We start from the raw sequence: 57,671 nt of genomic DNA, 5'->3' as shown, positions 1-57,671 counted from the left end.
TCTTGTTCTGCAGGTGCCGTTAAGTTAGCCGCGCTAGGCATGGGTTCTTACGCTGCTATCCGTCGTCAATTTAAACTTGCGATTGGTAAAATGGAAGGTATTGAAGAGCCGCTAGCACGTATTGGTGGTAATGCTTACCTGATGGGCGCAGCATCAACACTAACAACAAGTGCGATCGATTTAGGTGAAAAACCGTCAGTAATTACTGCCATTGTGAAAATGCATTTAACCGACCGTGCACAAAAATGTGCGATCGATGCAATGGACATATCAGGTGGTAAAGGTATCTGTCTTGGTCCAAACAACATGGCCGGCCGTAGTTATCAAGCCGCTCCAGTTGCAATTACGGTAGAAGGTGCAAACATTCTTACCCGTAACCTGATCATTTATGGTCAAGGTGCAATCCGTTGTCATCCATTCGTATTACCAGAATTGACTGCTGCTGCACTTAGCGATCATAAGAAAGGCCTACAAGACTTTGATGCCGCATTATTTGGTCATGTTGGTTTTGCAATGTCTAACTTCTTCCGTTCATTTGTAATGGGTATTACTAACGGTAAAGGTTCTGCAACGCCATTTAAAGATGAAACTGCACAGTATTATCAACAGATGAACCGTTTAAGTGCCAACTTAGCCTTCCTATCTGACGTATCGATGGGCGTACTTGGTGGTGATCTGAAACGTAAAGAACGTGTTTCTGCGCGTCTTGGTGATATCTTAAGTCAACTATACCTATCGTCTGCAACGCTAAAACGTTTTGAAGATGAAGGTCGTCAAAAAGATGATCTACCATTTGTGCATTGGGCTCTGCAAGACTCGCTATATCAAGCTGAGCACGCAATTGATGAGCTATTACGTAACTTCCCTGTTCGTGCCGTTGGTATCGCACTACGTGCAATGGTATTACCAGCAGGTAAACGTCTATCGCGTCCGACTGACAAATTAGACCATGTTGTTGCCGCTTTACTGCAAGTTCCTTCTGCAGCGCGTAGTCGTCTAGCAACTGACATGTACCTAACTGAAGAGGAAGGTAATCCTGTTGGTCTACAAGAGAAAGCCTTGAGAGACATCATAGTTGCAGATCCTATCTTCATCCGTGTGTGTAAAGAAAATGGTACTAAACAAGCATTCATCTACCTGGATAAATTTGCTGAAATAGCGCTTGCTAACAAGCAAATTACGGCTGATGAAGCAGAACTGCTGAAAGTTGCTGAGGAAGGCCGTCTACGTACAATTAACGTTGATGACTTTGATCCAATTGACCTTGCTGCTGATAAATCACTTGTAAATCAATTGAATGCTGACTGGCGTGCACGTGCAAATGGCACAGCTAAACCAGCAAAAAAGAACAAAGCAAAAACTGAAGCTGTTGCTTAAGTTACTGCATAACAGCTAGCGATTAGTCGTTAGCTACAAAAATGCCACTGTTATCTTAGATGACAGTGGCATTTTTTTGTTTATGACTTTTGTCAGCATAGCCGAGACGGTATGCCTTAAGCGTCGAGTAAGGTTTTAGCTAAAGTACGAATACCATGGCCTTTTGCGCCTACAGCCCATAAATCATTAGCGGCTTTTTGATAGCAGCCCGCTAAATCTAAATGTAACCAACCTTGCCCGTCTTCACGTACAAAACGTGATAAGAACGCAGCAGCAGTTGATGCCCCAGCACGACCTTCACCAGCATGGATATTCGCCATATCGGCGAAGCTTGATGGTAATTGCTGTTGATGCCATTTTTCTAATGGTAATTGCCAAGCAAATTCATTCTCTGCTTTGGCATTCGCTAATACTGAATTAACCAAATCCTGATCAAAACCAAATAGCGCATTATAATCACGACCCAGCGCCATCTTAGCTGCACCTGTTAGTGTCGCTGCATCAATCAAACGTAACGGCGAGTTCTCTTCTGCAGCAAGCAAACCGTCAGCTAATACTAAGCGGCCTTCAGCATCGGTATTAAGCACTTCTACAGTGATATCATTTTTATATTTAATGATATCGCCAAGTTTAAAGGCATTGCTGCTGATCATGTTCTCTGCACAGCATAAGAACAGCTGTACACGTTGATTTAAGCCTTGGCTGATTGCTAATGCTAATGCACCCGTCAATGTCGCTGCACCGCCCATATCACTCTTCATTGCCGTCATTGGTTCTGATGGTTTAATACTGTAACCACCCGAGTCAAAGGTAATGCCCTTACCCACTAATGCAGTTGCAACTGGCGCATCGACATCACCGCTTGGGTTGAAGTCTAGTTGTAACATAGCCGGTGGATGCTGACTGCCACGACCAACAGTATGAATACCGGTGAAGCCATGAGTTAATAACTCTTCGCCAGCAATGATCTTGTAAGTGATCGCATCTGGTGCAAGTTGTAATAACAGGTCTGCCGCACTTTGCGCTAGTTTAACCGGATACATTTCTTCAGCATCAGTATTAATGGTTTTACGCACCCAATGGCTGGCTTTTTGAAAGTCAGTGAACGCCTTCTTTTCAGTGCTAGTCACAGACTCTAAACCGAAGCAGGCTTGTTGTGTTTCTTTGGCGGTGTAATAACCTTGGTCAAATGCAATACGTAATTCAGTGTTCCATAACTCGCCTTGCAAGGTCACTTTAGCTATGCCTTGATTGGATAATTTACGCGCCGCACGTTGTACTTGTAATGCACTGTCTGCACCAAAGTCAGCAAGATGGATAGATGCAACACCAGCATTAAAACTCACTAATGCATTCTTGCCCCAAAAACTGTCAGCGGGAGCAACAGTTAGCTCAACGCTCATGAAATCCTTCATTGAATATCCTTTATTTTGACGTGTAAGCAATACGTTATGTTATATATCACCTGATTTAACTTTCATATTAACAAGTTAAAGCACAAAAAAAAGCCCATAATCAGCGTTATGCTAACTATGGGCTTATTCTATATTGAATATAAATAGTTAATATTCATCAATCCAAGCAAGTAAGACAGCTTCAAGTACGCGTTCACCACAATGATTGGGATCATCGGTAAAATCGTCTAGTTCTATAATCATCTTGCGTAAATCGGTGAATCTGACTTGCTGCGGATCTTGCTCTGGATATTGTTCGAAAAGTTCGATTGCAATATCTCGGCTATCCGACCATGCTAATGCCATAAGACCTCTCTAAAAGTAACACTCAGTTATAACTAACCTATTGTTACTTTCAGTTTAGTTGTCTTAAGCTATTTGTGCGTTGCCTTTAAGCGCAAAACAAGACAGCAAGCCAATCGCTTATTAATGGCTTTCAGAAACCATGTTCAGCGTATACTTAGGGATCTCAACAACCAGATCTTTATCCGCTACAGCTGCTTGGCAACCTAAACGAGAATCCGGTTCAAGACCCCATGCTTTATCTAACATGTCATCTTCAAGCTCATCACTTTCTTCTAATGATTCAAAGCCTTCACGTACGATCACATGACAAGTAGTACAGGCGCATGATTTCTCACAAGCATGTTCAATAATAATTTTGTTTCTTAATGCAACATCAAGGATTGTTTCACCTTTTTCAACCTCTACAGAGAGACCTTCTGGGCATAGTTCTTCATGAGGTAAAAATATAATTTTTGGCATTTCTTAGACCTTATCTACCGACTGACCCTGCAACGCTTTACGGATAGATGCATCCATACGACGAGCAGCAAAATCTTGTGTTAATTTATCGACTGTTTCAATTTCTTTTTCAATCGCATCTCTATCGCCACCTTGACGGATCTTATAAAGCGTTTGGATCGCGCTTTCAATGGCAGCTTGCTCTGTATCTGACAACAAGGCTTTACCGTCTTGTTGTAAGGCTACTATTAGGCTTTCCATAACACGGTCAGCTTCTAATTGTTGCTCTGCTAACATACGCGCTGTTACGTCTTCTTTCGCATACGTCATTGAGTCTTTAAGCATGTTTGCCACTTCATCATCACTCAAACCATAAGACGGTTTAACTTGGATAGAAGCAGAGACTCCTGATGATTTTTCCATCGCAGAGACACTTAATAAACCATCAGCGTCAACTTGGAACGTCACACGAATGTGTGCAGCGCCAGCCGCCATTGGTGGAATACCAGTTAATGAAAAGCGCGCTAATGAGCGGCAATCACTCACAAGTTCACGTTCGCCTTGCAGCACGTGAATTGTCATTGCCGTTTGACCATCTTTAAACGTGGTAAACTCTTGCGCACGTGCCACTGGGATTGTGGTATTACGTGGGATCACTTTTTCAACTAGGTTACCCATAGTTTCAAGACCCAATGACAGCGGTGTTACGTCGAGTAATAACAAATCTGAATCAGGTTTGTTACCCACTAATACGTCAGCCTGAATAGCAGCACCAATCGCAACAACTTTATCTGGGTTAATGCTAGTTAGCGGCTGTTGAGCAAAGAACTCACCGACTTTTTCACGCACTAACGGTACACGAGTTGAGCCACCAACCATGACAATTTCAAGTACTTCATCTTTACTGATATCGGCATCTTTTAACGAACGACGACAAGCAAGTAAAGTACGCTTAACTAATGGCTGAATAAGCGTTTCAAACGTTGCACGGCTTAATGAACCCTGCCAATTAATAGCATCTAATGACAGGGTGATATCAACTGTATCATTGTCTGTTAGTGCCTGCTTTGCTTGTTTTGCTTGGTTTAATAACAAACGTTGCATCGCTAATGATTGCTCACCAACAAGTCCAGCTTCGGTACTGATCCAATCTGCCACTAAATGATCAAAATCATCACCACCCAGTGCAGAATCACCGCCGGTTGCCAGTACTTCGAATACGCCTTTATTTAGACGTAAAATAGAGATGTCAAAAGTACCGCCGCCAAGATCATAAACAGCAATAACGCCTTCTTGACCAGCATCTAAACCATATGCGATTGCAGCTGCAGTTGGTTCGTTTAATAAACGTAATACATTTAAACCCGCAATATTTGCGGCGTCTTTAGTACCTTGACGTTGGGCATCGTCAAAATAAGCAGGAACCGTAATAACAACACCGTTCAGTTCACCGGCCAAAGACTCCGTTGCACGGGCTGCTAATGCTTTTAGTATTTCTGCAGAAACTTGCACAGGATTCAGTTCACCCGCTACCGTCTTAATTAACGGTTGGCCAGATGCCGATTCAACAACTACATTTGGAATACGAGCAGTATCAATGTCTGAAAATGATTTTCCCATCAAACGTTTTACTGAAGAAATTGTATTTTCTGGGTCCATTACAGCTTGTTGTGCAGCATCTTCACCAACAACAATTGAATCTGTAGTATAACGAACCACTGACGGTAGAATATCTAGCCCAGTATTATCAACTAACGTTTTAGCGCTGCCGCTAAGGACACTTGCCACTAATGAATTAGTCGTACCAAGATCAATACCGACTGCAAGTCTATGCTCATGAGGTGCCGCCGATTGACCCGGTTCAGCAATTTGAAGTAATGCCATGTTTTAGGTTCTTAAATTTAAATTATTTGATTAGTAATCAAGTAAACTATCTTCAAGTGTACTTAATTGTGTCTGCAGTTTATAAACAAATTTTAATTTACGCACTACGTTCGCCGCGTCATTATAATGCTCAATACTGACCAATTCATTAAACTCTTGCAAATATTGTTTGATTGATAAGCTTAGCTCATCATCAAAGTCTGCAATTTCTTGTTCAGGATCGGCAGAATGCGGAATATCTTCAAGACGCTCGTGCTGTTCCATCTGTTGCATTAGAAACATTGGATCTTGCAAGGTTTTTTGCTCGCCACGAATATCTTCATGACAAATGGCAAGGATATACTCTGCACGTTGGATCGGCGACTTAAGAATTGAATAAGCATCATTAACTTGGGAAGATTTTTGCACTGATAATAAGCGTTCTCGCTCACTGCCATTAGCAAATTTATCGGGGTGTAGTGTGCGTTGTAGATCTCGATATGTTGTTGCTAAACCGGCACTATCTAGTTCAAAATTAACGGGTAAACCAAACAACTCAAAATGGTTCATCTGACGACCTTTAATGGATAGATTAAATAAACAAAACCCAAATAACGACGTTATTTGGGCATATCAATATTACACGCTGAAGCTTTCACCGCAGCCGCATTCGCCTTTCATGTTGGGATTCTTAAATTCAAACCCTTCATTCAGACCTTCTTTAACGAAATCTAATTCGATTCCATCAAGATAAACGAGGCTCTTTTTATCAATGATCACGGTAACGCCTTTCTCAACAAAAACTTCATCGCTTTCATCAACAGCATCAACAAACTCAAGGATATAAGCAAGACCAGAACAACCAGATGTTTTCACACCTAGACGTAAACCAGCACCTTTACCACGTTTATCAAGGTAAGTCGCAACACGTTCAGCAGCAGAGTCAGATAAGGTAACAGCCATGTTAACTCCTAAGACTCTTTTTTCTTTTTATAATCGTCAATAGCTGCTTTAATTGCATCTTCAGCAAGAATTGAACAGTGAATTTTCACTGGTGGTAATTCAAGCTCTTCAGCAATCGTCGTGTTAGTAATTTCGCCAGCTTGCTCAATACTCTTACCTTTTACCCATTCGGTAACTAAAGAGCTTGATGCTATAGCAGAACCACAACCGTAAGTTTTGAATTTAGCATCTTCAATGATGCCATCAGCATTAATTTTAAGTTGTAACTTCATTACGTCACCACAAGCTGGTGCGCCAACCATACCGGTCGCTATTGTTGGATCATTTTTATCAAATGAACCTACGTTACGTGGGTTTTCATAATGGTCGATTACTTTTTCGCTATAAGCCATGATATAACTCCTTCAAACTGAATATAAATTTTCGTGAAACAAAGGGGAACGATTAGTACTTCTTAGTGGTGATCCCACTCGATAGTGCTTAAATCGATACCATCTTTAAACATTTCCCACAAAGGAGACATGTCACGCAATTTACTGATGTTTTCTTTAATGATACTGGTTGCGTAGTCCACTTCTTCTTCTGTCGTAAAGCGACCGAATGAGAAACGAATTGAGCTGTGCGCCATTTCATCGTTTAGGCCTAATGCACGTAGTACATAAGACGGTTCTAAACTTGCAGATGTACAAGCTGAGCCAGAAGAAACCGCAAGGTCTTTCAGTGCCATCATTAATGACTCACCTTCAACAAAGTTGAAGCTTACGTTCAAGTTACTTACTAGACGTTGTTCTGCGTGACCATTTAGATATACTTCTTCGATATCTGCAATGCCAGCCCAGAAACGTTTACGTAATGCTTCAGCATGGTCTGTATCTTGTTGCATTTCTTCTTTAGCGATGCGGAATGCTTCACCCATACCCACGATTTGGTGAGTTGCAAGTGTACCACTACGCATACCACGTTCATGACCGCCACCGTGCATCTGCGCTTCTAAGCGGATACGTGGTTTACGTTGAACGTATAATGCACCAATACCTTTAGGGCCATAAATTTTATGAGCCGATACTGATAACATATCTACTTTCAGTTCAGAAAAATCGATTGGTAATTTGCCCGCACTTTGCGCAGCATCTACATGGAATAAAACTTTCTTCGAACGACAAAGTTCACCCAATGCAGCGATATCGTTAATCGCACCAATTTCATTGTTCACGTGCATGATACTAACAATAATTGTATCTTCACGGATTGCAGCTTCAAGGATTTCTACTGTAATTAGACCTTCAGAAGTCGGATCTAAATACGTTACTTCGAAACCTTCACGCTCAAGTTGGCGACAAGTATCAAGCACAGCTTTATGCTCAATTTTACTTGTAATAATGTGCTTGCCTTTCTTGTGATAAAAATGCGCAGCACCTTTAATCGCAAGATTGTTTGATTCAGTAGCGCCCGACGTAATAACAACTTCACGTGGGTCTGCATTTACTAAATCTGCAATTTGATTACGAGCAATGTCTACTGCTTCTTCTGCCTGCCAACCGAAACGGTGTGAACGAGACGCAGGGTTACCAAAGATGCCGTCCATAGTTAGACACTGCATCATTTTTTCTGCTACACGTGGGTCTACAGGCGTAGTGGCAGAATAATCCAAATAAATAGGTTTTTTCATCTAGTCATTGCTCCATACAACACGGTTAAACTGCTAACGGTGTTTATATCTTATAATTATAATTTTGATTCGATTGTGTTTTTTTAACCATTATTAAATAATATTTATATCAATCTTATTTAACATTTTACGGTCATTATCTTGTTCGTTGACGATCTGTTTTATTTCATTATTAGTCATCAGATCAGCAAGCGATATATTATCAAGGAAATCACTAATTCGCTCACTTAAGTCATCCCAAAGTGAATGCGTTAAACAGCGTTTTCCATCATTGCAGCCACCAGAGGAATCACACTTGGTCGCTTTTACATTTTCATCAACTGCATCAATGATCATGCCAACAGAAATAAGCCCAGGTAACATGCCTAATTTATAGCCGCCACCAGGTCCTCTTGCACTTGCTACCAGTTTCTTTCGACGTAATCGAGAGAATAACTGTTCCAAATACGACAATGAAATACTTTGTCGCTCAGATATTTCAGCCAGTGGTACAGGTTTAAGTTCTGCATGCAATGCAAGATCAATCATAGCTGTAACGGCGTAACGCCCTTTCGATGTCAATCGCATAGCAACCTCTAAAACTGTTATTTAAGGTTATGGTTACATACCCGACTGAAATGGTCAAGTATATACCTGACTAATTTACTCAGGTATTACATTTAAACCACGAAAGGCCCAGTTCGAAGACCGACTATTTTTTTAAATTACGCTGAATAGACACCAATGCGCCACGTAAGATATTGAGTTCAACCGCTTCAGGGCGTGCACGAGTAAATAATCGACGTAAGCGATTCATCACGACACCAGGGTGGGCTTTGTTAATAAAACCACTATCCCAGAGTGTTTCTTCAAGGTGAGTATGGAACATTTCCAATTCAGCTTGCTTTGGATACGGATTATCTTGTTCTGGATACGAGTTAGTCGCAAGGTAAGCCATACGCGTTTCGTATGTCAGGATCTGCACTGCCATCGCTAAGTTTAATGAACTGTATTCTGGGTTTGCAGAAACACACACATGATAAGTACATTTTTGTAATTCTTCATTGGTCAAACCAATACGCTCACGACCAAATACCAGTGCTACTGGATAATTAGGTACTTCTTCAATGAGTTTTAAACCTGCTTCACGTGAATCAAGCATTGGCCATTGCAGCGTACGTGAACGCGCACTCGTACCTATCACTAAACCACAGTCTGTTACCGCTTCTTCTAAGGTATCGACGATAGTTGCATTTGTTAATACGTCTGCAGCACCGGCAGCAAGAGCCACTGATTTTTCATCAATTTCACATAACGGCGCAACTAACACCAACTGTGTTAAACCCATTGTTTTCATTGCGCGAGCAGCTGAACCAATATTACCTGGATGAGATGTGCCGACTAATACAACTTTTACGTTTGCTAACATAATTAATACCTAAAAAGATGCATAATAGTCCAACACGCTATTTAAACAGTACGTTTAAAGCAAGGGTTAGACTATTATTGGAATTGTTAATTTACTGGTCGCGAATTCTATCACAATTAACCTGTAGCGGATGTACTAAGCCGCGGCGAAAACGTAAAAATATACTAAGAATAAAAACACGGTATAAAAAGTTATGAAAATTACTTTGGATCTTTGCGTTAAGTTGGGTATAATCCGCGCCCTAATTCCCGTTCTTTCAAAAATTTGGTGGTAATAGTATGCATCCGATGCTAACAATAGCGATCCGTGCTGCGCGTGACGCAGGCAATGTAATCGTAAAAGCTTATGGTGATCCAAGCAAGACTAAAGTAGAGCAAAAAGGCACAAATGATTTTGTGACTAACGTAGAAAAAGAAGCTGAAGCAGCTATTATCGCTACAATTAAAAGAGCCTACCCAGAGCATACTATCATCGCAAAAGAAAGCGGTGCTACGACTGGTGCAGACACAGATTACCAGTGGATCGTTGACCCACTAAACGGTCATACCAACTTTATTAAAGGTATTCCACACTTCGCTATCTCTATCGCTTTACACGTTAAAGGTAAATCTGAAGTTGCAGTTATCTTTGATGCTATCGGCGATGAAATCTTCTCAGCTTGTCGTGGTAAAGGCGCACAATTAAACGGTTACCGTTTACGTGCAGGTTCTGCTAAAGAATTATCTGGTACTGTACTAGCTACTGGTTTCCCACACAGCATGAAGCACCAGCAAGATACTTACATGAACATCTTTGGCGCATTATTCGCTGAATGTGCAGATGTACGTGCAGCGGGTTGTCCTGCTCTAAATCTTGCTTACCTAGCAGCTGGTCGTATCGACGGTTACTGGAGCATGGGTCAAAAGCCTTGGGAAACTGCAGCGGGTAACTTAATCGCTACTGAGTCTGGTGCTATCGTAACTGATTTCGCTGGCGGCCATGATTTCTTCAAATCTGGTAACTCAGTTGCTGCATCACCACGTGTACTTAAAGAAATGCTTGCTAAGATCCGTCCTAACCTGACTGAATCTTTAACTAAATAATATTAGCGTCATGCGCTCGATTATTTAGTACATAGAATTAAGTAAAAAAGGCCCAGTACTTATATAAGTACTGGGCCTTTTTTTATGTTTTTTAACCTACAATTTAGTGATCAAGCACCACTTAATGATTTCATCTTGGCCGGTAATTCATTGGGTGGTTATATTGCCGCTCATTACGCTGCGAACAATCCCTATAACGTAAAGAAATTGATTTTAATTGATCCCGCAGGTGCACCTCAGGATCTGCCCTTTATTCTAAGTTTTGCCAGCATGCCTGGGATCAACAGTCTTGCAGCGAATGTTTTCCCACCTTTCATCGTCGCGATGGGCGTTAAAGACGTCTATGGCGAGCAAGCACGGATCAGCAAAACCAACATGGATCGTTATATCCATCTTTCATTACGCTCAGGTGCTAAACAAGCCTATGCCAATACTATTGCCATGTAGATGAAAAAAATAGCCAGCAAGAACCACTCAACTTTGCCACTATCACAGCACCGACATTACTGATGTGGGGCGAAAAAGATATTTGGGTTCCAGCGGTATTAAGTGAACTATGGCTCGCGAATATTGCCGGTTCAACCTTGATCACTTACCCTGATGCTGGTCATGTACCCATGGAAGAGATCCCGCAGCAAACCGTACAAGACGCGCTTACTTTTATTAATACTAAATAACCCCTTGAAAATAAATGATGGAGGCGCGACTCACCTCCACTGTTTTGCTGATTAAACGATTAGTCAACGCCTACTCATTGTTGTCACTATAACATCATCCTTGCTTCACCTAGCTGTCACAATCTTATTCGATACTGATTAACAATACTAGGCATGCTCAAATAACGCCAAAAAACATAACTACCAAATACTGGTATTTACTCTAGGCTTGTTGGTAGCACAGTGATAGCCATCGCAATAAATTAGTGGTGGTTAAAACAAGCAAATATATCGAGGTTGCTATGATAAAAACAGCACTTGTTGTAGAAGGCGGTGGTATGCGTAGCGTATTTACGGCTGGAGTGTTAGATACCTTTTTAGACCATGGTTATGACCCTTTTGATCTGTTTATTGGCAGTTCCGCAGGCACGGTAAACTTATCTGCATTTATCGCAGGGCAAAAGAAGTATTCTGTACGATTGATTAATCACCTAGCCAAATCGACTACTTTTGTTAATTGGACACGCTTTCTCAAAGGTGGCAATGCAATGGAACTAGCAGAGTTACATGATTTATTAGCGCTACATGATCCGATAGATCTGCATCAGGCCAAACGGCGGTTAAACTCCCGTCCTTTTGTTATCACCAGCTGTGACAAAGCCAAAGGTCAAGCCAGTTATCAAAATGCAGATCCGAGCCGTTGGTTTCAGCAGATAGCAGCCTCTTGCGCCTTACCTATCGTATTTCGGCCAGGGGTTAAGCTTGGTAATGATGTGCATATTGATGGCGGGCTAGTTGATCCGATCCCTGTAAAGAAGGCGGTCGATTTAGGTGCAAATTATATTATTGTCATCAGAACCAGAAGCAGAGATTGGATAGAAAAATTGTCGGTATTAGAACGGGTGCTGACCTACTGGGTTAGAGACGATACCGTACTCACCAAGTTGCTTGATAATTACAGCAAAGAATATAACAGCACTTGCGAATTTATGCGCAATCCACCAGCGGGGATCCATATTATCGAAATAGCGCCTGATGAAGAACTACAAACCCCCACATTAACGCGTGAAGTATCTACGCTCGAAAATGATTATAGTGCAGGGATCAAAGCAGCTACGTTATTTCTACAGCATCATTAAGCAGTCATAAAAATGGGCTAAACACGTATCTAACATGTTTAGCCCAGTAATGATGTTTATAAATAACTTTAGCGGTTAAACCTCGTTACTATTCACCCGTCAGTAAAGGATGGCCAGCCGGTAATTTTCGAGAGATCCAAATGGCTAATTTATGTTTAATATTTAAGGTCGTTTCTTGATCTTTAGCAAGCGGTTGCATCAGTTTATCAAACACTAACGCTTTATAAATATATTGCGCTTTAATGTCTTCTGGATCTGTTGCTGTAAATGTACTGCCACGTTGCTGTAGATACTGAGTACCTAATGTGATCGCAGCTTTAAATAATTTCTTTTCATTTTTCAGTTTAGCCATCATTTCCTCTTCACATAACAGACAGTTAATCTTGCTGAGCACACTCTGTTATAGCACAATTAGCAGAAAATAAATGTGACATTTAAATTCTAGGTCAGGTTTTAATTGACTGATATTTTTCAGAATCAATAAGTTGATGTGCTTCCATCGCATAAATATCATTATACTCATGCTCAATCAACAAGCCAAAATGCGCAGAAAGTAAACCGATATCCTGCAATGACAAGTCTTCCAGTGACCAAACTGGCGTAGCATAATCACAAATATAATAACCTTGTAATTGGGTACTGGGATTTTCAACTATCATCAGCCGATCAATGGCGTAACACTCATCAATATCAGCCACAGACAAGCAGGCTTTGTCGGCAATGAGTAACACACTAAATGCCACTTTAGAATCAGGTAGTTCCAATAAATAACACAGTTTTCTGGGCATTCGTACACTCATCATAAAAGTTAAATTTAGACTTCAAGACTAGAGTAAATTTGCACGATCGCACTGATATTAAGTGAAATAATTTAATTTATATCAGTACGATAATGCGGACTTCATATATGTATTAAAATCAAAATTCTAACGAGACTAAATCGTAGCGGCTAATTCAGAACCTTGTTTAATAGCGCGTTTGGCATCCAGTTCCGCGGCGACATCGGCACCACCAATAAGATGTACCTGTTGGTCTGCAGCGACCAGTTGCGCTTGTAATTCACGTAATGGATCTTGACCTGCGCAGACAACAATATTATCCACGTCCAATACCTGAGGTTCACCCGCGACCAAAATATGTAAACCTTGATCATCCACTTTCACATATTCAACGCTGTTAAGCATAGCTACCTTTTTACTGGCTAAACCGGCTCTGTGCACCCAACCTGAGGTTTTACCCAAACCAGCACCGACCTTAGTGGCTTTACGCTGTAATAAATAAATATCACGTGCGGCCACCGATTTCTCTGCGGCGATTAAACCACCACGATGTTGCATGGTTAAATCAACGCCCCACTCGCGCATAAAGGTATCAATATCAAGACTTGCCGTCGGCGCGGTTGACTGATGATCATGCGCCAGATACTCAGCGACATCAAAGCCGATACCGCCAGCGCCAATGATTGCCACTTTATGTCCAACAGGTTGCTTATCGCGTAATACATCTAAATAAGAAAGCACTTTACTGTGGCCAATACCCTCAATAGCCGGTGTACGGGGGGCGATCCCAGTTGCTAATACCACGTCATCAAAACCGTTAGCGATAAGTTCATCTGCAGACACGCGTTTATTCAGTATAATTTCCACGCCCAATTTAGCCGTCATCGTCGTGTAATAACGCAAGGTTTCAAAAAACTCTTCTTTGCCTGGTACTTGCTTGGCAATATTAAACTGCCCGCCCACTTCAGCTTTATCATCAAAGATAGTCACCTTGTGCCCACGCTGCGCAGCCACTGTCGCAAACGCTAAACCAGCAGGACCAGCCCCGACCACGGCAATACGTTTACTTACCGGCGATTTCACGTAAATAAGCTCAGTTTCACGACAAGCACGCGGGTTGACTAAACAAGAAGTTAATTTCATGCTAAAGGTATGGTCTAAGCACGCTTGGTTACAGCCAATACAAGTATTTATCTCGTCACTTTTACCCGCTGCGGCTTTATTGACAAATTCAGGGTCGGCTAAGAATGGACGCGCCATCGACACCATATCAGCGTGCCCTTGCGCGAGTACTGACTCTGCAATCTCAGGGGTATTAATACGGTTGGTGGTGATCAAGGGGATCGATACTTCACCTTTTAATTTTGCCGTTACCTTAGTAAATGCCGCTCTTGGCACTTTCGTCACGATCGTAGGCACGCGCGCTTCATGCCAACCAATACCAGTATTAATAATGGTTGCACCGGCTTTCTCAATGGCTTTTGCTAACGCCACTACTTCCTGCCACGAGCTGCCTTTTTCAATCAGATCCAACATCGATAAGCGATAGATAATAATAAAGTCAGACCCGACTTTTTCACGCACCTGTCTTACTATCTCAACGGGGAAACGAATACGATTATCAAAACTGCCACCCCATTCATCATCACGTTGGTTAGTGTGTTCAACAATAAACTGGTTAATCAAATAACCTTCAGACCCCATGATCTCAACACCATCGTAATTCGCCAATTGTGCCAGTCCGGCACACTTAACAAAAGCAGCCACTTGCTGGTAGACTTCTTCTGTCGTTAACGCGCGTGGACGCGCTGGATTGATCGGCGCTTGGATAGCGGATGGCGCAACAGGTTGCTTACTATAGGCATAACGCCCTGCATGTAAGATCTGCATGCAGATCTTACCGCCCTCGGCATGCACAGCGGCGGTGACTTCTTTATGCTTTTCAGCTTCTTCAGGCGTATCCATTTTCGAGCCACCTTGAAATACAGCACCTTCAGGATTAGGACCAATGCCTCCAGTAACAATAAGACCGACACCACCCGCGGCACGTTCAGCAAAATAAGCAGCCATACGGGTAAAACCGTTACTGACTTCTTCAAGCCCTGTATGCATAGAGCCCATTAATACACGGTTTTTGAGTTGGGTAAAACCCAGATCGAGCGGTGCTAGTAAGTTCGGATAATTATTGTGTGCAGACATGATTCACTCCATTGCGTTGAGTATTTTATTCAGCGTTTATGCTTTTTATTTTATTCTTAAGTTATGAAAAGTAGCGCTAAAGCACGACGGATACAATGCTCATGATATACAATTAGTTATCTTTAGTTAGCATTCACCATTTCACGAGCTTAATTGGTAAACATTGTTAACTGGCATTTGTGATTACGGATATGAGTAGTATGACGGAAGTGAAAGAGTCGAAAGTAAGTTTAGGGGATATTTCGGTTAATTTTTTACAACAAATGAACTTAACCAGTCATAAAATCAATGGTGATATGGAGCCTATTTTAGCCAAATATAACGTCTCTATCTCCCAATTGAGTGCTCATAATGGGCGCTTATCGATTCCCAAATATATGCGCATGGGTTTTGATCTTATCCAACAAACCCAGCGAAACGACCTCGGTTTATTGATGGGGGAAAATGTCTGCTTTCAACATTACGGCATGCTGGGATTTGCCGCTATGTCTGCTGTTGATATCAGTACGATGGCACAAGTCCTTGCGCAATATGAGAGTTTGTTAAGTCAGAATGTACGCGGTCACTCAACCTTCACCCCTGTGAATAATACCAAGGTAACGGCACAAGAACCGACTCTGAGCTTTTATTCGATAGCGCCGTACAACCTCTATAATTATTTTGTCGTGGACTCAGTGCTCGCCAGTTGGTTTACCTTACTCACATCCCGAGCTAAACATTTAACCCAGCCCGCTACTATTGTCAAAACAGTGCATATTGAATATCCCGAGCCTAACAACAGCGAACGCTATCAGCATTTTTTTCAATGTCCGGTTATCTTTAATTCGACATTTAATGGCTTAGTATTAAATAGTCAGCATATCGACACACCATTGCCAGATGCGTGCATGAGCAGTTATTTACAAGCACAGCAATTATGTCAAAACGAGCTAAACCTGCTGCAACAAAATCAAGACTGGCAAAGTAAGGTTATCGAAAAAGTAAGTCATAACTTGGTGGGGAATATGCCTGACATTAACCAAGTAGCAGCATTACTCGGGACATCGGCTTGGACGTTAAGAAGACGCTTATACAAAGAAAATACCAATTATCAAAGCATCATGGATAAAACGAGGCAGGGGTTGGCATTGAGTTATGTTCGCGACACCCTGCTTAGTTTTAGTGAGATATCGTATTTATTAGGCTTTGCGACACCGGCGGCATTTTATAAAGCCTTTCGCCGTTGGACCCAGAACACGCCGAAAAATTATCGTCAAACGTTTATAAACAAGCGCGAATAAATGCCTTAAATTCAACTTTCAGTTGTTCGGCTTCAGGCTCGCGCTGCTGTAAGCGTAGTAGCTCAATCACACACTCAACAGTGCTTAACCCACCTTCAAGTTGATTGGCGCGTAAAATAAACTCGGAGGCTTGTGGCGCGGTTAATGTCACCTTAGGTAAATCTTTTAAATAGTCACTGCGACTATACATCTTGCGTGCTTCTTGCCAGGTGCTATCCAGTAATACTAAGCTATCAAAGTCACTTATCTGATGCTCGCCTTCCGCGCCTGGCGCTAAAATAGCCACACAACCGGTTCTGATCGCCGCTAACAATTGACTATCAGGTTCTTTCCGACGCCAAGCAACAATGCTGGTCTCATCAGGTAGGAACTGTTGCACTAATTTGCCAGTATTACTGCGACGTGAGAACTCTCTCTCATGGGTAACTAGGTATATATGCATGAATTTATAACTTCAGTCGATGAAACAGGATAAATATTAAATAAGAGGTAAAGTAACCGCTATCATTATGTATTACAGTGATACTAACTAAGCTGTAAGTATGACGAGGATCTACTATGTTCGCATTTAGTAAACACATTTTCAGTAAATTAAACTATATCTTATCACTGTTTTTTAGCCCTAACGATGCCGCTAAAACCAATATGGTCTTTATGACGATATAATCATCAGCTAAGATATATATTATTATCATAGATAGGGTACGCGTTGGCTTTTCATCCTATCAATTCATCAAGGAAATACATGTCTAAGATCCAACTTTATCAGCGTCTTGCTCAACAAGCAGACGCTTTAATGGCCGAAGAAAACCATTTAATTGCTAATCTAGCTAATCTCAGTGCGTTATTATTCATGGAGCTAGAAGATGTTAACTGGGCTGGCTTTTATCTCTACGAGAATAACGAGTTAGTATTAGGTCCTTTCCAAGGTCTACCCGCTTGTATCCGCATTCCTGTCGGCCGTGGCGTGTGTGGCACAGCAGCCAGTACATTACAGAGTCAATTAGTCACCGACGTGCATGACTTCCCAGGTCATATCGCCTGTGACGCTGCAAGCAATTCAGAGGTCGTGGTACCGATTGTGGTGAATGATAAATTAATCGGAGTACTAGATATCGACAGTCCCAGTATCGGCCGTTTTGATCAAGATGACTTAGCGGGTGCTGAGTTGCTGGTTACTCAGCTCGTTAAACGCTTGAGCGCTTAACTCGTTATTAATATTAATCACACTTATAGCTCTTATAAATAAGCATCATAAAGCCTGTAAGTTAATACTGCAGGCTTTAGCTATGGCTGCGACTCGACGCCCTAAGTATTTAGCGGTATCGAGATCACTGCGATGTACTTCGCCTTCGGGATTATGCCCTACCGCGCCTAATTGACAGCCCAAGCGATTTAATCCGACACTGTTATAACCGCCCGCAATATCGAGTCCAACCCATAACATGCCATGTTGGCTGGCTAATGTCGCCATGTATTGAATGGTGTTAGTTTGATCACCATTAAGGCAACTGCCGACCGTAAAGCCAGCGCAGAATTTATTGCGCCATTGCTGACTATCCCAACGTTCGCTCGAAGCATCGGCAAATGCTTTGAATTGCGCTGAAACGCCGCCCATATAAGTGGGTGAACCAAACACGATAGCATCGGTATTATCCAGCAAGCACATGAATTCATCATTATCGAAACGACCTTCAAACATATCCCAAGCTTGTATCTGGCATTCCATCACCTTCACGTCTTCAACGGTGCTAATACCTGAAATCACTTCGCGCGCCAGCGCCTGAGTTGACCCGGATTCCGAAAAATACACAACTGCAACTATGGTCAACTAAAACCTCTCACACTATCCATATTGATTCATTCACATCCCTATTCATTAGACACAAATAGTAGCAGTCTTTACATTAAAGTAGATACCTTAACGTAAAGAATATGCCTTCATCATCACTGAAACTATACTTTTACTAATTTATAAGTATAAAAAAAGGCCTGTAAAAACAGACCTTTCTATCGACAACAGCCTAAGCTATTATTTTTTACTCTTATAGTGCGACATCATACGACGACGTTTTTTCTGTTGCGATAACGATAAGTTATTTTTCTTATCTGCAAACGGGTTTTCACTGTCACGGAATTCAACTTTAATCGGCGTACCCATAATTTTTAATGAACGGCGGAAATAGTTAATTAAGTAACGGCGATATGAATGCGCTAATTTTGTTACTTGGTTACCATGCACGACGATAAGTGGTGGATTGTAGCCACCCGCATGCGCATAACGTAACTTAACACGACGACCTGCGTGCATTGGCGGTTGGTGATCATCAACAGCCATACGAACGATACGCGTTAGCATAGACGTTGATACACGTTTCGTAGATGAATCAAATGCTTCTGTTATTGATTCAAATAAGTTACCCACACCAGTACCGTGTAATGCCGAGATAAAGTGGATACGTGCAAAGTCAATAAAGCCTAAGCGACGGTCTAATTCAGATTTAATGCGATCTTTCACATCAGAATCTAAACCATCCCACTTGTTCACTGCAATTACAATTGAACGACCAGAGTTAATCGCAAAACCTAATAATGTTAGATCTTGAGCGGTAACACCAACACGTGCATCAAATACCATCAATACAACGTTAGCATCATCGATTGCTTGTAATGCTTTAACGATTGAGAATTTCTCAACAGCTTCATTGATATTTTTACGACGACGTACACCGGCAGTATCAATAAGCATGTAGTTACGACCATCACGCTCCATTGGAATGTAAATACTGTCACGTGTAGTACCAGGCATGTCATAAACAACAACACGTTCTTCACCTAAAATACGGTTAACCAGTGTTGATTTACCTACGTTAGGGCAACCAATCATCGCAAGTTTAATCGGTAAACTTGAATAATCGTCAGGACGTTCTTCCTCTTCTTCTTCAGGTAATAATTCACCATCAATGAAAGGGGCTGCGTCAGAGAATTCTTCCTCTTCTTCAGGATTAACAACTTCAACGTGTGCTAATGCTTCTTCAATTAGAATATTTGTGCCACGTCCTTGCGCTGCCGCAATTTGGTAAATGTCACCAAGTGCAAGCGCATAGAATTCAGCAACTGCAACATCGCCATCTAGACCATCTGTTTTGTTCGCAACAAGAAATACTTTCTTATGTTGCTTACGTAAATGTTTAGCAATTGCTTGATCAGCTACCATTAGGCCTGCTCGAGCATCTACCATAAATAATATGGCATCAGCTTCTTCAATCGCAAGTAGCGACTGTTCAGCCATTTTTGCATCAATCCCTTCTTCATCGCCGTTTATACCGCCGGTATCAACAACAATGAACTCACGACCAGCTAAGTTAGCTTGTCCATATTTACGGTCACGAGTTAACCCTGGGAAATCGGCAACAAGTGCGTCCCGGGTACGAGTTAAGCGGTTGAACAATGTTGATTTACCAACATTCGGGCGTCCAACCAATGCAATTACAGGGGTCATAGTTAACCTCAGCCTCAATACGGCTCTAGTAAAATAAAGTCACTTATTTAAAAGGACAAAATGCGCCTCTCGGCGCAATAAAATTAGTTTGATGGTATTCTATCTCGTCAGTTATATTGGTTTTTTTACCGCAACCAAGTCACCACTGCGACTTTGAACATAGAGATATTCATCTGAGTTCAAGGCTTTAGAAAATAGTCCATCACTATCAATTAATTGTTGTGCTACTAACTTGCCAGTCTTGCGATCTAGCCAGTGTAAATAGCCTTCTTTGTCACCGACAACAATATTGTCGCCAGCAACAACCGGTGCTGTTACACCCCGTAATGCTAAACGATTCTGTGACCATAAGGTCAAACCATTACGACGGTCGATTGCATGAATACGACCTTCTGTATCAGTTAAGAATAGTTCAAAACCAGCAACGGTAAGATCTTTTACTGACGCATAAGCACGCTTCCAAAGGACCTTACCAGAACGCAATTCAACAGCCATTAGTTCACCGTTAAACGCAGACGTATATACATCTGTGCCACGAGCTACAGCTTGGCCATTCACATCAACTAAACGGTCAATGTCATTCGCGCCTTTTGGCTTTGCAACACTTACTTCCCAGATCAATCGACCATTAGCAATAAATACTGCGGCTAGTTTACCATCACTACGACCATAAATCGCTGCTCCATTGGTGGTGATTGGTGAATTATTACCACGTAATGTTAAAGCAGGTAGTTCTGAGCTTTGGATCCAACGTTGTTCACCCGTCTGAACGTCAAAACCAATCAGACTACCAGTGCCCGTTTGGATAATAACCAGACCTTCATCAACCACAGGACTGGCGATCACTTCACCGTCAGTTTCAACCTGCCAGATCACTTCACCGGTTTTATCGTTTAATGCAAATAATACAGCATTTTCACTACCGACAAACACCATGCCGTAACCTGCAGCGATGCCACCAGAAAGTAATGCATCATCACTGTCATCAAAACGGTTAAAAACTTCTTGTTCAGATAAGTCTTGTTGCCAAATTACATCACCAGAAATAGGATCTAAGGCTTTAACGATACCAGCGCGGCTAGCAGCAAAAAGTTGATCATTTGCAAGTAAAGTTCGGGTTTGTGAGTAATACTCACCAACACCAGAACCTATACTCTTACGCCATTCTACTTCTGGCGTAAATTTAGCTTGGATAACAGGCAGTGGAGAATACACGTCCTCGTCATCACTAAATAAAGAGCAACCTTGTAAAAAGACTGAAAGCACCGCAGCTGTTGTGATTGCCTTCAGCTTATTTGTCATTCAACTCTCCCGCGATTGCAGCATCGAGATCATCTGCAACGCCGGCAATAGCAAGGTCATCAAGCTTCAGTTTTAATAACTGAGTATTGGCGCCAATACCTGCAAGAGCTGCTTCATAGGCACTACGCGCGGCGTTCAAATCGCCCTGCTGCACATAAATATCGCCTTTAACTTCTGCGGTTTTACTTGCAAAGGTATCCAGTGTCACTGTGTCTAATGTCGCCAGAGCAGCATCAAAGTTCTGCAGTTGCGCTTGCACTCGTGCTAAACGGATATTAGCAATTGGTAAGATGCTCGCTTGATTGCTGTTTTTCGCTACCCAGCTAAGTTGTTTTTCAGCTTCCGCAAAATCTTGCTTTTTAACCGCTTCAGCAGCCAGTTGTAATGCTGTTAATGTTGCATAAGCATTGCCGCTGTTGGCATCAATAAACGTTTGAGTTGTCGCTTTCGCTGCAAGTCCATTTTCAGATAATTCAGTTACAACAGTATCATAAGCAGCCGATAGCTCTTCTTGTCCTGTTAACTGGCTATCGTTGTAATAACGAAAACCCACTAAGCCAGCTAGGCCTAGTACAGTACCAAAAATAACCGCATTACCATTAGATTTCCACCATGATTTCAGCGCTTCAACTTGTTGTTCTTCAGTAGCGTAACCTTCCACGTCTCACCCTTAATTTGTAAACACAACTAAACCGTAATAATTACTTGTTTAACAATGTTGTTAATAGATTCACTAACTCAGTTACTGCGATAGTCTGTTGCTCTGTTTTACCAGTCAGATCTTTCACTGTCACTTGTTTGTTTTCGATTTCGTCGCCACCCAAAATAAGTGCTATTTTAGCGCCATTTTGGTCTGCACGTTTTAATTGTTTCTTAAAGTTACCGCCGCCGTTATGCATCATCACTTTCGCAGATGGCATTTGGTCGCGTAACTGTTCTGCTAATAACATACCGTGAACATCAGCGCCTTCACCTAATGCCGCGATATAAACATCAACAGCACCAGCAATATCTGCGGTTAGCTCTAATGTTTCTAATAATAATACTAAGCGTTCAATACCTAATGCAAAACCAACGGCTGGTGTTGCTTTGCCACCCAATTGTTCCACTAAACCATCATAACGACCGCCACCACACACAGTACCTTGTGCGCCTAAGCTTTCCGTTACCCACTCAAATACAGTGTAATTGTAATAATCTAGACCGCGAACTAAACGATCATTCACTTGGTATTTAACACCTGCAACATCTAATATCTTACATAGACCGCTAAAGTGGGCTTTAGTTTCTTCACCGTAATAATCAGTAAGACTTGGAGCATCAGCCAATAACGCTTGTACGTTTGGATTCTTGCTATCAAGTACACGTAACGGGTTAGTGTACATACGACGTTGACTTTCTTCATCAAGTTCGTCTTTAAAGCCTTCTAAAAACGCAATTAATGCTTCTTTATGGGCAATACGTTCTTCAGAAGAACCCAACGAGTTCAGCTGTAATGTCACATGTTGCTCGATACCCAGTAATTTCCACAGACGCGCAGTTAATAAAATAACTTCCGCATCGGTATCCGCGCCTTTTAGACCAAAAATTTCTACACCGAATTGGTGGAATTGACGGTAACGACCTTTTTGTGGACGTTCGTGACGGAACATCGGACCGATATACCACATACGACGCTCTTGGTTATAAAGCAAACCATTTTGAATACCAGCACGTACTGTTGATGCAGTGCCTTCAGGGCGTAATGTAAGGCTATCACCGTTACGGTCTTCAAACGTGTACATTTCTTTTTCAACAACGTCTGTTACTTCACCAATTGCACGCTTAAATAAATGCGTAGATTCAACGATTGGCATACGAATTTCAGAGTAGCCATAGGCTGCAACAGTATCACGTAATACTGATTCTACTTTTTGCCATACCGGCGTTTGTTCTGGTAAGCAATCATTCATGCCACGAATTGCTTGGATTGGTTTAGCCACGGTCACTCTCGAAAATTAAAAAAGACATATAACCCCAGATTATAAGGAGTTTCTACGTCGAGGTAAAATATTCAAAGGTGTTAGTCGGATATTTATCCTCATTTCAACACCTTTACGGGTAAATTACGCTTTAGCGTCAGTTACGATGATATTTTCAGGTGCCATCATCGCTGCTTTTGCACGAATTTTAGCCTCAAGCTGATCTATCATATCGTTATTATCAAAACGTTCTTTCTGACGTTTGCCATCAAGATAGTAACCGCTCTTATTGCTGCCGCCAGTTACACCAATTTGTGACGCTTCCGCTTCACCCGGACCATTGACCACACAACCGATAATAGACACGTCCATAGGTATAATAATGTCTTCTAAACGTTCTTCTAACGCATTTACCGTACTGATCACATCAAACTCTTGACGCGAACAAGTAGGACAAGCAATAAAGTTAATACCACGGCTACGAATACGTAATGATTTTAGAATATCAAAACCAACACGAATTTCTTCAACCGGATCTGCGGCCAATGAAATACGGATGGTGTCACCGATACCTTCAGCAAGTAGCATGCCCAAACCAACTGCAGACTTAACCGCACCACTTCTGAAACCACCGGCTTCAGTAATGCCTAAATGTAGTGGTTGTTCAATCAATTTAGCTAACTGGCGGTAAGACTCGACCGCAAGAAATACATCCGATGCTTTTACGCTGACTTTAAACTGATCAAAGTTCAAACGTTGAAGAATATCAACGTGACGCATTGCCGACTCAACTAAGGCTGCGGGTGTTGGTTCACCGTATTTCTCTTGGATTTCACGCTCTAATGAGCCACCGTTGACACCAATACGAATAGGTATATTCATATCTTTAGCACAGTCAACTACCGAGCGAATACGGCTTTCGTTACCGATATTACCTGGATTAATGCGTAAACAATCAACGCCGTATTCAGCCACTTTAAGGGCAATACGGTAATCGAAATGAATATCTGCAACCAGTGGTAGATCAACTTGCTGTTTAATTTGTTTAAATGCTTCTGCCGCATCCATCGTTGGCACAGAAACACGGACAATATCAGCGCCTACGGCCTCTAATGCTTTAATCTGCGCAACGGTTGCTGCCACATCCGTCGTCAAGGTATTTGTCATTGACTGTACAGCAATCGGTGCATTACCACCGACTGGCACGTCACCGACCATAATCTGTTTTGATTGGCGGCGAATAATTGGACTTTCCTGATGCATATTTATAACTCGTTATTAAGCTTCAAAAGGTAATTTAAATTTAGCCAGACGACCTTGTTTAAAGGTTGATAAATCCACGGGCTCACCGGCATAACTCATTGTTACTTGCTCTGGTGCACCGAGTTTGATGGATAGTGGTGCTAAACCTTGTAATTCAATTGTCTGACCGGCTTTTCTAACACCTGTCGATAATGTTTTGCCGTTGCTATCTTTAACTTGTACCCAGCAATCACCCGCGAATTTCAGTACCAATGACTGAGCAACAATAGCAGGTTTATTATTCACGGTATTCGTAATAACGGGACTAGCCACTGCAACTGGTTTTACCACAAGCGGTTGTTCTGGCTTTACAGCAAGCGTTTCCGTTACCGAGGTTGGCTCGATAACAACTTGCTCAGGGGTAACAAGTTTAGGGGTTGGTTCTTCACTTGTCATAACAGCGTCAGGCGCGACGGCGACTTGTGTTGCGATAGGCTCTGGCACGACAACATCAACGTCATCGCCACGTAATCCCCAAATTAAAAATACCACCAGCATAAAACCAATAATACCGTAACTGACCAGCATTAAACGGTTATCGTGCGCTTCTAATTTAGTTCGACGAGAAAAACTTTGTAATTCAGCTTGTTGCTCGCACAGCACATTTTGGCAATCATAAGCAGCAATCACTTCGTCTTCGGATATTTTAAGATAGCGGGCATAGCAACGAATGTAGCCACGCATGAATGTAGGTGAGATATGCTTGTCACAAACACTTTGTTCAATATTGTTAATAACTGAGAGCTTAAGGTGAATATTATTACTGACCTCTTGCACACTGATACCTGATGCAATGCGAGCATCTTGCAATATTTGGCCTGCGGTCACCACGTCGATATTATCCTGCAATGCAGCAGTTTTATCGGGATTTTTTAAGGTTTCTAAATCAATAGTCATTTTTAATATATTTTTGTGTTTGGAACGCTAAGGGAAATTGAGCTAATAATTGGCGACTATATACTTCGGCAACCGCCGATTCTTGTTGTTTGTCGGCAATTTTAAAACCCAACCAAAGACTGCGTGCGGTTACCTTACTGACTGATTCATATTTAGTTAATTGTTGTTTGGCCACTGCGAAATCGGCCAATGTATAGTTTAACTCAGCAATAGATAATCGTACGTCTAAATTTTGCGGTGCATACGCGAGAGATGATTGTAAATAGCTGAGTGCTTGCGAGCTATTGCCGTTTTCAAGCGCGCATCGACCCGCATTTTCATAACTATTGGCAAGTTGATTATAACTCGGTGACGCGATCGCCGCTAAAAACTCAGTTTCAGCTTCATCGTATCGCGCAACGCCACATAAGAACACACCAAAATTATTGTGAATATTACCATTATCTGGAGCAAGGTCGAGCGCATACAAATAAGCTTTCTCGGCTTGTTGATGCTCTTGTACCTTCTGATAGTAATAGGCATAAGCTAAATAAATATCCACATTGTCAGGTGTATAACTAACTGCTCTATCAAGATTTATTTTCGCTTCTTGATAGTTTTCAATTTCAATATACTTTAACGCTAGGGTTAAACGGCTGCGGGCCGCTGAAGACTTATCGACCGAATTTTCACTTAAACCTGCGCTGGTTTCAATGTAACTCTGTGAGCTACACCCAGCCAGCGCCACTACCATCAATCCTACTACAGCGTAGCGTTTCATGCCTAAATCCATCTAGTCAAAAGTATCAGTCGCTCATTTTGACTGAAATCTCTTCACCTTGCATCCGTTTTTTTAATGTTCTCTTCGTTCTGTCGATTACATCACCCGCTAATTGACCACAAGCGGCATCAATATCGTCACCACGTGTTTTACGAATCGTCACGGTATTTGGATAAGTCATCAACACTTTATTAAAGCGATCGATACGGCTATTACTTGGTTTACCATAACCACTACCCGGGAATGGATTGAATGGGATCAAGTTAATTTTACACGGCGTATCTTTTAATAATGCCGCTAATTCGTGTGCTTGGTCAGTCGAATCATTAACATGATCAAGTAATACATACTCAATGGTTACTTTCTGACGGTTAGCATTTGATTTACTGATGTAGCTCTTAACAGAGGCTAATAACGTTTCAATATTGTACTTTTTATTGATTGGTACAAGTTCGTCACGTAGTTCATCATTTGGCGCGTGTAATGATACAGCTAATGCAACATCGATTAAGTCACCTAATTTATCTAGCGCAGGTACAACACCAGACGTAGATACTGTTACACGACGTTTTGATAGACCAAAACCATAATCATCTAACATCAAGTTTAATGCTGGCACTAAGTTTGTCATGTTAAGTAGTGGTTCACCCATACCCATCATTACCACGTTAGTGATTGCACGTTTCTTATTATTAAAGCCGATAACTTGCGTTGCACGCCATACTTGACCAATAATTTCTGATACACGTAGGTTCCGGTTAAAACCTTGCTGTGCAGTCGAGCAGAATGTACATTCTAGTGCACAACCTACTTGTGACGATACACAAAGTGTTGCACGGTCACCATCAGGAATATAAACAGTTTCATATTCTTGACCATCAACTTTTAATGCCCACTTGATCGTACCATCTTCACTGCGCTGCTCTTGGCTGATTTCAGGTGCTTGAATAACCGTTTCACGTAATAATTTCTCACGTAATTTTTTATTCAAGTTAGTCATTTCATTAATGTCATCACAGCCTTCATGATAGATCCATTTCATCACTTGATCGGCACGGAATGGTTTTTCACCAATGTCAGCAAAATATTGGCGCATAGCTTTGCGATCTAAGTCTAATAGATTAATTTTTTTATTACTCATGAAGTGAGCCTCTATAATGTATTTTATTCGGTTTGAAACAATTTAAGACTCAATTTTAAACAATATTTTAAGAATAGTTGGATAAAAAAGACGATGCTAAAATTGAGGTTTCAGGGCGCGGGATTGTACAAAGTTTAACGCCTAGACGCTAGCGCATTGGCCGAATTAAACAAAATAATTTATTCTCTGTTATTTTAAATAGCAAAGAATCGGAATAGATAACAAATAATTAAGGCTGAATATCAGCTATAAAAAGAATATGAGGATAATGTGAAAGGTGTGGGTAAGTGCAGCTAGAGTCATAAACCGGGCAGTAAATCAATCGCACATCACTACGCAACTGCTTTACGACCCGTTACACTAATTAATTAGCGCGGGCATACTTCGTTTTCAGTAAAGAAGTAAGCTATTTCACGTGCAGCAGATTCTTCACTATCAGAACCGTGTACGGCATTAAAGCGCATGCTCTCAGCATAATCACAACGTAACGTACCCGCCGCGGCATTTTCTGGGTTAGTAGCACCCATTAATTCACGGTAGAACGTGATTGCATTTTCACCTTCTAATACTTGCACCATTATTGGACCAGAAGTCATGAATTCCATCAAAGATTCGAAGAATACTTTACCTTCGTGTTCAGCATAAAAACCTTCAGCCTGTTCACGAGTAAGATAAAGCATCTTTGCTGCAACAATACTTAAACCACTAGCTTCCATACGAGAGTAAATAGCACCAATTAAATTTTTTCTTACTGCATCAGGCTTAACAATAGAAAAAGTGCGTTGAATCGCCATAATTTTTAACCTTAATTTGAGAAGTTGACTATTTAAATCTGACTCTCGAATCTGAGAGCCAGCCAGATAACCTTTAAAAATAAAGGTTATCTCAATTAACATCGACTTTAATTGCATTACAATTTTTAAACAAGTGTTAATCGCAAAACTGTAATTAAATAATGCGTAATGCGAGCCCTATCCAGCACAAACACCATGCATAAGTTAATTGTTTAAATATCAAACTATTTATCTAATGAATTAAGGTCTAAATTTGTCATCTTATTTAGCTCATCACCGCGGCCTAATGGCATCGGAGCAGTGATTTCACCGTCCATTTGATTTGATATTACTTTTTCAAATTTACGTTTTTGCCAAAATTTAATAGTAAACAATGCCGTCACCGCTAAAACCAGTAACGCCAGTAAGCTACCAACAACCCATAATACTAAATTCCAGTCACTCTCGGTATCCTCTAATAGCGTCATGCTGGTTTCAGTCGTCTCTGCTTGAGAAACAGTTGCCGCGGGAATCAATGCACTATCAATAAAAATTGGCTTTGGTATCACGAAGGCTTCTGCCGGTAGTTTCATTATTATTTCACGTCCCGCTTTGGTGGTCGCAAATAACATCAAATCAATCGAATAATTACCGGTCTCATCAGGTCGCTGGAAGGTATGAATTTGCTCTGCCATGTCAGCTTCACCATAAATGATAAAGTCGCTACTTTCACCGCTATTAACGGCTAATAAACGCCCTTTAATCACAATACTCTCGGGTTTTAATTCTGCTATATCGTAAGTCAGTTTTAACTGTGGGTCTTCACCCTCCAGCAACGACAGCATCTGTGTCTTGATCGGTTTAGGGAAGAGGATAACGTCTTGGTTAAAACTGCGGGTAAACGCGTGATTTTTTACCGCCACTTCAAATTTATATTTACCGGTGTCTAAATCCAGTTGTAAAAATGCGGTGAACAGACCATCTTCAGGTAGTTCATCATAAAATACGCCCTTATCATTAAATCTGGCGAGTTCTTGAGAGGTAAAGTTAAAGTTTTCATCTTCAGTGCGGTTATAACCATACGCGGTCATAATCAATTCAGCATCGCGTAAATAGGATTCATTTAAGCGCTCTTCTAGATGCAATAACTCACCGCTGACTTTCAAACGCTCGCCACTGTATAATTGTATTGGTAATCGATTCACTTGCAGCTTTACGTCAGACAATAATTGAATACGGTTATTGCCTTGTATTTTACCAATGGCTTGCCAAGGCCCAGCCATCGGCTGGTCAATGGTGATGATGTCGTTTTCTTCACCTTCAATCCAGTGAACACGGTCGGACTTATCCCAAATGTAAACTTTGCTGCCATCCGGACGCACTAAAATAACCGCTTTAGAAAAACGTTCACGCGCAATAATAAAAGTAATTTTATCAATGCCATGATCAACTCGAAAGCGATTATCTAACAAGGTAATATCACTTGTTTGATAAACACTTTTAGCTGACGTGAAGGTACTGATGCTAACAGCACCAATAAGTGCCAGTAACAACCAAATATTACGCATGCTTTTCCTTATCTTAGTGTACTTGCCACAACGCATTACCGACGATGCCGAGTCGTTCATCATGTGCTTTCAATTCATCATCTGTTGCTTGCACAACTTTCAATGGTGCACGGCTTGCTGCAACTCGGCGAACACCGCTACCTTGTGCATTCGCGCTATCTTGCGATAAATTCAGTTTAGTTTGGCCACCTGTCATAAACAGATAAACGTCAGCCAAGATCTCCGCATCCAGTAAGGCCCCATGCAGGGTACGATGGGTGTTATCAATACCATAACGATTACAAAGTGCGTCTAAGTTATTCCGCTTACCCGGAAAAAGTTTCTTAGCGATAGCTAATGTATCGGTAATCTTACAAATTTCTTTAGTTTCTGGCAGGCCTTTATTTAACAACCTAAATTCATGATCAATAAAGCTAGTATCAAACGAGGCGTTGTGTGCGACTAGCTCAGCACCATTAATAAAGGCAATAAACTCATCCGCAATGCTTGAGAAGCTCGGCTTATCTTGCAAAAATGCATCGGTAATACCATGGACCGCGATCGCTTCGGGATCGACTAAACGATCTGGTTTGATATAAACATGATAAGTGCGACCAGTTGGGCGGCGATTGATTAATTCAATACACCCTATTTCAATCACTCTGTGACCGACATGGATACCACCCGCACCGTCATTCATACCGGTTGTTTCGGTATCAAAAACGATTATACGCCCAGCGCCCTGCATTAACTCTACATTGTCCAACGACATAAATTTCACCACTTCAATTAAACTGTCGCTATTCTAATATGAATTAGCCTTTGATTCACCTGATTACACAGGTAAATCAAAACAAGTAAAACTAAGAAGACTTATGCGGCAACTTTTGGGTAGCACCGGTGGGTATAAAACGACGTTTAGCATGGCTAACTTGCCACCAATTTTTAATCGGTGATATCGGTGATCGACGTTTGCGGGCAACAATAAAGTAGACTGATGAAAAAGAAGGGAAATGCATTTGACCGAGGCTCTCCGACCACCATGTTAATGGCTTTTTACCAAGAAAAGAGGTGAAGCCAAAACGGTCATCTTGAATAACTTCAAAGCCCAGCAACTCGAGCCAATCTTTAATCCGCGCGGGAGTAAACATTCTGCCAGACCAAGGCGGATGATTACGCTTGAGCCCAAATAACTTCACTAAACCACACAGTGACAACGGATTATAACCGCTTAAGATCAGGTAACCATCAGCGGTTAATACCCGCTCTACTTCGCGTAATATTTGGTGAGGGTCAGCAGAAAAATCCAATGCTTGTGTCAAGATACAAGCATCAATGCAGTTTTCCTGAAAAGGCAGATGAGCAGGATCAATAAACAGCCCCCCCATACCTAACTCTGACGTTGCTGTGACCTGATGTTGTATACTGCTGCCAAAACAATTAAGCTCACCACTTAACGAACCTAATTTTAGTAGATGATAACCAAATATTTTTGGACACCAGACATCAAGACGCGCCTGAATTTGGCTAGCCAGCCACGTCCCCATTGGCAAATCACTCCAAGAATGGGGAGTTGTTATCTCATGCTTATGATGTGCAGGTTTTATTAACACGACAATATCCGCTAAAATTTTGTTTTATATGTAATTAAAGATAATCCCATAAAGAGAGCGATGCAATGCTTGAAGTCATTTCTATACCAACATTTAACGACAATTATGTTTGGTTGATCAAAAATACTAAAAATAATCACTGCTGTATCGTTGATCCCGGCCAAGCCGAAGCCGTACTACAAGTCATTCATCAGCAGCATTTAATTCTCGATGCGATTTTAATTACCCATCACCACTATGATCATATCGATGGTATTAGCGACATTCTTGCAGCAACGTTGCATCCAGTGCAAGTCTATTCATCAATCGCTATCGACGTTGCAGCATCTGTCACAGTGGTCACTGAAAATAGCCAGTTAAGCTTACTTGAGCATAGTTTAGCATTGACCGTAATGGCGACTCCAGGGCACAAGCGTGAGCATGTCGTTTATTATAACCAAGCTATGTTGTTCTCTGGTGATACGTTATTTTCTGGTGGTTGTGGTCGAATCCTAGATGGCAGCGCAGCAGAGCTGTTCGCTTCATTACAGCGTATTAAAGCTTTAGATGAAAATATTTTAGTCTACCCAGCGCACGAATATACCCAAGTAAACTTAATGTTTTGCTATGCCGTAGAGCCACAAAACAACGAGCTAAAAAAACACATTGAGCATACCGCAAAACTGCGTCAACGCGGATTGCCAACGGTGCCGAACAGCCTTAAAAACGAAAAGGAAATCAATGTTTTCTTACGTTCTAACGAAGCAACGGTCAGTATGGCGATGGAACATAAACTGCTTGATATTCTGACCAGCGAACAAGCGGTATTCACAGCATTAAGAGCCTGGAAAGACCATTTTTAACGAAAATATATCGCTGAACGGCATAAATGATAAACTTGCTTTGTCTGTTATTGCCGATTAGCATACCCCTGTTTTTCACTAATATAAGATGTATATGAAATTTAAATTATCCATTCCGGTATTGATATTACTGACCGGGTGTCAAATGACGCCTGAAGATCACAGTAACGATGTGCAAACAACTCTAACACCTGTCGTTGCCCCATCTCCAAAAGCCAGCAATGCAGATAGCGGTTTAGATATTGCAACAGAAGAAAAGATTGCCAAACTCATTGTAGCCGAAGACGTTACCGTCGAGCCAATTGACAATGTCTGGGTTCGCATTGCTGAGCAAATGACCATTCCGATTCCGGATAATGCCCGTATCGCCAAACACCGTAAGTGGTTTTTAGACCATCCGCAGCATTTAAAAACCGTATCCCAACGCGCCGAACCATTTTTATATCTTATTGTTGAAGAACTTGAACGTCGTAACTTACCACTTGAGCTCGCCTTACTGCCCGTAGTAGAAAGTGCCTTCGACCCATTTGCTTATTCACACGGCAGTGCATCTGGTATGTGGCAGTTTGTGCCCGGTACAGCAACACAATACGGCCTAGAGCAAAACTGGTGGTACGATGGACGTCGTGACGTACTCGCATCAACAAGTGCAGCACTAACCTATATGGAATACCTAAGCCGTCGTTTCGATGGTGACTGGTTACAGGCCCTGGCTTCGTATAACTCTGGCCAAGGTCGCGTCGGTCGTTCTATTCAGCGTAATAAAAAAGCCGGTTTAGCAACAGACTTCTGGTCGTTATCGCTACCACCTGAAACGGAAGCATACGTACCGAAATTATTAGCACTCGCGGATATTTTACAAAATGCTGAAAAATATAACCTGACGCTACCTGTGATTGATAACGAGCCCGCTATTCAGCAAGTGGACGTAGACAGTCAAATTGATTTAGCGCTTGCTGCCGACTTAGCAGGCATGGACGTGGCGGAACTACAGCGTCTTAATCCAGGGTTTAACCAATGGGCAACAGCGCCTGATGGGCCACATACATTATTAATCCCGAATGAGAATGTCGAAAAATTTGAAGCTGCACTAGCAAAGACAGATGCTAAAGGCCGCTTAAACTGGGTACGTTATAAAGTTAAATCAGGCGATAGCCTAGGTGAAATTGCCCAGAACTATAATACTTCTAGCAAGATCATTGCTTCGGTAAACAATCTAGATAGCAGCATGATCAAGATTGGCCAAGCGTTATTGATCCCAATGGCCGCTAAAGATCTCGATTATTATAAATTTAGTGAATCATCGCGTATCACCCGCCGCCAAGATAAACCTGCAGGTCGTTTCAAAGTTGTCCATAAAGTACAGTCAGGTGATAACTTATGGGACATTTCACGTGCCTACAAAGTTAATTATAAGAGCCTAGCAAAATGGAACAATATCGCGCCTAAAGACGCTTTGAAGATCAATCAAAAGCTGGTTGTGTGGCAAGGTAAGAAAAAAGGCAGTGCTAACGATAAAGGCATTATGCGTAATATTACCTACAAGGTCCGTCAAGGTGATTCACTTGCACGTATTGCCGATAAATTTAACGTAAAAGTTAAGGATGTTGTACGCTGGAACGGATTGGCTAATCAGAAGTATATTCAACCAGGACAAGCGCTACGTCTCTATGTTGATGTCACCAAGGTCAATACTTAACAACGACTACTATCGACCAAACATCTAGATAGTGGTTTACAGCTACCTATGGCTGATAAATAATTCAGGCATAAAAATGGCTTACGCTAAGATTTCATTCTTAACCGTAAGCCATTTTTATTATTACTTGGTAATATTCAATTACAGCGTAAACTGCAACCTAAACTTCTGAGAACATTACAGCCCAAGCATATCCTCTTTCAAGTCATCATCAGCTGGCTCATCACCCAACCAAATAGACAGTACCGCTTGACGAAATACATCGTTATTAATCGTCGATAACTTTTCATTATTTTTATACGTTACCAAACCTGTGCCTGGTGTACTCACTAGCGTAAATTGGTCGCCTTTGGCAATTTCAGCACTAAACACGCCAATAAATTCAGCGATTTCAGCTGCGATAGGAGCTGTATTACCTGCTGTAGCCCCGTCAAAACCTTCGTTGATCGCCGTTACCATTTTCTCAGAGGTAATAAGACCTGAAATGATATTAAGACGAATTGCGCTTACAGCTTGGCTGGTTATTACATCTTTATCCGCTGCTTGTGTAAATAGCGAACCAACATACAGATCAATGAAGAATTTACTACGAACACCGGCCCCTTGATAATTAAGTGATGTGCCTTCAACAGATACATTATCTGGTACTGAAACGCCAGACACTTCCTGTGCAGCATTAACAGAGAAACTTAATAGCATTGCAGAAGCGAGAGTTGCTAATTTATTCATGACTTGATCCTATATGAGTCGGTATGAAAGTTAATTTAACCACAAAGAAGGTAGAGCTAAAACTCTAACTCCTAGGATTAAACAAATTTAATACAATTTCATTACCGCGCAATTAATACCTAATAAAAAAGCCACTCATTACTAAAATGAGTGGCTTTTTCTAATTTTAAAACACTAATTTAAAAAGCAATTTAATGCTATTTTTTCAGTTTAGCATTCCAAATTTCACTGTTAATTATTTTATCTATTTCAGGGTATTCTGAACTATCAAATGTCGGCGTCTTGCCTGCATCTAATTGCTTGTTGTAATCTTTAGCGATAATGATAACAAATTTAGATAACATCAAGATGGCAATGATATTGACCAGCGCCATGAGGCCCATTGAGGCATCAGCCATATTCCAAATCAGATCTGATTTAGCAACCGCACCAAACATCACCATCCCTAATACCGCAACACGGAAGATCCAAACCATTACTTTTGAATCACGGTTCAAGAATAAGATACTGGTTTCTGCATACGAGTAGTTTGCTACAATTGACGTAAATGCGAAGAATAGAATAGCAATAGCAACAAAGGTACTACCCCAATCACCGACATGAGATGACAATGCATGTTGGGTTAATTCGATACCACCAATCCCTGATGTATCACCAAGATCAGACAGTAGAATAATAGATGCTGTCGCTGTACAGATAACGATAGTATCAATGAACACACCTAACATCTGCACATAACCTTGTGATGCAGGGTGATTAGGGAATGGAGCCGCACTTGCCGCAGCATTTGGCGCGCTACCCATACCCGCTTCATTCGAGAACAAACCACGTTTAATACCTTGCATCATAGCAACACCAAGTGCGCCACCAGCAGCTTCATCTAAGCCGAATGCAGATTTAATGATTAATTCAAATACCGCAGGTAATTCTGAAATGTTCATTGCCACAACAACAAAAGCAATGAGGATATAAGCCAACGCCATGAATGGCACCACGATCTCAGCGAATGCACCAATCACACGTAGACCACCAAAAATAATAACACTAGTGAATACCACTAAGACGATACCCACGATGGTTTTATCAAAACCAAACGCATTATTCATTGAGTTAGCAATCGCATCTGACTGCACTGCATTAAATACTAAACCAAATGCCACGATTAAGCAGATTGAGAATACAACGCCCATCCAACGACGGCCTAAGCCTTTTTCCATGTAGTAAGCGGGGCCACCACGGAAATTGCCATCAACATCTTTGGTTTTAAATAATTGCGCTAATGAACTCTCGGCAAAACTGGTTGCCATACCTATAACAGCAATTAACCACATCCAGAATACTGCACCTGGACCACCAGCAGTAATTGCGACGGCAACACCAGCAAGGTTACCCGTACCAACACGCGCTGCTAGACTTGTGCATAGCGCTTGAAATGATGAAACACCTTCATTGCTGCTCTTACGGCTACCAGCAAGAACAGAGAACATATGAGTAAAGTGGCGGAACTGGATAAAACCTAATTTAATGGTAAAATACAAACCTGTGCCGATAAGTAGATAAATCAGTACAGAGCCCCACAACAAGCCATTTATAAAGTCGATAACTTCCGTCATATTTTCCCTTCCAAACTCTTATTAAAATCTATAGATAGTAGTAAAAATAACACCACCAGCTAAACATGGCGCGGAATATAACACAAAAAACCAATAAATTGTTAAGAAACAGGCGTTAAAATTATTGAAGTCGCAATCGCTATCCTAATGAGATATATACACGTCAAATTTCAAGCGAATTTTGGATAAACAATTTATGCCTTTTTCATTCTAGGTCTTTTTCCGTGATCTGGCACTCAAATCCATAGCTAAATATGACAACAGACATGAAAAAAATGCTATAGAGAGAGGGTAACTATCATTACAAAGGTGATCCCATGGAAGGAATAAATCAAGTGTCGATAGAAAATACAAAAAAAGAAACAAAATCAGTGTCAAAACGTAAATGGCGTGAGATTGAAGCTATTAAAGATAAGCTTAATTTAGAAAAGGAAATGGACGGTTATAACGATCCTTTAAGTTACTACTCTGATCTTATCGCTTAATAAAAAAAGCCGCATCATATGCGGCTTTTTGCTTCTGTTTTTATGTAGCTCGTTTAATGTTAGCTATTGAATAAGATCTTTAGCACCACAACAACGGCCATTCAGTAATTATATCAAACAAAGCTCTTCTTCTGCTTCGTGCATAAATCCAGCGTTAACAATCCGCTGCTTCAGCCGATCATAAGCCTCATTATATGTCGCGAATGTTTTCACATCTTGCACATCGCCATTTTTCCACAAATGTTCAATATGACACCAGTCATCTGGCGTGAATTTCTCTGCCATTAACGGCATGACAACATTGTTTTCATATTGAATATGACTGCGTTGCTTATCAACAAAACCTCTTAATTGTACCGCTAGCTCGTCAAATGGCATCACAGAATCAAGTTGGATCATATTTAAAACACTTGAAAGTTCACGACTCAGGAAGTTTAAACTTTGATGCTCCGATGCTAAACGATTGGGCATATCAGCATCTTCGACATAATGCTCGAGGTAATAAGAATAAATTAGATCTTCTTTCGGGTGATGGTAACGGTCAATATAATTACGTAAATAATGAACAATATCGTCCATCAATTTAAAATTAACACCCTGCTGTTCAGATTCGAGTTCTGCTAGCTGCTCAGTTAGTACATTTAACAATTGCTCTACTTGTTCATGATCTTTGGTAATGAGAGATAACATATAAACTCCAATTTGAAATTATCTCCTCCCACTTTATACCTACATAGTATTAGTTACTTTGATCGAGTTCACTATTTACCTATAAAGATGTAATTTAGACCAGCGTCTCAACTGCGCTAACTTGCCAATTGATCGGCGTTTGTTGACGAGCTTGCAAGCGGTTATTAATAGCAGAAAAATGCTGGCTACCGAAGAAACCACGACTGGCTGACAATGGTGATGGGTGCACGCCCTCTAAAACATGATGGCGACTGCGATCAATATGGCGGCCCTTTTTCTTGGCATGATTACCCCATAGGACAAAAATGATCTCTTCATCTTGCTGGTTTAACTGCTCAACCACATGGTCAGTGAACGTCTCCCAACCCGATTTTGCATGTGAATGTGCTTGCGCTTGCTCGACGGTTAGCACGGTATTTAACATTAAAATACCTTGTTGCGCCCATTCGATTAAATAACCGTGGTCAGGTGTGGCAAAGCCGTCGATATCGGTTGTCAGTTCTTTATACATATTACGCAGTGAAGGCGGGATCTTAATACCTGGTAATACCGAAAAACACAAACCGTGGGCTTGATCTGGTCCGTGATAAGGGTCTTGCCCTAAAATTACCACTTTGACATCTTTTAACGGCGTTAATGAAAATGCTTGAAATACATCGTCTTGTTTAGGATAAACCACTTTTCCAGCCGCTCTTTCTGCTGCGATAAAGTTATCTAGCGCTAAGTAGTACGGTTGCTGTTGCTCATGCAACAAAAATTCTGCCCAAGTTTTCATTCATAATTCCCAAAGATTAGCATTGCCAAAAAACTAATTTTATCGTAAAAAGTCTCCTTTAAAACTGTTTTGTCACGAAATTGACTAAAAATGATGAATACCCAAAACAATGGAGCAAAAAATGACTAAATTTATTGGCGCGCACGTATCCGCAGCCGGTGGCGTGTGGAATGCCCCTAAAAACGCGCACGATTTAGGGGCTACTGCATTTGCTCTATTTACCAAAAACCAACGCCGCTGGGATGCAAAAGCACTGAGCCCGGATGATATCCGTAAGTTTAAAGCCAATTGTAAACGCTACAATTTTACTCCGGCACAGATTTTACCTCACGATTCTTATTTGATTAACCTCGGCCATCCCGAAGCAGAAGCCTTAGAGAAATCACGTAATGCTTTTTATGATGAAATGCACCGTTGCGAACAGCTAGGTTTAACTTTGCTTAACTTCCACCCAGGTAGCCACTTAAAAAAGATATCGGAATCAGAAAGTTTAAAACGCGTAGCCGAATCAATTAACTTAGCACTGGAAAAATCAACATCAGTAAAAGCTGTGATCGAAAACACCGCAGGTCAAGGGACTAATTTAGGTTACCGTTTTGAGCATCTAGCCGAGATCATTGAGCAAGTCGAAGATAAAAGCCGTGTTGGTGTGTGTATTGATACTTGCCACACCTTTGTTGCTGGATATGACTTACGTACTTTTGCTGCTTGTGAGCAAACCTTTAATGATTTTGAACGTATTGTCGGCTTTGAATACCTTGCAGGTATGCACATTAATGACAGTAAAGTTGAGCTAGGCACAAAAGTTGATCGCCATCACAGCTTAGGCCAAGGATTTATTGGTGAAGAAGCCTTCAAATTTATCATGCAGGATGAGCGCTTTAATGGTATACCTATGGTATTGGAAACAATAGATGATACTATTTGGGCCGCTGAAATTGCTTGGTTACAGCAGTTAGCAGCAAATAAATAAGACATAGTTATACAAACTATATCAATGATTGAAAAAGCCCAAACACGCGGAGCCGAGTTTGGGTATTAAAAGGATTATCAACCAGGACTGTTGATAACAAAAAGGGATGTAATTTGAAATACTCAATAGAGCTTGTACCCCGTTCATGGGAAACCTTAAATACTGAAGTCGAAGAAGTTAGCCAGTTTGGTCAAATAAATACGCTGAACATTCCAGACTTATTGCGCTTTGATGTCCGTAGCTGGGATGCTTGCGATCGCTTACAAGACAAGTTTGATGAAGTTATTCCCCACCTACGCGCAATCGATTTTGATCTACGAAACGGCTTTCCATTAACGGATTTTTTCCGTCACAGTAAGATCAATTCTGTACTTGTCGTCGAAGGCGACCCACCACAGGATATCTCACATCGCACTTACCGTAATACTTCATGTGAACTCATTCGTATTATCAAAAAAGAACTGCCATATATGAAGGTTTACGCGGCGATCGATCAATATCGAACCAGCATGCGTAAAGAGCTCGATTATATTCACGATAAAATTGATGCTGGTGTTGATGGTTTTTTCACCCAACCATTTTTTGATTTGAAATTTCTCGATGTATACATGGATATGCTGCAAGGTACGGAAGTATTTTGGGGGATGAGTCCAATTCATAGCGAAACCAGTCAATCATATTGGGAAAACAAAAATGATGTGGTTTTTCCAAGTGATTTCGAACCAACCAAAGAATGGAACATTAAGTTTGGCCGCGCCATGATCAAAAAAGTGCAAGCCAGAGACGATAATGTCTACTTTATGCCAATCAGAGCTAATGCATGTGAATATCTAGGCAAATTGCTCGCCGAAGATTAATCGTATTACCGCGTAAATTTAACGGCATAAACCACTTCAGACACCCTCGAAGTGGTTTATTTTTTATCTGCTAGTTCTGCCAGTAAAGCATCGAGTTTATCGTTCAACTGCTTCATTTTATCACTTTCAACGCCAGTTAATCTTGCATAAGTTCGCTGAATCAATTTTTCTAAACCATGCAAGGATATATGCTCCCCTGTGGTACGTAATTTAAAAGCACTATCGACTTTCTCTCCTTGACTCAACAGTTCTTCAAAATACATTGACGATTTTTCACCAGCCGTATTGAGCTCATCAATACTATGGCTATATGCCCCCAATCCGGCCAACCAAACCTGTCTGACAAAGTTCATTTTAGTCGCCAGCGTGACTTCAACATTTTCGCTATCTTGATTAGATTGACTCTCTTGAAGAAATTCAATATCTGGATTATGAATGTCATTAATCGCAACAAAATTATCAATTAACACATTATTATTAACATCACTTAAGTTACGGTTTTTATTCTGATGCATAGCTCAATCTTATCAATAATACTAGGAACTTTAAGCATAGATGCAATCGTCATAAATGAGATCACAACGACCTTAAAAATCTCTGTCATTGTGATCCTGATAACAAAAAAATTGTGGCGTAAACTACCTAGTTCAATTCAATCTCGGTAGTTTAAAACTCGCGGAGTGAACGCTAGCTTGCACTATTAATCGATAAAAACTGCTGTATATGTTGTGATATATCATTTATCTGCTGCGCAGTAACCGTATGCTCTGCAACGTAACTATGATACTGCGGCTGATAACCTAAGGTTTGTAAATATTTCATCGCATCCAATCCCAGCGACTCAGCAACAACCGGATCCGCGCTTCCATGATAAATATGAACCGGTAGCGCGAGATTATGCTGATGCGGTTTAATGGTTTTAGCCGTTGCGAAATAACTCGACATGACCATCAGTCCAGCGAGTGGTTTGGTAAAGGTTAATGCACTTTGATAAGCCACTGCACCACCTTGAGAAAAACCAGCAACAATGATCCGATCACTATCAATTCCTCGGTCAATTTCACGCTGGATCAAATTTTGTACCTGTTCAACACTCGCCATCAAACCAGGCATATCAATTTGACGCTCTAACGTCATCGCCAGAATGTCATACCAGGCTGGCATTTTGTAACCATTATTAATCGTTACTTTGATTTCTGGTGCATGTGGGAAAACATAACGCACTTGATGTTCGCTAGATAATGCGATCATCGGTACCACACCAGAAAAATCATGGCCGTTAGCACCCAGTCCGTGTAACCAAATAACACTCGCGTTTGCAGCTTGTTTAGGTTCAATTTCAACACAAGGTAAATATGTCATTATGTTTCCTTACAATTAAGTCGTTTTAAGAGGATATGCTATCGTATAAATTCACAACGAAACAACGATAACCATGTTAACTGACAACAAAGTGGTTATAATAGCGAAGTTATCTTTATCTATGGTGAGTTATTTAATGAGAATTTGTAGTGTTGAACTAGCAGGCAATGAAGTAAATCTATGTTTCCTATCTTTAAAAGAAGGAATCTTCGAACTTATTGAATGTCGTAAAAGAAAAATTACCTTAGCAAGTTCAACTGAAGCGTATCAAATGCGTCAGTTTCATAAAGAATTTGCCCAGTTAATGACAGATTATAAAATTGAAAATGTTGTGATCAAAGAGCGTCTAACAAAAGGCAAGTTTAGTGGTAGCTCAACAAGCTTTAAAGCTGAAGCGGCGATCCAACTTGTAACTAGCGTTGAAGTGAACATGGTTTCACAAACGTTCTACAAGCAACTATTACAAGATCACCCGATCTTTGTTGATTTTGCTGAAACGGGTCTGAAAAAATTCCAACAGAATGCATTCACACTTGGTTGCCTATTCTTAAATGAAAACGCAGCGAAAAACAGCCTTTAATTACAACAGCGTTGTAAAAACATAAGACTGTGAGCAGACTAAAGTTATTTAGTCTGCTTTTTTTTGCCTTACTTTTACTTATTTTGACTTACTTTAGCTAAGTACAGTAAAGCTCAGTTAAGCAGTAAATAAGTCTGGCTGTAGCACCTTAATCTTATCAACAATATCTACAGGTACCGGCATTTTCTTATGCGCGCGGTAATCTACAAATACAATAACACCTTCCCCTTCAGCAACCACACGTTGTAAGGTATTACTCCACACCGCATATTTCATGATTAGCTTATGCGCAGCAAATTCTGACACAGTCGCACCAATTTGAATGGTATCAGGTGACTTTAACGGCGCTTTAAAACGGCAATTCGTTGCAGCTAAAATAGGACCAATACCGTGTTCTTGCATATACGCCATTGCTTGTATTTTCTCAAAATAGCCAATACGCGCTTGCTCAAAGTAACGGAAATACACAGTATTATTAACGTGACCAAACGCATCCATGTCACCCCAACGCACAATATCGTCGACAATAATTGGGTACTGCTGTTTAAATTTATCCATCATGTTGATTCCCTCTATCTACGCAAATTACTCAAGATGCTAAAATAGCGGACCAAAGCGCGCTACAATTGGATTATGATCTGATGCATCGGTCTCATAAGACGATGCACTTAGCTGTTGCATGCCTCTATAGTAAATATCATCAAGCGGATTACCAAATGCTGTTCTACGTACGTCTTGTTGATAGACTGACTTTTGTAATTCGACACTGGTTGTCATCGTATGCAATTGCTCTAAGCGCTTATTGGTCCAAGTATTAAAATCACCAGCCATGATCACCGGGCCATCATGCTGACGGATCACCGCAATAACCCCTTCTAGCTGTTGATTAAACTCATCGACACCTAAGGTGAAATTAATCATGTGCATGTTGGCGACAAGCAGCGGTTCGTCACTGCCAGCCCAAGGGTAGTAACTAATCAATGTCGATTTAGGGAAACGTAACCAAGGCTCTGTGATTGCTTGCTTACAAACAGAGATAGGCGCAACACGACTTGCCGTTAATACACCCATTGATTGATTATAAACGCTAAATGCTTCGACTTGGGTCCAGCTCAATTGATGTTGTTGCATCAGTTGTGCTAACAAAAAGCTTAACTTTGCTTCTTGCAAGACAATCAAATCAGTATCTTCAATTAACTTCGTCAACTCACGACGCCAGTTGTCATCTTCTTGCTTATAAATATTCCAATCGGTAATGCTAAATTCAGCGGGTAACGTATCACTTGTCACGGTCATATTGTCTATAAATACCGGACATGTCGCGATCGTATCAGTAACAAAACCAGCTTGTTCGCTATTTTCAGATGTCGCGCCAGCAACTTTCCATGAAGAATGTAATTTGGGAATGTCGGCAATATCAAAACAGCCCGACAGGGAGAAAACCAGCGTAGAAATAGCAGCAATGCGAGAAAAGGAATAATTCATGTTAGAGTCACGTAATCAAAATATGCTTTATTATACGTAATAAAATAGGATTAACTCAAAGCTAATCGGGATAATAAACATTATTATCTAAATTTAAGCCGATTAATTAGCGAGTTCGCCGTTAATGAACACTCACTAACGGCAATACACTAACGACCTAACTTTAAATTAAGCTAATAGGCCCATCATAGAAAGAACCTGGAAACTAACAACACACACGGCAAATACCAGTACTGTAGCCATACGAGCGTAACCACCTGGAACAAGGAAGTCAGTGCTTGGTAAATGTTTACGCGCCTGAAATGCTAACGCAACAGGGGTAAACAAAGCAAATACCGCAGCAGCAAAGCCAGCATAACCAATCGCATAGATAAAGCCATTAGGAAATAATACCCCACCAATCATCGGCGGCACAAACGTCACTAATGCTGTTTTGCTACGACCCGATAAAGTGTCGTCAAGTTTAAGCAGGTCGGTTAAGAAATCAAACAAACCTAACGCCACACCCAAGAATGATGTCGCGACGGCAAAGTTAGCAAACAGCTGCAATGTCACCGCCAGTGTCGCACCTGAGCCAGCAGACTCTAATGCCGACACTAACGCGCCCATATTACCGCCTTGTGCAATAACACTGGCAAAGCCGTCACGGCCAATCACAGTAAAGCTTGCTAACAACCAGATCAAATAGATAGTAAGCGCTAGCAAGCTACCGTAACGGATTGAATTAACCACTTTCGAGCTGTCTTTATTATAATATTTTACCAAGCTTGGGATATTAGAATGAAAACCAAAGCACACCATTAATGACGGGATCGCAGCCCAGCTATAAGGCAGACGTTCAGTCATTTCAGCAAACGGCTGTAATAACGAAAAGTCAGCACCGCTCAGTAAGCTGTAAATCGCAATACTGAAGGTGATCACCATGCCACCCAGCATTGCTGACGTGAAACGATCAACCGCTTTGGTACTAAAGCTCACGATCAGGCCTAATAACACCGCAAATACAAAACTGGCAACAGACTGATCGATCTCAATACCCAGACCAGACTCCAAGCTATGCCCCAACATTGAGCCGCCACCGGAAATATAGGCATAAACCAAGATATAACTCACGAACAACACAGACAAACCATTCAGCATGCGTAATGATGTTGGTAATAATGCTTTGGTCATCGAATCAAAATTAACGCCATGCTTAAATTTTTGGTTCGCCTCAAGTAAGTACAATGCAGAGCTGTACATGCAATACCAAGATACACATAAGAACAATACCGCCCAACCAAACCACATGTTTGAGGTTAATACTGGTAGAGAAAACATCCCCGCACCGATACTGGTACCCGTAATAATAAATATACCACCGAGTGAAGATGGTTGTGCTTCCTGATTTGCTGTCATAACTTCCGACATAGTCCTACTTCCCAATTAATAATGTTTGTAATAATTTTTTTTCTTTATCACTCATGGATTTCAAATTATTTGAACCACGAGTGATCGTGGCAATACTAATGCCGTGTGTTTTAGCTATTTCACGTTGTGACTTTTCAGCCAGTAACAGTTCTTTATAAACCAGAGTTCGCGCATTAACAGCGTTTAATTCTTCTGCTGAAAGCAACAAGGGAAGGATTAGAGATATATCATCTTCATTAGCGATCTTTCGGAATAACTCATTAATCATAATTAATAAAACCTTGCCATCAAGCTGTAATGGCGTAATAGTACAGCATTACACTCTGGCACATCAAGTTTAATTCTATTATCTTAATAATTAGTGTTATATTGTATAATCAATAATATAACCACTAACGCTTTAGTACCAAGGACAATAAATGTTTAAAAAAGAATGTTTTGGCACTAAGTTACGTCAGACTCGCAAAGATCATAAACTGTCTCAGTTTGACTTCGTATCACAGTTAGCTAATTCACATAAAGAGTTTACTGGTCTCTCACAGACCACATTATCCCTCTGGGAAAATGGCAAACGTGAACCTTCTTTTTTACGCCGTATCGCTATCGCTCGTTTTTTTGCTGAAGGCTATGAAATGAGTGAACAAGAAAAGAAATCAGTCAGTAAAACCAAAGCCACTGAAGTTGGCGCTAGACCGTCTTTCTATCCTGTTAGCATTACTGATATTGTTGTTATTGATTATACTCGCCTATCTGAGAAACAAGCTGATGTGGTAAGCAAAGGTCACGAGCACTTTTATAATGAACCGTTAGTAGAAACAATGACCGCGTTTCCAGAATCACATTATTCAGTCAGTTTACTGATGAATGAGAATGCTATTGTCGGCCACTACATTTCTAACAATGCTGGTTTGATCGTATCTTTCTGTTTTCTTGACAACAGTGTGGCCGCTAGAATGGTATTGGATTTGGATGGTAAATTTTCATCTGTTATCTTGCCAACGCGCACGCCTGCAATCGCGTCATTTTTTCAAGACCTACACTTTGAACCGTATCCAACTAAATCACGCGTTAAGTTTTATAAGGGCAGCTTAAAAGACCTTTACCAAAACCCGTTCTTTAAAGATTTACTGAATAACAACGCGGATTTAGTGCGTTTTAGTAAAGCGCAGAAAGGTTAATTTAATCACCTCGATTACAAATAAAAATACGCCATAACAAAAAGGTCCAGCTAATTCATTAGCTGGACCTTTTTGTATCTATCTGGTTATTAACTCAGATTAGAATACCATGTTCATTTGTGCAGATACGATAATAGCTGTCGCTGTTGAAGTGAACTCTTCATTTTTAGGTCCTACACTATCTTCAGTGAAAGTAACTTCTTCACCCAAAATATAAGCAGCGCCTAAATCAAAACTCATAGTTCCGCTTACCGCGTAGCTCATGCCAGCAGAAATCTGATGACGAGCAGTATCAGGCATGACTACAACAGCTTCACCCGCTTGTTGATCATATGCGTAACCCATACGTAATGTAATTGACTCAGATACGTATGCTGTTGTACCTACTGCGTAACGTATACTATCCGAGTAATGCAAAGGCTTTTCAAAACAAGTACCTTTCTCAAACATAGCACCATCACAATCAGCACTTGTCGCCGTCAAATCTTCTAATGAACTCCACTGCGTCCACATGGCACTATAATGAACAGCAAATGTATCTGTTAATTTATGGTAGCCAGCTAGCTCTGCCATTGCAGGTAACGTTATATCAACAGTACCTTCCGCCGTTCCAGTTGTAGTGCCAGGATCAAAGCCAATACCACTACCAGTAAATTCACCTTCAAAACCCATATCAACAGCAGAACGGTAAGTTAATGCTAAGCGGTTATTATCATTAATCGTAAATAATGTGCCAACATTCCAACCGTGACCAATAGCATTACCTTTCATGTCAAAAGCACCAGTAACAGAGCTACCTGTGTCTCTAGCCATTTCAGCTTGGCCAACAACTAAGTCATAACCAGCACCAACACTTAATAAATCATTTACTTTATATGCTAGATTAAAGCTACTATTAACCGTAATAATACTTGTAGTGCCGCCAATATCGCCTAGATCGAAATCATTACTCAATTCAGTCCCCGTTCCGTAGTTAGAGAACATAGCAAAACCAACAGCTACTTTATCATTGATAGGCATGATAGCGGCAAAACTTGGTACGAATTGGTCTGGCGCATAATCATTTTCACTACCATTACTTGTAACACAAGTTTCTACGGTTTTTTTATCGCCCCGTGGGCCTTCAAGTTTCGTAGTACAAGTGTCATAGCTATAATCTGTATTAACATCAGGGGCAATGAACGCAAGTTGACTTGATACCGTAATTTTATCAAACATCGTCATTGCAGCTGGGTTTTTCGTCAATACTAATGCAGTATCAGCGATTGCGCCTTCACCTGCGTTAGCACGGCCAAGGCCAGTTGCTGAATGTTCGCCAACTTGGAAACCAGCAGCAAGTACAGAGCTAGATGCAGTAGCCAATGCCAGCGCGATTGCTGAACTAAGGTATGAAGTCACTTTCAAATTGCTTTTCATTACATAAATCCTGTTGTTATTATTTGGGTATGCCGAGGATGTTAATGTATTGTGACAGGTCGTAATATGTCGTTTAGAAACAATTTTAGCCAAACGATATATTTACCCACAAAGTGGGTGTTTTAGTTGAAATTAACGTATTTTAGCGACATTTTCGCGACCAAAAGCATAGAGTTAAAACTCTAATTGTTGGTTTTAATATTTAAGAAAAGTCCAACTAATTACTATATCGGTAAGCATAAATTTACATATTGCAGTGACAATGTATGAATGTGTTACTATAGCGGCCTGTTTGAAATCCAGTTCGACAATTACTGGCTTATAAGCTTAGTTGTCTACGCGAAAAAAAACCGCCAATTACAATTACCACGACGTAAATGAAGTCATCAAATTAAATAACGACAAGAGCCATTCATCATGATCAATCAAATGTCCGTCCTTCGTTCTACTATTCATCCAGACGTCACAGCCCCTAAAAGCACTGAGCAACGGATAGCTGCACGTGGCATCATTACCCAAGGTGAAGAGATCTTACTGATCTTCACCGCCCGCTATCATGATTACAGCTTACCCGGTGGCGGCATGCATGAAGGTGAAGACATTGTTACCGCGTTAATTCGTGAAGTAGAAGAAGAAACTGGCGCTGAAAACATTCATAACGTCGTCCCTTACGGTTGTTATGAAGAAATGCGTCCTTGGTGTAAAGGTGACTTTGACAGTATTCAAATGCTTTCCTACTGCTTTACTTGCGATGCCAACAAACAGCTAGGTTCGCCAAGATTAGAAGAAAATGAAATTAAGAATGGCGTAAGCGCAATGTGGATCAATATCCATGAAGCGATTGCACATAATCTTGAAGTGATAGAGAGCTACCCAAAAGCGGGTCTATCCATTGAACGCGAAACCTATCTATTACAGAAAATAGCGAAAGAGCTTGTCACCGCATAATCGCTGAGCGTCATAATCATTTACCCTAATAGAATGACCACAAACATGTTATTAAATTGTTATTAGTTATGCAGTAACCTTCATTGTATTCTTAACTTAAGGATACAATTCAATAAGGGTATGACCTATGCAGCCAGAATTTAAATCGCAAATTGATATGCTACTGTACGGCCTCGATATTATGACAGGCCTATTCATCTTAGTACTCGGAGTTGGGATCATCAGTATTATCTACATGTATATAGTAGATAAGATACAAACCAAACAAGCGATCAGACATAACTACCCCGTCATCGGTCGATTTCGATATTTATTTGAAAAACAAGGTGAGTTCTTTCGCCAATACTTCTTTGCCCAAGATCGTGAAGAAATGCCTTTTAATCGAGCTGAACGATCTTGGGTATACCGCGCAGCAAAAAATGTCGATAGAACCGTCGCGTTTGGCTCCACCCGTAATCTTGACCAAGTCGGCACGATCATGTTCATGAACTGCGCCTTTCCAACGTTAACTGAAGATGCTATCCCGCCGCAAGCAATTACCATAGGTGCTAATTGCCCACAGCCCTACTCAATAAGCTCACTATTCAATATTTCAGGCATGAGTTACGGCGCAATTTCAAAACCCGCGGTATTGGCATTATCGCATGGCGCCAAAGCAGCTGGTTGCTGGTTAAATACCGGTGAAGGCGGTTTATCCGCTCATCACCTTGCTGGCGGCGCAGATCTGGTTTATCAAATAGGCACAGCAAAATATGGTGTCCGCGATGACAATGGCCAATTAAGTGATGAAAAACTAAAATCCCTTGCAGCAATAGAACAAATTAAGATGTTCGAAATAAAACTCAGCCAAGGTGCCAAACCAGGTAAAGGCGGGATCTTACCCGGCAAAAAGGTTACAGCTGAAATAGCCAAGATCCGCGGCATTCCCGTCGGTGAAGACTCGATTAGCCCAAATGCACACCCAGAAATAAAAAATGTCAGTGATATTCTTGATATGGTCGAGCGTATTCGCCAAGTGACAGGCAAACCGGTCGGCTTTAAGTTTGTGCTTGGTCACTGCCAATGGCTGGATGATTTACTCACCGAGATTAATCAACGCGGCGTAAGCTCAGCACCCGACTTTATGACATTAGACAGTGCAGACGGCGGTACAGGCGCGGCCCCCCAACCCTTGATGGATTATGTCGGCTTACCATTAAAAGAAAGCTTACCTTTATTAGTGGACATGCTGGAAAAACACCATTTACGCGAGCATGTTAAAGTCATCGCCTCAGGAAAATTAATTACTCCATCGAAAGTGGCTTGGGCATTAGCAGTCGGTGCTGACTGTATTGTTTCAGCACGAGGTAACATGTTCGCATTAGGTTGTATTCAGGCTTTGCAATGTAATAAAAATACCTGCCCTACTGGCATTACAACGCACAACCCAAAACTACAGCAAGGACTCAATGTCGCAGACAAAGCGCAACGAGTTGCAAACTATAATAAATATATTCATTATGGGGTGGGGTTAATTGCGCATTCTTGCGGTGTCAATGAACCACGAAAACTACGTCGCGATCATGTGCGTATCGTCACTGAAAATGGTCTTTCTATCGCACTTGATAAACTTTACCCGATAGAATAAATAAGCCTTCTAGCTGAGCTTAGGTTTTTGTTTTTAATACTTTTTAACTAATTTTAAATCTAAGCTAAAATAACTTGATCTCTTGGTTAATATTTCTAATAGTTCAGCGTATAACTGTATCCCTAGCAACCGATTTTAACGATCGTCAGGAAAGGGAATCAAAATGAAATTATTAGTCAAACAAGACGTGGGAGATATCCATAAAGATCACTTAAAGATCCTAGATAATGTTATTACTTTCTTACAGAATAATATTAACGATCTTGAGTTCCTTCCTTTCAATCTAAGTGAAGTACAGGATGATTACAGACAAGCTTTTCAACGCCAAACTGGGATCATATTCACTCCCGCTAACTATCGCCATTATCGCTTACGGTTATTATCGGTAGTTGATGCTCTGCTTTATATTCATACATCCTCCAATGATAGTGATGCCTATGAACTTTCTTACAATTTAAGTTCAATCCACCCTAAGCCGGTATTTTTTGCCGTATGGCGTGGTGCTCCAATCAAAAGTCCACTGCTAAAAGAACTCGATCAAGATTATCCCGTTACCTATTGTCAGTTCAGTCACCCTAGAGAACTACTCGAAGGTTTTAAACTGTTTTTACAAAAATACGGTAAAGAAGTACTAAATAATCAAGTTGAAAAAGAGTCGGTATCCTAGCTAATTTCTAGCTCTCTCTGCGCATAATTAATTAACGATAACTCTGCTAATGGTGATAAAAGTGAAGATAACAACTTATACAGATTTTGGTATACGCACATTAATGTATTTATCCACGCTACCAAAAGGACAACGTTCAAGTTCTGCAGAAGTGGCCGATGTCTATCAAGCATCACGAAATCATATTGCAAAAGTGATTGCGCATCTTTCTTCGTTAGACTACATCAAATCATCTCGAGGAAAAAATGGCGGGATATGGTTAGCAAAATCAGCATCAGAAATTAACGTAGGACAACTAGTTCGAGCGTTAGAAAACAATTTAAAAGGGTTTGATGATAATACTGCAGACAGCGACTTAGTGCCGACTTATCAGTTAAAGAATCTATTACAGACAGGTATAGAAGCTTTTCTTAAAACACTCGACCAATACACGCTTGCTGATTTACTTGATGAACAGCGTGAATTTGAATCTTTATGCAATATGAAACAAGCCTAATCATCATGGCATACATGGGTTAGCTATAATATATATTATAACCACCTAAATTTGCCCACGCACTCTTTCAGCTTATTGTATTATAAGAAAAAAAACGTTATACACGCCCTCAATTTCAACGTCTGATTCTTGACAACCCTCACGATGTGGTGCAATGTAGCGAAATAAAATACCACTTCTAGGATATATTTCTTAGAAAGTAAACACTATTATTAATAAAAGGGAAATTTGAAATGGCTTTCGACGTAAAAATACAACTTAATAAAAAATTCTCAGTACCTGCAGATATCGATACCGTTTATAACCTTTTAGCTGACGTACCAGCATCGACAAATCACTTCCCAGATCTAGATAACTTGATCAAAGAAGCAGCAAATACTTACCGCTGGGAAATGAAGAAAATCGGTCTAGGTCCAATTCAATTACAAACAATTTACGCATGTGAATATACTTGTGATTCAGTAACAAAGTCGATTGTTTGGGAACCGCGTGATACTACAAATAATAGTGCAAAAGTATCTGGCAAATGGATCATAACAGAAACAACAGCAGGCTGTGATGTTAACTTATTAACAGATGCTCTCATTACAATTCCACTACCTAGCCTTGCTGGAATTGGTTTGAAACCTGTCGTTAAAATTGAATTTGAAACATTAACAAATACCTATATCAAGAATTTATCTAAAGCACTTTCAACTGTAACAGCGACAGCTTAATTACGTTTTAATAAAATACATTATATTTAATAAACCTGAATTAGGACGCTAATTCAGGTTTATTAAATTATCCACTCAAGTTAACACCCGCCTTAGAATAAAAAACAATCAAATAACAGCCCTTCTATGCAAAAATAGTAAAAAACTGCAATATACAGCGCATACTCAAAATATAAGCATTTAGCTCTGAACTGAGTCGCCCAACTGAAACCTTTAACCAGCTGAAGACTGAATGTAAGTATTAAGTAAATAAATAACAGCCTTTTTAGAGTTATCCTCTAATTAAAGAGCTTATATCGGTGTTTTTAATATGTTATTAGTATGTACATAACTATATGTACACAACCCAGGATGGGAAAATGACAACAAGCACAACAATTGACAACCGCTGGTCTAGCGAATTTAAATATGTACTTGCAGCAGCGGGCGCAGCTGTAGGTTTAGGTAACCTTTGGAAGTTCCCTTACATTATGGGCGAAAATGGTGGTGGTGCATTCGTACTAGTTTACCTATTCTGCATTCTACTTATCGGTATCCCTGTGATGATGGCAGAGGTAATGATTGGTAAACGCGCACGTACTTCACCAGCAAATGCATCAGCAACCATTGCCAAGGAATCAGGCGGTTCAAGTATTTGGTCTCTACTCGGTGCATCAGGCGTTATCGCTGGTTCACTTATCCTAAGCTTCTATATCGTTATTGCCGGTTGGGCCGCAGCCTACATCTTCTTTGGCATCAGCGGTGACTTCCTTGCCACTGTCGGATCTGAGATATCACATAAAGATGAGATTGGTGCGTTATTCACTGGTTTAATCACAGATACAACGCAATTAATCATCTGGGCTTCAATTACTATCATTGCAGCAATGTTAGTATTGATTCGTGGTGTTAATGCTGGCTTAGAAAAAGCAGTAACCTACTTAATGCCGTTACTGTTTATACTATTAACGATCATCATGGTTTATGCAGCAGCGACAGGTAACTTTGGTCAAGCAGCACAATTCATGTTCTCACCAGATTTCTCTAAACTGTCATTTGACGGTGTATTGACTGCATTAGGTCACGCCTTCTTCACGCTAAGTTTATCATCAGGTATCATGATGGTTTACGGCGCATATATGCCAGAAGGTACATCAATCGCGAAAACATCTATCTGGATCGCGATCATGGATACAGCGGTAGCACTTATCGCAGGTATGGCTATCTTCCCAATCGTATTTGCTAACGGCATGGAACCTTCTGCAGGTCCTGGTTTACTATTCGTGTCACTACCTATCGCGTTCGGTCAAATGCCTCTAGGTTCACTGTTTGGTACGCTATTCTTCATCATGGTGACATTCGCTGCATTCACATCAGTGATCGCACTACTTGAATCACCAGTAGCATACTTAAACGAACGTCTTGGTTTAACTCGAGCTAAAGCAACTATCGTCGCAGGTTGTAGCATATGGGCTCTGTCACTACTAACTGTATTCTCACTAAGTGGTGCACCTTGGGCTCAAGATGTAGTTATGGGTCTAAACTTCTTCGATGCATTGGATAAACTAACTGCCAACATCATGCTACCACTTGCAGGTCTATTTACTGCGGTACTAGTAGGTTGGGTTGTTAACGAGAATATCACGCGTGAAGAGTTTGCTTTGCCAGAACTTGCTTATAAAGCGGTTATCTTCTGCTTACGTTACTTATCACCAGTAGCGATTGCAATTGTATTCTTGCAAGCTGTAGGCCTAATTAGCCTTTAATAACTAAAACACAAAGACTAAAAAGGCTTCGTTATGAAGCCTTTTTTTATTTCTACTATTATTTCAATCTTAGTTAATGAAATTGTATTTCAGATTAACCAAAAATAGCACGAATCAACTGCATCACTTCTGTCGCACTCTTACCTTTCTCAACTTCAACAATCATTGAGTCTCGCTTACTTTGTAGATAAGAAGGTAAATCAGCTTCAGCCAATAAACGGTCTACCGCTTCTGTTGCGCTTTCTTTAGTTCGTTTTTGACGTACAGCACCCGTTGCACGCGTACGACCACCTGTTGAGCTACGAACAGCCACAGGCTTATTTTTCAATTTTAGATAATTTGATTTATTAGCGAAATCTTTATCAACAAAAAAGAACAGATCAAATAACACAACACGGTTATTCCACAGTTCAAGCTCGGTTGCATCTTCAGGTTGTGCTGATTTAAACCAAGGTTGGCGATGAAGTCCTTCAATCACATCTACCCAGTAACGAGAAAAGTCTGTTGCTTTTAACTTAACTAAGCCAAGACCTTGGCATAACGCATCCACTTTTGTAGCAGTAAGTACCATAAAGACATCAGGTCGACGCATTGCTAATAAACGCGTAGCAGCAAACAGGCCTGCCTTCGCTTTATCTAATGTAGAGAAAGCGGCTATATAGCGTTTCACAAACTCTTTATAATCGGCTTCGCTTACATCGCCTTCTGCTGGTATTGCAGATAATGCGTCATCAAGTAGCGATGGAGTATGTTGTAATAATTCGTGAAAACCTTTTGCACCACGTGTGCTACCGAATAGTTCAACATCAAAGTCAAACTTTGCAGGTTCATGTGCAGACAAATGCTTACCTGCAAACGCGAGGCGTTCTACGTCAGACATATCTGCTAACGTGCTTAGACGTAATGTACTGATATAGTTTAATAAGCGCAGACGCTCTGGTAATGCTTGGCGCTCAGCTTGATCGAGTATGAAGTTTTTCAAAAAAGGCCAAGGTGTTATACGTGATGTTTTAACCTGACGGCAAGTAATTGATGCTTCTAATAACTGCAGTAATTTTTGTAACGGTTTTTCATGTTTTGCATCAAGCAAATCCATATTGATACCGTAACGCACATAATTGTATAACTCATTACACCAACCAAGAAAATCTTCAGGTCGGTTAGTGACTTTAACAGCCATTAAATTCAAGCTGATTTCAGTCACATAATCTACGATTTGATCATACTGTGCTGTTTCAACATCAGAGAGTCGCATTTCTTGCGGAGAAGTAATAAATTTTATCATTAAGGCGTCATTCCAGTCTAAATACTAAATACAATTGCAGAAGTAATAAGTATAGGCTTAAGGATAATTTTTTAAACCTATACTTGGATAAAATTAAAAATGAATAGTGTGATTAAATTAACAAAGTAAAAAATGGCTAATTTATATTCATTCGACAATAGAATACAGAAAACTAATTGAATAGTGATATTATCAAACCTCATCCCTATAACTAAGTTTGCCTAATGTCCGCCATCGATTTACAACTTTTAGCACTGTTTATCCCTACTTTTTTCTTCGTTTCAATTACACCAGGTATGTGTATGACGTTATCGATGACATTAGGTATGACTATTGGTGTAAAGCGTAGCTTGCACATGATGTGGGGGGAATTATTAGGGGTCGGTTTGGTTGCTATTTTAGCCGTTATTGGCGTAGCTACTGTGATGCTGAAATACCCGAGTGCATTCTCAGCACTTAAATATCTAGGTGGTAGTTATCTTATTTATCTTGGAATCCAAATGTGGCGTTCAAAAGGTAAATTAGCTATCTCAGATAGCGCTAGTGTTGAAGACAAGATGAAGCCGATGCAATTGGCCAGTCAAGGTTTTGTAACAGCGATTGCGAATCCAAAAGGTTGGGTATTTATGATTTCACTATTACCGCCTTTCATTAATCCATCACAGGCATTGACTCCGCAACTATCAGTGCTAGTTGCCATTATTCTGATTACCGAATTTAGCTGCTTATTAATGTATGCCAGTGGTGGACAAACATTACGCCTGTTTTTACAAAAAAGTAATAATGTACGCTTACTCAATAAAATTGCAGGTTCACTAATGGTGTTTGTTGGGATCTGGTTAGCAACCGGATAAAGTTCGTGCGAATACCTGAAAAACATCGGTATTTAGTTAGTATAAATGCACTTTAACTAAAAATAAGTTTCATTCCCGTATAAATAATTGGCATAATAAATAATCTAATTATTTATACGTTGCGAAGAGAATGCTCAAGAACATACCTTCAACTCTAAAATCAAAACGCATTGCAGTTATCGGCGGTGGTATCGCAGGTAGCACCATCGCACTGCGTTTGGCAGGGTTAGACATTAATGTCACTTTATTTGAAGAAGGTGTTAGCTTAGTCAATGGACCACCGGTATGCCATTTGCATGCTGGCGGTAACCTTTACCCAGACATCTCTGATGACCAATGCCTGACGTTATTAGAACAATCAATCGCAACAATGAAAATCTATCCGCATTGTATCAATAAGCGTCCAACTGTTATTGCTATCCCTCAGCGTGATGCCGGTAATATCAAAACATTGTTACCCAGACTTGAGTTACTCACCCAACGTTACAAATCGCTTATTCAAACAGATCAAAGCAATAAAGTACTCGGTGAAGCAGACGATTATTATCAGATGTTTAGCCGTGATGATCTCGAGTTATTAAAAAATGCATCACAGCCTTCAGAGATATCTCAATTCTCTGATTGGATGATCCCGCTTGCTAAGACTCTTGATCTTGATTCCGTTAAATTCCCCTTGTTAATGGTGCAAGAATACGGCTTGAGTTTATTTCGTATCGCAGCGAGCACAGAGCTTAGCCTAAACGCGTCAACATCTTGTAACTTGCTGATAAATACTAAAGTGACTAACGTCACTTACACTGCTAATAACACTTGGTTAATCACACATTCTGAAAATGGTAATCAAGCGACAACCGAAGTTGATTATTTGATTAATGCCTGTGGTTATAGAACTGGTGTTATTGATGACATGGCAGATACCCCAAAAGAACGTATGGTTGAATTTAAAGCCGCTTATATTACTCACTGGCAGCAAAGCGAGCGTTGGCCAGAAGTCGTCTTTCATGGGGAACGCGGAACACCAGAGGGCATGGCGCAATTAACGCCATATCCTGATGGTTATTTCCAGTTACATGGCATGACAGAAGAAATTACGTTATTTAAAAATGGACTAGCCAAGACAACAGATGACAGTGCCCAACCTAAATTGGATAAAAGCTTTATTAACAAGCTAATTCAAGGTTGGGATGAGCAAGAGTCTGATAGCCGAACTCAAAAAGCCATTAACCACATCAGTCATTTCATCCCTAGTTTTGATAATGCAATTATTGCAGGAAGACCTTTATTTGGTGCACAACAAATACCCGGTAAAGACGTCTCTCTACGCGCATATGACGTATCTTTTGAAGGACTGCAATATGCCAGAGCTGAAATAGTTAAAGCCTCGTCAGCACTCACAGTGGCTGATCAAATCATTCATAAGCTTTTTGACTATTCATATGCACAGCTAAGTGATTCAAATAAGCCTAACACCAGTTTCATGACGCTCTCTGAAAGCGATATAGATAAGCGGGCATGCAGCATAGCTCAAGATAGAAACTACCCGACATCACTCGCTAAAATCTAATCGTTAATAAAGCCAAGGATGGCTGCTTACCACTCTGCACAATCTGTTTTTGTATCTCTGAATTTCAGGCACAAAAAAAGCCTGAATCTATCGATTCAGGCTTTCGTTGTTTGTTGGCGGAGTGGACGAGACTCGAACTCGCGAAGCCTTCGGCAGCGTGACAGGCCGCCTTTATTGTAAATAGTCTAACCAACTGAACTACCACTCTGCACAATCTGTATTTCTTGTATCCTTGAATTTCAGGCATAAAAAAACCTGAATCAT

61 protein-coding genes (1 of these 61 running past the window's edge) are annotated in these 57,671 nt (G+C 40.7%); 22 read left to right on the top strand and 39 right to left on the bottom strand.

What is annotated here, in order from left to right; all coding sequences use genetic code 11:
* Positions 1–1,377: the 3' portion of an acyl-CoA dehydrogenase FadE gene (gene fadE / locus CXF93_RS20775; RefSeq protein ID WP_101064413.1), read on the top strand. It extends 1,140 nt beyond the left edge of the window; only the last 1,377 of its 2,517 coding nucleotides appear in the window; the start codon falls outside the window, past its left edge; it ends in the stop codon at positions 1,375–1,377.
* A 116-nt stretch (positions 1,378–1,493) separates the two neighbouring features.
* Here the strand turns inward: fadE and pepB are convergent, their stop codons facing one another.
* From pepB to trmJ, 10 genes are all read right to left on the bottom strand, one after another.
* A complete protein-coding gene (pepB, locus tag CXF93_RS20770; RefSeq protein WP_101064412.1) occupies positions 1,494–2,792 on the bottom strand; it encodes an aminopeptidase PepB in 1,299 nt (432 codons plus the stop codon).
* A 147-nt stretch (positions 2,793–2,939) separates the two neighbouring features.
* Positions 2,940–3,137, bottom strand: a complete 198-nt coding sequence (gene iscX, locus CXF93_RS20765; RefSeq protein WP_101064411.1) for a Fe-S cluster assembly protein IscX — start codon at positions 3,135–3,137, stop codon at positions 2,940–2,942.
* A 120-nt stretch (positions 3,138–3,257) separates the two neighbouring features.
* On the bottom strand, positions 3,258–3,596 hold the full coding sequence (fdx, locus tag CXF93_RS20760) for an ISC system 2Fe-2S type ferredoxin (protein ID WP_101064410.1): 339 nt from the start codon (positions 3,594–3,596) through the stop codon (positions 3,258–3,260).
* Positions 3,597–3,599: 3 nt separating this feature from the next.
* On the bottom strand, positions 3,600–5,459 hold the full coding sequence (gene hscA, locus CXF93_RS20755) for a Fe-S protein assembly chaperone HscA (RefSeq protein WP_101064409.1): 1,860 nt from the start codon (positions 5,457–5,459) through the stop codon (positions 3,600–3,602).
* A 30-nt stretch (positions 5,460–5,489) separates the two neighbouring features.
* Positions 5,490–6,008, bottom strand: a complete 519-nt coding sequence (hscB, locus tag CXF93_RS20750; protein ID WP_101064408.1) for a co-chaperone HscB — start codon at positions 6,006–6,008, stop codon at positions 5,490–5,492.
* A gap of 69 nt (positions 6,009–6,077) precedes the next feature.
* Positions 6,078–6,401 carry an iron-sulfur cluster assembly protein IscA gene (gene iscA, locus CXF93_RS20745; RefSeq protein ID WP_101064407.1) on the bottom strand — a complete coding sequence of 108 codons (324 nt, stop codon included), beginning with the start codon at positions 6,399–6,401 and terminating at the stop codon, positions 6,078–6,080.
* 8 nt (positions 6,402–6,409) lie between these two features.
* Positions 6,410–6,793 carry a Fe-S cluster assembly scaffold IscU gene (gene iscU, locus CXF93_RS20740; RefSeq protein ID WP_101064406.1) on the bottom strand — a complete coding sequence of 128 codons (384 nt, stop codon included), beginning with the start codon at positions 6,791–6,793 and terminating at the stop codon, positions 6,410–6,412.
* A 62-nt stretch (positions 6,794–6,855) separates the two neighbouring features.
* A complete protein-coding gene (locus CXF93_RS20735; RefSeq protein WP_101064405.1) occupies positions 6,856–8,070 on the bottom strand; it encodes an IscS subfamily cysteine desulfurase in 1,215 nt (404 codons plus the stop codon).
* 93 nt (positions 8,071–8,163) lie between these two features.
* Positions 8,164–8,637, bottom strand: coding sequence for an Rrf2 family transcriptional regulator (locus CXF93_RS20730; protein WP_017221943.1), 474 nt, complete (start codon positions 8,635–8,637; stop codon positions 8,164–8,166).
* A gap of 124 nt (positions 8,638–8,761) precedes the next feature.
* Positions 8,762–9,478, bottom strand: a complete 717-nt coding sequence (trmJ, locus tag CXF93_RS20725; protein ID WP_101064404.1) for a tRNA (cytosine(32)/uridine(32)-2'-O)-methyltransferase TrmJ — start codon at positions 9,476–9,478, stop codon at positions 8,762–8,764.
* A gap of 278 nt (positions 9,479–9,756) precedes the next feature.
* On the opposite strand from trmJ, the gene suhB reads away from it, so the two are divergent.
* The 4 genes from suhB to CXF93_RS20710 all read left to right on the top strand — a co-directional run bounded on the left by suhB (position 9,757) and on the right by CXF93_RS20710 (position 12,355).
* On the top strand, positions 9,757–10,560 hold the full coding sequence (gene suhB, locus CXF93_RS20720; RefSeq protein WP_101064403.1) for an inositol-1-monophosphatase: 804 nt from the start codon (positions 9,757–9,759) through the stop codon (positions 10,558–10,560).
* A gap of 84 nt (positions 10,561–10,644) precedes the next feature.
* Positions 10,645–11,007, top strand: coding sequence for an alpha/beta fold hydrolase (locus tag CXF93_RS22335; protein WP_232784279.1), 363 nt, complete (start codon positions 10,645–10,647; stop codon positions 11,005–11,007).
* A gap of 62 nt (positions 11,008–11,069) precedes the next feature.
* Positions 11,070–11,237 carry an alpha/beta fold hydrolase gene (locus CXF93_RS22330; RefSeq protein WP_232784278.1) on the top strand — a complete coding sequence of 56 codons (168 nt, stop codon included), beginning with the start codon at positions 11,070–11,072 and terminating at the stop codon, positions 11,235–11,237.
* Positions 11,238–11,518: 281 nt separating this feature from the next.
* On the top strand, positions 11,519–12,355 hold the full coding sequence (locus CXF93_RS20710; RefSeq protein ID WP_101064402.1) for a patatin family protein: 837 nt from the start codon (positions 11,519–11,521) through the stop codon (positions 12,353–12,355).
* 88 nt (positions 12,356–12,443) lie between these two features.
* On the opposite strand, the gene CXF93_RS20705 is transcribed toward CXF93_RS20710, so the two are convergent.
* The 3 genes from CXF93_RS20705 to CXF93_RS20695 all read right to left on the bottom strand — a co-directional run bounded on the left by CXF93_RS20705 (position 12,444) and on the right by CXF93_RS20695 (position 15,333).
* Positions 12,444–12,707 (bottom strand): DUF5062 family protein, encoded by a 264-nt coding sequence (locus CXF93_RS20705; protein ID WP_101064401.1) that lies wholly within the window; start codon positions 12,705–12,707, stop codon positions 12,444–12,446.
* A 94-nt stretch (positions 12,708–12,801) separates the two neighbouring features.
* A complete protein-coding gene (locus CXF93_RS20700) occupies positions 12,802–13,143 on the bottom strand; it encodes a hypothetical protein (RefSeq protein WP_101064400.1) in 342 nt (113 codons plus the stop codon).
* Between the two features lie 147 nt (positions 13,144–13,290).
* Positions 13,291–15,333 (bottom strand): NADPH-dependent 2,4-dienoyl-CoA reductase, encoded by a 2,043-nt coding sequence (locus CXF93_RS20695; RefSeq protein ID WP_101064399.1) that lies wholly within the window; start codon positions 15,331–15,333, stop codon positions 13,291–13,293.
* 191 nt (positions 15,334–15,524) lie between these two features.
* On the opposite strand from CXF93_RS20695, the gene CXF93_RS20690 reads away from it, so the two are divergent.
* The gene (locus CXF93_RS20690) at positions 15,525–16,613 is read left to right on the top strand and encodes an AraC family transcriptional regulator (protein WP_232784277.1); all 1,089 of its coding nucleotides are present in this window, start codon (positions 15,525–15,527) and stop codon (positions 16,611–16,613) included.
* On the opposite strand, the gene CXF93_RS20685 is transcribed toward CXF93_RS20690, so the two are convergent.
* Positions 16,594–17,055, bottom strand: coding sequence for a tRNA-uridine aminocarboxypropyltransferase (locus CXF93_RS20685; RefSeq protein WP_101064397.1), 462 nt, complete (start codon positions 17,053–17,055; stop codon positions 16,594–16,596). The genes CXF93_RS20690 and CXF93_RS20685 overlap by 20 nt on opposite strands.
* Positions 17,056–17,358: 303 nt before the next feature.
* On the opposite strand from CXF93_RS20685, the gene CXF93_RS20680 reads away from it, so the two are divergent.
* On the top strand, positions 17,359–17,820 hold the full coding sequence (locus tag CXF93_RS20680; RefSeq protein WP_101064396.1) for a GAF domain-containing protein: 462 nt from the start codon (positions 17,359–17,361) through the stop codon (positions 17,818–17,820).
* 45 nt (positions 17,821–17,865) lie between these two features.
* Here the strand turns inward: CXF93_RS20680 and CXF93_RS20675 are convergent, their stop codons facing one another.
* From CXF93_RS20675 to CXF93_RS20615, 13 genes are all read right to left on the bottom strand, one after another.
* Positions 17,866–18,444, bottom strand: coding sequence for a flavodoxin family protein (locus CXF93_RS20675; protein ID WP_101064395.1), 579 nt, complete (start codon positions 18,442–18,444; stop codon positions 17,866–17,868).
* Between the two features lie 201 nt (positions 18,445–18,645).
* Positions 18,646–20,115, bottom strand: a complete 1,470-nt coding sequence (der, locus tag CXF93_RS20670) for a ribosome biogenesis GTPase Der (RefSeq protein WP_101064394.1) — start codon at positions 20,113–20,115, stop codon at positions 18,646–18,648.
* Between the two features lie 111 nt (positions 20,116–20,226).
* The gene (gene bamB, locus CXF93_RS20665) at positions 20,227–21,417 is read right to left on the bottom strand and encodes an outer membrane protein assembly factor BamB (protein ID WP_101064393.1); all 1,191 of its coding nucleotides are present in this window, start codon (positions 21,415–21,417) and stop codon (positions 20,227–20,229) included.
* Complete coding sequence (locus CXF93_RS20660) at positions 21,407–22,078, bottom strand: tetratricopeptide repeat protein (protein ID WP_101064392.1); 672 nt, start codon at positions 22,076–22,078, stop codon at positions 21,407–21,409. The genes bamB and CXF93_RS20660 overlap by 11 nt, the downstream gene beginning before the upstream one ends.
* A gap of 40 nt (positions 22,079–22,118) precedes the next feature.
* Complete coding sequence (gene hisS / locus CXF93_RS20655; RefSeq protein ID WP_101064629.1) at positions 22,119–23,399, bottom strand: histidine--tRNA ligase; 1,281 nt, start codon at positions 23,397–23,399, stop codon at positions 22,119–22,121.
* Positions 23,400–23,522: 123 nt separating this feature from the next.
* Complete coding sequence (gene ispG, locus CXF93_RS20650) at positions 23,523–24,641, bottom strand: flavodoxin-dependent (E)-4-hydroxy-3-methylbut-2-enyl-diphosphate synthase (protein WP_101064391.1); 1,119 nt, start codon at positions 24,639–24,641, stop codon at positions 23,523–23,525.
* Between the two features lie 15 nt (positions 24,642–24,656).
* Positions 24,657–25,577, bottom strand: a complete 921-nt coding sequence (locus CXF93_RS20645; RefSeq protein WP_101064390.1) for a RodZ domain-containing protein — start codon at positions 25,575–25,577, stop codon at positions 24,657–24,659.
* Positions 25,567–26,337 (bottom strand): type IV pilus biogenesis/stability protein PilW, encoded by a 771-nt coding sequence (gene pilW / locus CXF93_RS20640; RefSeq protein WP_101064389.1) that lies wholly within the window; start codon positions 26,335–26,337, stop codon positions 25,567–25,569. The genes CXF93_RS20645 and pilW overlap by 11 nt, the downstream gene beginning before the upstream one ends.
* Before the next feature lie 25 nt (positions 26,338–26,362).
* Positions 26,363–27,478, bottom strand: coding sequence for a bifunctional tRNA (adenosine(37)-C2)-methyltransferase TrmG/ribosomal RNA large subunit methyltransferase RlmN (locus CXF93_RS20635; RefSeq protein ID WP_101064388.1), 1,116 nt, complete (start codon positions 27,476–27,478; stop codon positions 26,363–26,365).
* A 368-nt stretch (positions 27,479–27,846) separates the two neighbouring features.
* Entirely contained in the window at positions 27,847–28,272 is a 426-nt protein-coding gene (ndk, locus tag CXF93_RS20630) for a nucleoside-diphosphate kinase (protein WP_101064628.1), read from the bottom strand.
* A gap of 224 nt (positions 28,273–28,496) precedes the next feature.
* Entirely contained in the window at positions 28,497–29,819 is a 1,323-nt protein-coding gene (locus CXF93_RS20625) for a TIGR03503 family protein (RefSeq protein ID WP_101064387.1), read from the bottom strand.
* A gap of 13 nt (positions 29,820–29,832) precedes the next feature.
* Positions 29,833–30,570, bottom strand: a complete 738-nt coding sequence (gene dnaQ, locus CXF93_RS20620; protein ID WP_101064386.1) for a DNA polymerase III subunit epsilon — start codon at positions 30,568–30,570, stop codon at positions 29,833–29,835.
* A 91-nt stretch (positions 30,571–30,661) separates the two neighbouring features.
* Positions 30,662–31,345, bottom strand: a complete 684-nt coding sequence (locus CXF93_RS20615; protein WP_101064385.1) for a class I SAM-dependent methyltransferase — start codon at positions 31,343–31,345, stop codon at positions 30,662–30,664.
* 131 nt (positions 31,346–31,476) lie between these two features.
* Here CXF93_RS20615 and gloB point away from each other — a divergent pair, with 131 nt between their 5' ends.
* Together gloB and CXF93_RS20605 are read left to right on the top strand one after the other, a co-directional pair.
* Positions 31,477–32,253, top strand: coding sequence for a hydroxyacylglutathione hydrolase (gloB, locus tag CXF93_RS20610; protein WP_101064384.1), 777 nt, complete (start codon positions 31,477–31,479; stop codon positions 32,251–32,253).
* A gap of 94 nt (positions 32,254–32,347) precedes the next feature.
* A complete protein-coding gene (locus CXF93_RS20605) occupies positions 32,348–33,952 on the top strand; it encodes a LysM peptidoglycan-binding domain-containing protein (protein WP_101064627.1) in 1,605 nt (534 codons plus the stop codon).
* Positions 33,953–34,129: 177 nt separating this feature from the next.
* Here CXF93_RS20605 and CXF93_RS20600 read toward each other — a convergent pair whose 3' ends face one another.
* Together CXF93_RS20600 and CXF93_RS20595 are read right to left on the bottom strand one after the other, a co-directional pair.
* Complete coding sequence (locus tag CXF93_RS20600; protein ID WP_101064383.1) at positions 34,130–34,681, bottom strand: chalcone isomerase family protein; 552 nt, start codon at positions 34,679–34,681, stop codon at positions 34,130–34,132.
* A 197-nt stretch (positions 34,682–34,878) separates the two neighbouring features.
* A complete protein-coding gene (locus tag CXF93_RS20595; protein WP_101064382.1) occupies positions 34,879–36,294 on the bottom strand; it encodes a sodium:alanine symporter family protein in 1,416 nt (471 codons plus the stop codon).
* Between the two features lie 317 nt (positions 36,295–36,611).
* Here CXF93_RS20595 and CXF93_RS20590 point away from each other — a divergent pair, with 317 nt between their 5' ends.
* Positions 36,612–36,779: a DUF3545 family protein gene (locus CXF93_RS20590; RefSeq protein WP_101064381.1), complete on the top strand. Its 168-nt coding sequence runs from the start codon at positions 36,612–36,614 to the stop codon at positions 36,777–36,779.
* A gap of 108 nt (positions 36,780–36,887) precedes the next feature.
* Here the strand turns inward: CXF93_RS20590 and CXF93_RS20585 are convergent, their stop codons facing one another.
* Together CXF93_RS20585 and ung are read right to left on the bottom strand one after the other, a co-directional pair.
* Entirely contained in the window at positions 36,888–37,469 is a 582-nt protein-coding gene (locus tag CXF93_RS20585; RefSeq protein WP_101064380.1) for a hemerythrin domain-containing protein, read from the bottom strand.
* Between the two features lie 94 nt (positions 37,470–37,563).
* Positions 37,564–38,244: a uracil-DNA glycosylase gene (ung, locus tag CXF93_RS20580; protein WP_101064379.1), complete on the bottom strand. Its 681-nt coding sequence runs from the start codon at positions 38,242–38,244 to the stop codon at positions 37,564–37,566.
* A gap of 121 nt (positions 38,245–38,365) precedes the next feature.
* Between ung and nfo the strand changes: the two genes are divergently transcribed.
* Both nfo and CXF93_RS20570 read left to right on the top strand, forming a co-directional pair.
* On the top strand, positions 38,366–39,217 hold the full coding sequence (gene nfo / locus CXF93_RS20575; RefSeq protein ID WP_101064378.1) for a deoxyribonuclease IV: 852 nt from the start codon (positions 38,366–38,368) through the stop codon (positions 39,215–39,217).
* Positions 39,218–39,330: 113 nt separating this feature from the next.
* Positions 39,331–40,074, top strand: coding sequence for a methylenetetrahydrofolate reductase (locus CXF93_RS20570; RefSeq protein WP_101064377.1), 744 nt, complete (start codon positions 39,331–39,333; stop codon positions 40,072–40,074).
* 56 nt (positions 40,075–40,130) lie between these two features.
* Here CXF93_RS20570 and CXF93_RS20565 read toward each other — a convergent pair whose 3' ends face one another.
* Both CXF93_RS20565 and CXF93_RS20560 read right to left on the bottom strand, forming a co-directional pair.
* Entirely contained in the window at positions 40,131–40,589 is a 459-nt protein-coding gene (locus tag CXF93_RS20565) for a phasin family protein (RefSeq protein WP_101064376.1), read from the bottom strand.
* 172 nt (positions 40,590–40,761) lie between these two features.
* Complete coding sequence (locus CXF93_RS20560; protein ID WP_101064375.1) at positions 40,762–41,436, bottom strand: alpha/beta hydrolase; 675 nt, start codon at positions 41,434–41,436, stop codon at positions 40,762–40,764.
* Between the two features lie 136 nt (positions 41,437–41,572).
* Between CXF93_RS20560 and CXF93_RS20555 the strand changes: the two genes are divergently transcribed.
* Positions 41,573–42,016, top strand: a complete 444-nt coding sequence (locus CXF93_RS20555; RefSeq protein WP_232784276.1) for a DUF3010 family protein — start codon at positions 41,573–41,575, stop codon at positions 42,014–42,016.
* A 117-nt stretch (positions 42,017–42,133) separates the two neighbouring features.
* Here CXF93_RS20555 and CXF93_RS20550 read toward each other — a convergent pair whose 3' ends face one another.
* The 4 genes from CXF93_RS20550 to trpR form a co-directional block, all read right to left on the bottom strand.
* On the bottom strand, positions 42,134–42,577 hold the full coding sequence (locus CXF93_RS20550) for a thioesterase family protein (RefSeq protein ID WP_232784275.1): 444 nt from the start codon (positions 42,575–42,577) through the stop codon (positions 42,134–42,136).
* A gap of 36 nt (positions 42,578–42,613) precedes the next feature.
* Positions 42,614–43,501, bottom strand: a complete 888-nt coding sequence (locus tag CXF93_RS20545; RefSeq protein ID WP_101064373.1) for an endonuclease/exonuclease/phosphatase family protein — start codon at positions 43,499–43,501, stop codon at positions 42,614–42,616.
* Positions 43,502–43,669: 168 nt separating this feature from the next.
* Positions 43,670–44,911, bottom strand: a complete 1,242-nt coding sequence (locus CXF93_RS20540) for an aromatic amino acid transport family protein (RefSeq protein WP_101064372.1) — start codon at positions 44,909–44,911, stop codon at positions 43,670–43,672.
* A gap of 4 nt (positions 44,912–44,915) precedes the next feature.
* On the bottom strand, positions 44,916–45,179 hold the full coding sequence (trpR, locus tag CXF93_RS20535) for a trp operon repressor (RefSeq protein ID WP_101064371.1): 264 nt from the start codon (positions 45,177–45,179) through the stop codon (positions 44,916–44,918).
* A 151-nt stretch (positions 45,180–45,330) separates the two neighbouring features.
* Here trpR and CXF93_RS20530 point away from each other — a divergent pair, with 151 nt between their 5' ends.
* A complete protein-coding gene (locus tag CXF93_RS20530; protein ID WP_101064370.1) occupies positions 45,331–46,089 on the top strand; it encodes a helix-turn-helix transcriptional regulator in 759 nt (252 codons plus the stop codon).
* Positions 46,090–46,188: 99 nt separating this feature from the next.
* Here CXF93_RS20530 and CXF93_RS20525 read toward each other — a convergent pair whose 3' ends face one another.
* Positions 46,189–47,505 (bottom strand): OmpP1/FadL family transporter, encoded by a 1,317-nt coding sequence (locus CXF93_RS20525; protein ID WP_101064369.1) that lies wholly within the window; start codon positions 47,503–47,505, stop codon positions 46,189–46,191.
* Between the two features lie 417 nt (positions 47,506–47,922).
* Here CXF93_RS20525 and CXF93_RS20520 point away from each other — a divergent pair, with 417 nt between their 5' ends.
* The 6 genes from CXF93_RS20520 (at position 47,923) to CXF93_RS20495 (ending at position 53,704) form a co-directional block, all read left to right on the top strand.
* On the top strand, positions 47,923–48,453 hold the full coding sequence (locus tag CXF93_RS20520) for an NUDIX hydrolase (protein WP_101064368.1): 531 nt from the start codon (positions 47,923–47,925) through the stop codon (positions 48,451–48,453).
* Between the two features lie 127 nt (positions 48,454–48,580).
* Entirely contained in the window at positions 48,581–50,080 is a 1,500-nt protein-coding gene (locus tag CXF93_RS20515; RefSeq protein WP_101064367.1) for an FMN-binding glutamate synthase family protein, read from the top strand.
* A 163-nt stretch (positions 50,081–50,243) separates the two neighbouring features.
* A complete protein-coding gene (locus CXF93_RS20510; protein ID WP_101064366.1) occupies positions 50,244–50,747 on the top strand; it encodes a hypothetical protein in 504 nt (167 codons plus the stop codon).
* Between the two features lie 61 nt (positions 50,748–50,808).
* Entirely contained in the window at positions 50,809–51,243 is a 435-nt protein-coding gene (locus CXF93_RS20505) for an Rrf2 family transcriptional regulator (RefSeq protein ID WP_101064365.1), read from the top strand.
* Positions 51,244–51,476: 233 nt separating this feature from the next.
* Positions 51,477–51,959: an SRPBCC family protein gene (locus CXF93_RS20500; RefSeq protein ID WP_101064364.1), complete on the top strand. Its 483-nt coding sequence runs from the start codon at positions 51,477–51,479 to the stop codon at positions 51,957–51,959.
* A gap of 359 nt (positions 51,960–52,318) precedes the next feature.
* Positions 52,319–53,704, top strand: coding sequence for a sodium-dependent transporter (locus tag CXF93_RS20495; protein ID WP_101064363.1), 1,386 nt, complete (start codon positions 52,319–52,321; stop codon positions 53,702–53,704).
* 94 nt (positions 53,705–53,798) lie between these two features.
* On the opposite strand, the gene CXF93_RS20490 is transcribed toward CXF93_RS20495, so the two are convergent.
* A complete protein-coding gene (locus tag CXF93_RS20490; RefSeq protein WP_101064362.1) occupies positions 53,799–54,989 on the bottom strand; it encodes a hypothetical protein in 1,191 nt (396 codons plus the stop codon).
* A gap of 224 nt (positions 54,990–55,213) precedes the next feature.
* Between CXF93_RS20490 and CXF93_RS20485 the strand changes: the two genes are divergently transcribed.
* Complete coding sequence (locus CXF93_RS20485) at positions 55,214–55,843, top strand: LysE family translocator (RefSeq protein WP_101064361.1); 630 nt, start codon at positions 55,214–55,216, stop codon at positions 55,841–55,843.
* 130 nt (positions 55,844–55,973) lie between these two features.
* Positions 55,974–57,407, top strand: a complete 1,434-nt coding sequence (locus CXF93_RS20480; RefSeq protein ID WP_101064360.1) for an FAD-dependent oxidoreductase — start codon at positions 55,974–55,976, stop codon at positions 57,405–57,407.
* Positions 57,408–57,671: the final 264 nt, after the last annotated feature.

It is taken from the genome of Moritella sp. Urea-trap-13, assembly GCF_002836355.1.
GTDB lineage: Bacteria > Pseudomonadota > Gammaproteobacteria > Enterobacterales > Moritellaceae > Moritella.
This window is presented reverse-complemented; position numbering and strand designations above follow the sequence as displayed.

What these genes read in the sequence shown, in the direction of transcription:
- der (WP_101064394.1), bottom strand. Translation starts at nt 20,115, where the DNA reads ATGACCCCTGTAATTGCATTGGTTGGACGCCCGAATGTTGGTAAATCA.
- CXF93_RS20545 (WP_101064373.1), bottom strand. Translation starts at nt 43,501, where the DNA reads ATGAATTATTCCTTTTCTCGCATTGCTGCTATTTCTACGCTGGTTTTC.
- nfo (WP_101064378.1), top strand. Translation starts at nt 38,366, where the DNA reads ATGACTAAATTTATTGGCGCGCACGTATCCGCAGCCGGTGGCGTGTGG.
- pepB (WP_101064412.1), bottom strand. Translation starts at nt 2,792, where the DNA reads ATGAAGGATTTCATGAGCGTTGAGCTAACTGTTGCTCCCGCTGACAGT.
- CXF93_RS20585 (WP_101064380.1), bottom strand. Translation starts at nt 37,469, where the DNA reads ATGTTATCTCTCATTACCAAAGATCATGAACAAGTAGAGCAATTGTTA.
- CXF93_RS20595 (WP_101064382.1), bottom strand. Translation starts at nt 36,294, where the DNA reads ATGACGGAAGTTATCGACTTTATAAATGGCTTGTTGTGGGGCTCTGTA.
- CXF93_RS20560 (WP_101064375.1), bottom strand. Translation starts at nt 41,436, where the DNA reads ATGACATATTTACCTTGTGTTGAAATTGAACCTAAACAAGCTGCAAAC.
- CXF93_RS20605 (WP_101064627.1), top strand. Translation starts at nt 32,348, where the DNA reads ATGAAATTTAAATTATCCATTCCGGTATTGATATTACTGACCGGGTGT.
- trmJ (WP_101064404.1), bottom strand. Translation starts at nt 9,478, where the DNA reads ATGTTAGCAAACGTAAAAGTTGTATTAGTCGGCACATCTCATCCAGGT.
- CXF93_RS20565 (WP_101064376.1), bottom strand. Translation starts at nt 40,589, where the DNA reads ATGCATCAGAATAAAAACCGTAACTTAAGTGATGTTAATAATAATGTG.
- CXF93_RS20705 (WP_101064401.1), bottom strand. Translation starts at nt 12,707, where the DNA reads ATGGCTAAACTGAAAAATGAAAAGAAATTATTTAAAGCTGCGATCACA.
- CXF93_RS22330 (WP_232784278.1), top strand. Translation starts at nt 11,070, where the DNA reads ATGTGGGGCGAAAAAGATATTTGGGTTCCAGCGGTATTAAGTGAACTA.
- CXF93_RS20550 (WP_232784275.1), bottom strand. Translation starts at nt 42,577, where the DNA reads ATGATGGATAAATTTAAACAGCAGTACCCAATTATTGTCGACGATATT.
- gloB (WP_101064384.1), top strand. Translation starts at nt 31,477, where the DNA reads ATGCTTGAAGTCATTTCTATACCAACATTTAACGACAATTATGTTTGG.
- CXF93_RS20590 (WP_101064381.1), top strand. Translation starts at nt 36,612, where the DNA reads ATGGAAGGAATAAATCAAGTGTCGATAGAAAATACAAAAAAAGAAACA.
- bamB (WP_101064393.1), bottom strand. Translation starts at nt 21,417, where the DNA reads ATGACAAATAAGCTGAAGGCAATCACAACAGCTGCGGTGCTTTCAGTC.
- hscA (WP_101064409.1), bottom strand. Translation starts at nt 5,459, where the DNA reads ATGGCATTACTTCAAATTGCTGAACCGGGTCAATCGGCGGCACCTCAT.
- fdx (WP_101064410.1), bottom strand. Translation starts at nt 3,596, where the DNA reads ATGCCAAAAATTATATTTTTACCTCATGAAGAACTATGCCCAGAAGGT.
- CXF93_RS20485 (WP_101064361.1), top strand. Translation starts at nt 55,214, where the DNA reads ATGTCCGCCATCGATTTACAACTTTTAGCACTGTTTATCCCTACTTTT.
- dnaQ (WP_101064386.1), bottom strand. Translation starts at nt 30,570, where the DNA reads ATGTCGTTGGACAATGTAGAGTTAATGCAGGGCGCTGGGCGTATAATC.
- CXF93_RS20525 (WP_101064369.1), bottom strand. Translation starts at nt 47,505, where the DNA reads ATGAAAAGCAATTTGAAAGTGACTTCATACCTTAGTTCAGCAATCGCG.
- ung (WP_101064379.1), bottom strand. Translation starts at nt 38,244, where the DNA reads ATGAAAACTTGGGCAGAATTTTTGTTGCATGAGCAACAGCAACCGTAC.
- hscB (WP_101064408.1), bottom strand. Translation starts at nt 6,008, where the DNA reads ATGAACCATTTTGAGTTGTTTGGTTTACCCGTTAATTTTGAACTAGAT.
- CXF93_RS20600 (WP_101064383.1), bottom strand. Translation starts at nt 34,681, where the DNA reads ATGAATAAATTAGCAACTCTCGCTTCTGCAATGCTATTAAGTTTCTCT.
- CXF93_RS20680 (WP_101064396.1), top strand. Translation starts at nt 17,359, where the DNA reads ATGTCTAAGATCCAACTTTATCAGCGTCTTGCTCAACAAGCAGACGCT.
- CXF93_RS20710 (WP_101064402.1), top strand. Translation starts at nt 11,519, where the DNA reads ATGATAAAAACAGCACTTGTTGTAGAAGGCGGTGGTATGCGTAGCGTA.
- CXF93_RS20690 (WP_232784277.1), top strand. Translation starts at nt 15,525, where the DNA reads ATGAGTAGTATGACGGAAGTGAAAGAGTCGAAAGTAAGTTTAGGGGAT.
- CXF93_RS20520 (WP_101064368.1), top strand. Translation starts at nt 47,923, where the DNA reads ATGATCAATCAAATGTCCGTCCTTCGTTCTACTATTCATCCAGACGTC.
- CXF93_RS20615 (WP_101064385.1), bottom strand. Translation starts at nt 31,345, where the DNA reads ATGGGGACGTGGCTGGCTAGCCAAATTCAGGCGCGTCTTGATGTCTGG.
- CXF93_RS20495 (WP_101064363.1), top strand. Translation starts at nt 52,319, where the DNA reads ATGACAACAAGCACAACAATTGACAACCGCTGGTCTAGCGAATTTAAA.
- iscU (WP_101064406.1), bottom strand. Translation starts at nt 6,793, where the DNA reads ATGGCTTATAGCGAAAAAGTAATCGACCATTATGAAAACCCACGTAAC.
- trpR (WP_101064371.1), bottom strand. Translation starts at nt 45,179, where the DNA reads ATGATTAATGAGTTATTCCGAAAGATCGCTAATGAAGATGATATATCT.
- CXF93_RS20490 (WP_101064362.1), bottom strand. Translation starts at nt 54,989, where the DNA reads ATGATAAAATTTATTACTTCTCCGCAAGAAATGCGACTCTCTGATGTT.
- ndk (WP_101064628.1), bottom strand. Translation starts at nt 28,272, where the DNA reads ATGGCGATTCAACGCACTTTTTCTATTGTTAAGCCTGATGCAGTAAGA.
- CXF93_RS20555 (WP_232784276.1), top strand. Translation starts at nt 41,573, where the DNA reads ATGAGAATTTGTAGTGTTGAACTAGCAGGCAATGAAGTAAATCTATGT.
- CXF93_RS20735 (WP_101064405.1), bottom strand. Translation starts at nt 8,070, where the DNA reads ATGAAAAAACCTATTTATTTGGATTATTCTGCCACTACGCCTGTAGAC.
- CXF93_RS20695 (WP_101064399.1), bottom strand. Translation starts at nt 15,333, where the DNA reads ATGTCTGCACACAATAATTATCCGAACTTACTAGCACCGCTCGATCTG.
- CXF93_RS20510 (WP_101064366.1), top strand. Translation starts at nt 50,244, where the DNA reads ATGAAATTATTAGTCAAACAAGACGTGGGAGATATCCATAAAGATCAC.
- suhB (WP_101064403.1), top strand. Translation starts at nt 9,757, where the DNA reads ATGCATCCGATGCTAACAATAGCGATCCGTGCTGCGCGTGACGCAGGC.
- CXF93_RS20480 (WP_101064360.1), top strand. Translation starts at nt 55,974, where the DNA reads ATGCTCAAGAACATACCTTCAACTCTAAAATCAAAACGCATTGCAGTT.
- ispG (WP_101064391.1), bottom strand. Translation starts at nt 24,641, where the DNA reads ATGCATCAGGAAAGTCCAATTATTCGCCGCCAATCAAAACAGATTATG.
- CXF93_RS20635 (WP_101064388.1), bottom strand. Translation starts at nt 27,478, where the DNA reads ATGAGTAATAAAAAAATTAATCTATTAGACTTAGATCGCAAAGCTATG.
- CXF93_RS20685 (WP_101064397.1), bottom strand. Translation starts at nt 17,055, where the DNA reads ATGCATATATACCTAGTTACCCATGAGAGAGAGTTCTCACGTCGCAGT.
- CXF93_RS20625 (WP_101064387.1), bottom strand. Translation starts at nt 29,819, where the DNA reads ATGCGTAATATTTGGTTGTTACTGGCACTTATTGGTGCTGTTAGCATC.
- CXF93_RS20730 (WP_017221943.1), bottom strand. Translation starts at nt 8,637, where the DNA reads ATGCGATTGACATCGAAAGGGCGTTACGCCGTTACAGCTATGATTGAT.
- CXF93_RS20700 (WP_101064400.1), bottom strand. Translation starts at nt 13,143, where the DNA reads ATGCCCAGAAAACTGTGTTATTTATTGGAACTACCTGATTCTAAAGTG.
- CXF93_RS20515 (WP_101064367.1), top strand. Translation starts at nt 48,581, where the DNA reads ATGCAGCCAGAATTTAAATCGCAAATTGATATGCTACTGTACGGCCTC.
- CXF93_RS20530 (WP_101064370.1), top strand. Translation starts at nt 45,331, where the DNA reads ATGTTTAAAAAAGAATGTTTTGGCACTAAGTTACGTCAGACTCGCAAA.
- CXF93_RS20500 (WP_101064364.1), top strand. Translation starts at nt 51,477, where the DNA reads ATGGCTTTCGACGTAAAAATACAACTTAATAAAAAATTCTCAGTACCT.
- CXF93_RS20540 (WP_101064372.1), bottom strand. Translation starts at nt 44,911, where the DNA reads ATGTCGGAAGTTATGACAGCAAATCAGGAAGCACAACCATCTTCACTC.
- pilW (WP_101064389.1), bottom strand. Translation starts at nt 26,337, where the DNA reads ATGAAACGCTACGCTGTAGTAGGATTGATGGTAGTGGCGCTGGCTGGG.
- CXF93_RS20645 (WP_101064390.1), bottom strand. Translation starts at nt 25,577, where the DNA reads ATGACTATTGATTTAGAAACCTTAAAAAATCCCGATAAAACTGCTGCA.
- iscX (WP_101064411.1), bottom strand. Translation starts at nt 3,137, where the DNA reads ATGGCATTAGCATGGTCGGATAGCCGAGATATTGCAATCGAACTTTTC.
- iscA (WP_101064407.1), bottom strand. Translation starts at nt 6,401, where the DNA reads ATGGCTGTTACCTTATCTGACTCTGCTGCTGAACGTGTTGCGACTTAC.
- CXF93_RS22335 (WP_232784279.1), top strand. Translation starts at nt 10,645, where the DNA reads ATGTTTTTTAACCTACAATTTAGTGATCAAGCACCACTTAATGATTTC.